Source organism: Novosphingobium sp. 18050 (assembly GCF_902706195.1).
Classification (GTDB): Bacteria; Pseudomonadota; Alphaproteobacteria; order Sphingomonadales; family Sphingomonadaceae; genus Novosphingobium.
In genome coordinates, this window is sequence record NZ_CACSJO010000010.1 from 114,265 (window position 1) to 170,165 (window position 55,901).

A 55,901-nucleotide genomic window follows, 5' to 3' on the forward strand; every position below is an offset into this window, starting at 1 on the left:
GGTCGCCTGCGTCGCTTACGCGCGCGAATAGGCCGGCTTCAACCATCTGGCCGATCCAGCGTAGTGCGGTCGTCGGCGGGACAGCTGCGGCGATGCACAGCGAGGTAACTGACACCTGCTTGTTCTCGATCCGCGAGGCGGTGAGATCCAGGAGCATGTCCCAGGCGGGATCGGCGAAGAGGTCACCGTCGAAAAAGCGGGCGCGCAGCTGGCGCTGACGGATGATCCGGCGTACCAGCTTCGCATCGGGAAGCTGCGCCTTCGCGCGCGGCGCTGCCCCCGGAGGGGACGGCCTCTCGGCGACGGCATTACCCACCGCAGCGGCGCTTCCGCGAGGGTCGAGCCGGTCAATGCGACCGGCAATCTGGCCGACCTGTTCGGTCAGGCGCAGCAACATCAACCGGTCATCCTCGGACAGTTCGCGCAGCCGACCCGAAGGAAAACTCGCCAGCACCTGCCCCAGTGCGATGACCCGTTCAGCGCGATCGGGGTCGACGAGCAGCACAGGGGACGACTGGTCCATGCAGGCAAAGACGTCCTCAAGCGCATCGACGCTGGTTGAGACGATCAGGCGCGGTCCGCCCTGCCCCGCGCGCATGTCCAGCCGCGCCAACGCGGCCAGCGATGCGGCATCAACCTGAGGGCAATCCACCAGAACGATATCCCCAAGCGACCTGCCGGCGTCCTCCGTAAGGTCGGCCAGAGCGCCCGCCGCCGCGACGGTCAGACCTGCGGCGCCGGCATCCTCCCGCATCGTGGCGCGCAGATGGGGGCGGTCGGCATAGATCGACAGGCGGACGGGAACATCGCCCGCCCCGCTGCGCGCTGCGCCCGGGGCCGCGCCATAGGCGAAGTCCGGCTGGATGAAATCCATGTCGCGCATCGCTTCCAACTCCGTTTCCATAGCGGAACATTGTTGGAACATAATAGAGTCAGGTCAACGCCCCGCAGCCGTTAAAATGCTGCAACCATCAAGCCCACCAGCCCGCCAGTTCGCGGCGCACCAGCGCCTCCAGCATGGCCATTCCGGGCGCCCCGTCATTGAGACAGGCAAGGACCGCAAGCTTTTCGCCGCCCGCTTCCTCGAAAACTTCACGGCCGCGGATCGCCAGTTCCTCCAGCGTTTCCACGCAATCGGCCGAGAAGCCCGGCGCAGCGATGGCGATGCGGCGGGTGCCGGCTTTCGCCTCTTTCTCCAGTGTGGTTTCGGTGGCGGGTTCAAGCCATTTGGCGCGGCCGAAGCGGGACTGGAAACTGGTCTCGATGCGCAGGCCCGGCAGGCGTGCGGCCAGCCGCTCGCGAAGCAGGCGGGCGGTGTTCAGGCAATGCGCATGGTAGGGATCGCCCAGTTCGCGCGTACGCTCGGGCATGCCGTGAAACGAGAGCAGCAGCAGTTCCGGCACGAAGTCCAGCGCCTCCACCTGCGCGGCGAGGTCGTTTTCCAGCGCCTCGATGTAGCCCGGATCGCCGTGGTAAGGCGGCAGGGTGCGCAGCGCTGGCTGCCAGCGCATCTTGCCCAGCGCATCGCCCAGGCTGTCCATCACGGAGGCGGTGGTTGCCCCGGAATATTGCGGGTAGAGCGGCGCGACGAGTACCCGTTCGTAGCCTGCATCCTTCATCGCCTGAATGCGCGAGGGGATCGAAGGGTTACCATAGCGCATCGCCCAGTCGACTTTCACGCCGTCACCCAGCATTACCTGAAGGGCGCGTGCCTGCGCGGCCGTGATTGCGGCCAGCGGGGAGCCTTCGTCCGTCCAGACCTGCGCATAGGCATAGGCGGACTTCGCGGGACGGGTGCGCAGGATAACGCCGTGGAGGATCGGCTTCCATACGAGAGCCGGAATCTCGATCACACGCGGGTCGGAAAGAAACTCGGCAAGGTAGCGCCGTACCGCCGCCGGGGTCGGCGCGTCGGGAGTGCCGAGGTTGACCAGCAGGACGCCGACCTTCGAGGTATCGGGAGAAGTAACCGGGGGCATCACAAATCCTCACCAAAGAAGGGCAGGCGGCGCAGGCGCAGGCCCGTCGCCGAATAAAGCGCATTGGCGACCGCCGGGGCGACAGCGGCAACGCCCAGTTCGCCGGGATCGGCGGGCTGCGCCTTGCTATCGATGAACTCGACTTCGATCGCGGGGCAGTCCGCCAGAGTGGGCAGGCCCATCGCGGCAAGACTGTCGCCATCGGGCCGGCCGCCCTCATAACGGACAGCGCACCCCAGCGCGAGCCCGAGGCCGAAGACGAGGCCGCCCTCGATCTGCTGGCGGGCAATGTCGAGATTGACGATGCGGCCGATGTCGGCAACGACGCTAAGGCGGTCCACGCGCACGCCGTTTTCATCGCGCCGGGCGCTGGCGACAACGGCGATGCGCCCCTCTCCCATTACATGGCAGGCGATGCCCTGACCGCTCGCATCGCCCCCGCCGCCCCACTGCGACAGCGCCGCGACACGCTGGAGACACTCCGCAAGGCGGGTGTCCTTGCCCAGCATCGCCATGCGATAGGACAGCGGTTCCCGGTTCGCCTTGTGGGCGAGTTCATCAACGAAGCTCTCGTTGAAGAAGGCAGTCCAGGCGTGGGCATTGCCGCGCATCCGGGCCGTGGGCAGCCCGATCTTCACAGGGACGTGGTCCACCACGATGTTGGGAATGTCGTAAGGGGGCACCGCGCCTTCGAGGGCCATCGGGTCCGCCTTGCCCGCAACCGCATCAAGGGCGTCGAAAGGCGTATCGCCCCCCAGCAGACGTCGGCCGAATTCGCGCGCGGTGGCGGGAACGGCGACGCGGGCACGCCACCCGGCGACAGCCCCTTCGGTGTCCACCCGAGCGCCCATGATCGCGACGACAGGGGCCCGAGGCAGCCCGGCACGGAATTCTTCGCGCCGAGTCCAGGTGAGTTGAACCGGCTTGCCGATGGCCTTTGCTATCACCGCCACTTCCACTGCAGGTTCGTTTTCCAGACGGCGATCGAAACTGCCTCCGATCGCCATGGGATAGAGCACGACGGCACGCGTATCGAGGCCAATGGCGCGGGCGGCAGCCTCGCGGGTCGCCTCAGGCGCCTGGGTTCCGGCCCAGAGTTCGAGACGGCCTTCGCTGAAATGCGCAGCGGCAGCGGCGGTCTCTATCGTCGCGTGAAGGGCCGGGGCGACTTCGTAGCGAAGCTGGAGCGGCAGCCCTCCACGCAGACTTTCCCGGTCGCCCTGTGCATGGATCGTCGCGGCGTCGACGGTGTGCATGGCCTCGTCCATCGCGGCGTCCACCAGGTTGGAATCGGCCCCGGCGGCAACCTTGAAGCGCGGCGCCATGCGGGTCAGGGCGGATTGCGCGGTCCAGCCGTCGGTGGCAACGGCAGCGACCCAGGCACCGCCGTTCGTCATGCCGCGCACGATGCCAAGAAAACCGCGCATTCCCTTGACGGCCGCTTCGTCGAGGCCAGAAATAGACGTGTTCAAGCCGATCGGCGCGTGTGCAATCGCGGCGTGGACCATTCCGGGCAAGCGCACGTCGCCCGCGAAAGTCCACGAGCCGTCGACTTTCGCGGGCAGGTCAAGCCGGGGATAGCGCAGCGGCGCGCCGGGGGGGAATTCGCCCGGTCGCTCTGCAATGGCCAGCGCCCGCAGCGGCGGGGGCAAGGGCGGAGAGAAGGCAGCGGCTTCCTCGGCGAGCGGACCGAATGGAAGGCGCTTGCCTTCGTGGGTCACGAAGCCGTCCGCCGCCTCGCACTCCTCCCAGCCGACGTTCCAGCGGGCCGCCGCCGCCTGCATCAGCATCGCGCGCACCGAAGCTGCGGCGGCGCGGGCCGGGCCTTCGTAAGCCGCCAGTTCCGTGCCATCTGCGGTAACGTTGAAGCGGCGGTCCTGCGCCCAGCGCCTGGTCAAAAGGTCGTCCGGCTCGTCTGCCAGGGACGGAGCCAGCGGCATCCACAGCGGCGCCCACTTCGCCGCCAGCACGAGATTGGCGTAAAGCGCGCTGACCGGGGCCTGTTCCACCGCGACCTGCCGCCAGTCCGCGCCAAGTTCATAAGCGACCACTTGGGGGATGAGAGTGGTGATACCCTGCCCCATCTCGACTTGCGGCACAGCCACGGTAACGACGCCGTCGCTGCCGATCTTGATCCAGGCGTCGAAGGCGAACTCACCCTTGGCCGGCTCAAGCGGCAGGGGGTAGCGGCGCGGGCGCAGCATGTAGCCGAGCGCAAGACCGCCCCCGGCCAGCCCTCCGACAAGAATGCCGCGCCGCGTGACCGCCATCAGGGAGCCTTGTCCAGCCAGTCGCCCACCGCCTGCGCAAGCGCGGCGAAGGCCTCTGCCTGGGGGCCCTCGCCTGCGGCAGTGGGTGTGCCCGCATCGGCCTCGCGCCGAATCGCTATATGAAGCGGAATGCGTCCCAGGAACGGCACGTTCATCTCCCTGGCAGCCAGTTCCGCGCCGCCGGAGCCGAACGGATCGCTCACCTCGCCGCAGTGGGGACATGCGTATCCGGCCATGTTCTCGACCACGCCGATCACCGGCACGCCGCCCTTGGTGAACAGTTCGGCGGCGCGCGCCGCGTCCATCAGCGCAAGGTCCTGCGGGGTCGAGACGATCACCGCACCGGCCGGCTTGAAGCGCTGGAGCATGGTCAGCTGCACGTCGCCGGTGCCGGGCGGCAGGTCGATGACGAGCAGTTCCGCGTTATCCCAATGCGCCTCCACAAGCTGGATCAGCGCCCCCGCGATCTTGGGACCGCGCCAGGCGATTGCCTGCCCCGGCGGCGTAAGATGCGCCATCGACAGCACCGGCACGCCGCAGGGGCTCTGCACCGGCACCAGCTTGCCCTGATGCGCGACCGCACGGGTACCTTCGGTTCCGAGCAGACGCGCCTGTGAAGGCCCGTAGATATCCGCGTCGACAAGGCCGACCTTTCGGCCCTCACGCGCCAGCGCAACGGCGAGATTGGCAGCCAGCGTCGACTTGCCGACACCGCCCTTGCCCGAGCCGACCGCGATGATGCGCGGGCCTTGTCGCGGCGCGGGGACAGGCTCGGCCTTGTCCGCCATCATCGCCACGTGCACTTCGGATACGCCCGGTGCGCCGGACAGCGCGCCCTTGATCTCGGCCTCAAGCCTTTCGCGGGCCAGCGAGCCCAATCCGGCAGCGTCGAGCACGAGGATCGCCCGGCCGCCGACCAGCCGCAACGACTGCAGGCGCGCTCCGGCGTCTCCCGGCAGCAGGGCCTTCAGCCCGTCTCCGCTACCATCGCCTGTTCCTTCGCCGCTGTTCACTCTTGTCTCCGGGATGTTTCCGGTTTGCTTCCGGCTGGGGACCTGTCCCCAAATCACGCCGCTCAGGTGGCGTACCCGAGGAAAAAGGGCAAGAGAGGCACTGTTATTTGCCCGAGGTGTTCTTATAGATAGCCTCATGAAAGCTTTCGGTGGAGCAGGAACGCGCGGCAGCGCGCCCGGAGACGACGCAGCACAAGAGGGTGTCCTGGCCATGGCCGGCCGCAACAGCCCATGGGGTGGTGGCGGCAGCAATGGAGGCGATGACACCGGGTCCGGCAATGCCGGCAACGACGGGCAGCCCGGTGACGAAGGCGAAGCGCCTTCCCCCGGCGCGCCCGCACCCAAGGGCGAGGAAGGCCGGCCCGGCCCGCGCAACCCCTGGCTTCCCAGCGGCGACACTCCGCCGCCCCGGCGCTCTGCCGGGATCGAGGACATCTTCCGCGGCCGCGACCCGCGCCGTTCGAGCGGCGGCGGCGGCGGCGGAATGGGCGGAGGCTTTCCCAACTTCCCGCGCCGGCCCGACGGTTCCTCGTGGCTGCCACTGGGTATCGGCGCGGCAGTCGTCGTCGTGCTCGGCATTTCCAGCCTGCACATCCTCGGCCCCAAGGAGCAGGGCGTGGTGACACGCCTCGGCCAATATTCTCGTACGATCGATTCCGGCACCAGCCTGACCCTGCCCTGGCCGATCGAACAGGTGGCGGTGGCCGACGTACGCTCGTTCTCGGTGGACATGATCCCCGACGACGAAAACGAGAAGCTGATGCTGACGAGCGACAAGAGCCTTGTCGATCTCAGCTATCTGGTTCGCTGGAACATCAAGGATCTCAAGAACTACACCTTCCGCCTGGCCGACCCCAAGGAAACCGTGCGCGAAGTGGCGGAAGCCGCGATGCGTGCCTCGATCGCCCAGATCACGCTATCCGACGCTCTCTCCGGCTCCGGCCGCGCTAAAGTGGAGCAGGACGTGCGCGAACGGATGCAGCGCATCCTCGACGGTTATCGTTCGGGCGTGTCGATCCAGGGCGTCGAGATCAAGAAGGCCGATCCGCCAAGCAAGACCAAGGGCGCCTTCGACCAGGTCAACGTCGCCCAGCAGGAAGCAGAGCGCGACCGCTCGGAGGCCCGCGCCTGGGCCCAGCAGGTCATCGCCCGCGCCGAGGGCGACGCCACCGCCTTCGACAAGGTTTACGAGCAGTACAAGCTGGCACCCGAGGTCACCAAACGCCGCATGTATTACGAGACGATGGAACGCGTGATCCGCGACAACGATACGGTCGTCGCCGAAAAAGGCGTGACCCCTTATCTGCCGCTGTCCGAATTCAAGCGCCGTGCGCCTGCCGATAGCGCCGCCGCCCCGGCAGGCGCCGTGTCGGCCCCCGCCCCGGCGCCTGCCGACACCAAGGGAGGCCTGTGATGAGCAACCTCCTGCAGGACTACAAGGCAGCATGGATCGCCGCCGGCGTCGTAGCCGTTGGCCTGATGCTCAGCGTCATCATCGTCCCCGAGGACCAGCAGGCCGTGGTGGTCCGCACCGGCAAGCCGGTGAACGTCTATAACGCGTATTCCGAGAAGGCCGATTTCGGGCAGACCGATGCCGGCGTCCACTTTCGTATTCCCTTGGTCGAACAGGTCATCCGCATCGACAAGCGGCTGCTTTCCGTCGACATGCAGCAGCAGCAGGTACTCTCCACCGACCAGCAGCGGCTCAACGTCGATGCCTATGCCCGTTACCGCATTGTCGATCCGATCCGCATGGTCGAAAGCGCCGGCACCGCCGAGCGCGTGACGCAGCAGCTCGAGCCGATCCTGTCCTCGGCCGTCCGTCAGGAACTGGGCAAGCGCACCTTCCAGTCGCTGCTCACTGCCGAGCGCGGCGAAGCGATGGAAAATATCCGCAAGAGCCTCGACCACGAAGCACGCGAATACGGTGCCCAGATTGTCGACGTGCGCATCAAGCGCGCCGACCTGCCCGAGGGAGCGCTGGCAGCCGCCTTCACGCGCATGGAGGCCGGACGCCAGGAAGAAGCCAAGACGATCGCCGCACGCGGCCAGCGCGACGCCCAGATCATCCGCGCCGACGCCGATGCCCAGGCATCGAAGATCTACGCCGCAGCCTTCGGCAAGGACCCTTCGTTCTACGACTTCTACCGTGCGATGCAGAGCTACTCGGTGTCCTTCGCCAAGGATCAGGGCGGCAAGACGATCCTGCTCTCACCCGACAACGCCTATCTGAATCATTTCCGGGAGCCGTAAGCGCTCCCGTCAGTTTGAGGCTGGTTCGCTGTCGCCCGAAGCCTGCAGAATAGCGGATAGCGCATCATTCAAATCCGGTTAAGCTCACCGGGCCTCAATCGGTGGTGAGTTTCCCGGTCGGTGCGAAAGCAAACGATCATACGCCCGGTCGGTGCGCCAGCAGCGACCATACGGAGGAATCAAAGGACGTGAAGCCCGTGCGATACGTTTATGGATTGACCAGCGCGCTCCTTCTTGGAGGCGCAGCTGCCACCCTCGTCACAGGCTACCCCGCAGGCGCGCAGGTGGCCCAGAACGAATCCAGCGAGATGTCGAAGATGGTCCCGCGCGCAGGCGCCCCGGCCAGCTTCGCGGACCTGACGGCACAGCTTGCGCCGGCCGTCGTCAACATCTCGACCCGCCAGAAAGTGCAGGTCGCCAGCGGCGCCGGTGCGAATCCCTTCGCCGGCACCCCGTTCGAGGGCCTCTTCGGCGGCGGCGGCGGCGGTGGCGGTGCCCCGCAGACGCGCGAAGCGCAGTCGCTGGGTTCGGGCTTCATCGTCTCCGCCGACGGTTATCTCGTGACCAACAATCACGTTATCACCGCTGAAGGCAAGGGCCAGGTCGAATCGATCACGGTCACCATGCCCGATGGCACCGAATATCCCGCCAAGCTCATCGGCAAGGATGCCGCATCGGACCTCGCCGTGCTGAAGATCGATGCCAAGAAGCCCCTCCCCTTCGTGAAGTTCGGCGATAGCCGCAATGCCCGCGTAGGCGACTGGGTGATCGCCATCGGCAACCCGTTCGGCCTCGGCGGCACGGTAACGGCGGGCATCGTCTCTGCCGTCTACCGCAACACCGGCGCGGGCGGCGCTTACGATCGCTACCTGCAGACCGATGCCTCGATCAACCGCGGCAACTCGGGCGGCCCGATGTTCGACATGAGCGGCCAGGTCATCGGTATCAACAACGCGATCTTCTCGCCCACCGGCGGTAGCGTCGGCATCGGCTTCGCCATTCCGGCAGAGACCGCCGCCCCGCTCGTCCAGAAGCTCATCAAGGGCGAGGCGATCGAGCGCGGATACCTGGGCGTGCGCATCCAGCCGATCAACGAGGACCTCGCGGACTCGCTCGGCCTTGAGCACAACAAGGGCGAATTCATCCAGATGGTCGAGCCTGACGGCGCGGCTGCCAAGTCCGGGATGCAGGCTGGCGACGTCGTCGTGAAGGTCAACAACAAGGAAGTTACGCGCGACCAGAACCTCTCGTTCCTGGTATCCAACGTTGCTCCGGGTGCCCGCATCCCGATCGAGGTGATCCGCAACGGCAAGCGCATGACCCTGAACGCCACGGTCGCCAAGCGCCCGACCGAGGAGGAACTGCAGCAGTCCTTTGACGCCAACTCCGATCAGGGCGACGATGCTTTCGGCAACGCACCGACCCAGCAGGAGCAGGGCGCGGTGGAGAAGTCGCTGGGCATGTCGGTAACCCCGCTGACCTCGCAGATCGCTCGCCAGCTGGGGGCAGCCGATGGGACCAAGGGCGTCGTCGTCCTCGCCGTCGACCCCAACTCGGACGCCGGCCAGAAGGGCTTCGCGCGTGGGTTCATCATCCTGGAAGCCAACGGCAAGCCCGTCACCAACCAGGCCGACCTCAACGCAGCAGTCGCCGCCGTCAAGGCCGATGGGCGTTCTGCAATCCTGCTACGCGTCCAGCCGCGCGGCCAGCCCGCAACCTTCGTGCCTGTCCGCCTGCGCTGACCGCCACGAAGACCTGATGCGAAACGCCCGCCGGAGCAATCCGGCGGGCGTTTTCGTTTGTGCAAGAGCTGCGACGGGTCGAGGTGCTGCCAGGATGCAGGTGAGCCGGACTCCCCCCAGCTACTCGGCGCTTCGCATGCGTCGGCGCAGACCAGACGTCCACGCCCCCTCAAGAACCGCTCCGCCGTCTGCCTGATATTCGCCAGCGAGCGGGAAACCGTCAGCCCTGACCTAACCGACCCTCCCCGCGACGGAGAGGATCGGCGTTAGGCGTTCAGAACTGCGTGCCAGGTGTCGCCGCCGCCGTGGGCCGAGATGTCGGCATGACGCGCAGCGGCGCTTGTGTGGGCCGCGTGCCCGGATAAGCGGCGCCCTGGCCCTGGCCCTGCCTCAGCCCTGGGTCCTCGCGTCCGCGCCCGCGTCCGGTCGCCCGGTCGAGGAAATCTTCGCCAACGGCCGGGGGCGGTGCGCCCTGCCCGCCGCCCTGCGGGCCGTAATCCGGCACCATGGCAGGTCCGGGACCTTCCGAACCGTCCTCGTAACGCGGCTGGTCACCGATGCCCGGACCGACGTCGGGGCGCACCATATTGCCGTTCTCGTCGGTGTAGTAATAGTCCTCGGGGTTGCCCTGCATCTGCTCGTCGTCCGGCTCCAGCTGCCACTCGGGGAGCTTGAGCTGCGTGTCGAACTGTTCGACCGGGCGCTGGGCAACGGCGACCTTCATATAGTCTGCAAAGGCCCGCGCCGGAGCATGGCCGCCCGACAGGCCGGGCACCGGCTTGGCATCGTCGCGCCCCATCCAGACGCCGGTGGTGACCCCGCTGGAGAAGCCGAGGAACCAGCCGTCCTTGTTCGAGCTGGTCGTCCCGGTCTTGCCCGCGACCGGTCGGCCGATCTGTGCCGCGCGCGCCGTGCCGGTGGCAACGGTAGTCTGCAGCAGATCGGTGATGCCCGCGGCGACATAGTGCGGCACCAGTACCGAACCGCGTACCGACTTGTGCTCGTAGAGCAGTTCACCCGACGTCGTCGTCACCTTGACGATGCCATAGGGCTCTACCGAGGTACCGCCGGCCGAAACGGCGGCGAAAGCGCGGGTCATGTCGATCACACGCACTTCGGAAGTGCCCAGCACCATGGCCGGCTTGGTGTTGATCTGGCTGGTTATGCCAAAGCGCTTAGCCATGCTGGCGACGGTACCGAAACCGACCTCGTTGCCCAGCTGCGCGGCGATGGTGTTCTTGGAATAGGCGAAGGCGGTACGGATATCGATCTGCCCGGCGAACGTGCGCCCGGCGTTCTGCGGGCTCCACCCGTCGATCGTCACCGGCTCATCGACCACGTGGTCGTCGGGCGTGTATCCGGCTTCCAGCGCGGCGAGATAGACGAACAGCTTCCACGCCGAGCCGGGCTGGCGCAGCGCGCTGGTAGCACGGTTGTAGTTGGAATTGACGTAGTCGGTGCCGCCCACCATCGCGAGAACCGCACCGTCACGGTCGAGGCTGACGAGCGCACCCTGCGCGCCCTTGGGCACGTTGGCATCGACCGCCTTCGTCGCGGCATTCTGCATGACCGGATCCAGCGTGGTCCAGACCTCGATCGGCTCGTTGTTCTCGGGAAGCAGCATATCGAGCTGGGGGAGCGCCCAGTCGGTGAAGTAGCGGACCGAATTCTGGCCTTTTTCCTTCGCGACGCTGACGTTCGTGAAATCGACGTTATCAGCCTCGCTCTGCGTAATCACGCCCGCGCGTGCCATCAGGCCTAGCACGACCTTGCCGCGCCCGATCGCCGCTTCGACGTCGGCCGTGGGCGAGTAGTTCGACGGCGCCTTGACAAGACCCGCGATGATCGCAGCCTCGGCGGTCGACAGTTCGGTGCCGGGGTGACCGAAGAACTTGCGGCTGGCCGCGTCGACGCCGTAAGCGCCGCCGCCGAAATAGACCTTGTTGAGGTACAGCTCGAGAATCTGTTCCTTGCTGAACTTGCGCTCCAATGCCAGCGCCAGCACCATTTCGCGCGCCTTGCGGGTCCACGAACGGGTGTTGTTGAGGAAGATGTTGCGCGCGAGTTGCTGGGTGATCGTCGACGTCGCCTTGGCGCGGCTGTCCGTGGTCAACGAGACGTAGACCGCGCGAACCAGACCGATCGCATCGACACCGGGATGCTCGCGAAAACGGCGATCCTCGACCGAGACCAATGCGTCGCGCATGATGGGCGGAATGTCGTTGTAGCTCAGCCACCGGCCGTAGCTCGGCCCGAGCGACACCAGTTCGCGCCCGTCACGCGCACGCACGACGATCATCTGGCCGTTCTGGCTGCTCTTGAGAGCGCTGTAATCGGGCAGTTCACGCATCGTGAAGAAGATCGCGGTGCCGAGGAAGATCGCGCCCAGCAGCCCCAGCGCGGCACCCCAGACAAGGACGCCGCGCACTATCCGCCGCCACAGCGGCTTCTTGGCAGGCTGCGTGGATGCGCCGCGCGTTACGCGGTCGCGGCCGGAATTCTTGGCCATGGGTAAGGTACAAACCCCGATATAAAACAGATGTGACGGTCGGTCCTACACCTTGCACGGGAATTTGTAACCCGAGGTGAACACTCACCCTCCGCCGCCCTCTGCGCGGGCGGCGGAGGAGTCAGGCCCATCAATCCTTGGGCTCGAAATCCAGCGAAGCGCTGTTGATGCAGTAGCGCAGGCCAGTGGGTCCGGGGCCGTCGGGGAACACATGACCCAGGTGGCCGTCGCATTTCGCGCAATTGACCTCGGTACGTACCATGCCGTGCGACAGGTCGCGGTGTTCCTCGACCGCAGTGCCTTCGACGGGCGCGGTGTAGCTCGGCCAGCCACAGCCCGAATTGAACTTGTCGTCCGAAGCGAACAGCGGCGCCCCGCAGCCGGCGCAGGTATAGAGGCCTTCCTGTTTGTTCTTGTCGTATTTGCCCGTGAACGCCCGCTCAGTGCCGGCCTGCCGCAGGACGTGGTACTGCTCGGGCGTCAGGCGGTCGCGCCATTCGGCTTCGGTGAGTTCGATCTTGTCGGTCATGCAAGGGCTCCTTTGCCGACAGATATGGGCCGAAATGCGCTGCGATTCCAGAGGCCCTTCTACCGCAGGCGCTCGGCGGCGTAAGGCGTGCCATCCTTGTGGCAGTACCCTGCCTCGCCGAACTGCATGTCGATGTCGGAATAGGCGCCCGACCCGTCCGGGTTGCCCGCGCTCACCGCGATGAACGTGCAGTTCAGGTCGGTCTCGTTGATGAGATGGTGCCCGTTGGTAATTCCCTTCGCCCAGGCGCAGACGTCGCCGGGGCGCAGGACCGTGCGGCCAGTGTCTTCCACCAGCACCGCCTCGCCGGTCAGCATGATCAGCAGTTCGTCCTCGTCGTCGTGCCAGTGCCGCTGGCTGGACCATGCGCCGGGCTTCAGGATGACATGGCTGGCACCCATCTCCGTCAATCCCCCGGCAGGGGCGAGGCGCCGCCACCAGCGGCCCTCCACCGCGGCATCGAAAGGCGCAGGGTAGCCGGTGCGGTTCGACGGCGCGATAGTTTCAATGTCGAGTTTGGGCATATCCCGCGCTGCGCTCCCTATGGTCATGGATAAGGTGTTGTGCGATGGCGCTGGCCTATGTCCCAGACCGCATCCCTCTCCGCAAGCGTCCTCGACCTGGCCGAAGCGCTGATCGCCTGCCCCAGCGTCACCCCTGCCACCGGCATGGTGTTCGACTGCCTCGAGGGCCAGCTGGCACCGCTCGGTTTCGAAGTGACCCGATTCCTTGCGGGTGAAGCGCCGGACGGACCGGTCGAGAACATCTTCGCGGTGCGCCGCGGCCCGGCAGGCTCGCGCCATTTCTCCTTCGCGGGCCACCTCGACGTGGTCCCGCCGGGCGAAGGCTGGACCAGCGGCGCGTTCCTGCCCGAACGGCGCGGAGAGCTGCTCTACGGCCGCGGCGCGGTGGATATGAAGGGTTCCATCGCAGCGATGGTCGCGGCGGTGGCGCAGATCCCTGCGGATGCAGGCACGATCAGCTTCATCATCACCGGCGACGAGGAAGGTCCGGCACGCTTCGGCACCCTCGCGCTGATCGACCTGATGCGCGAAAAGGGGGAAATCCCCGACCTCTGCCTCGTCGGCGAGCCTACTTCGGTAAACCGGCTGGGCGACATGATGAAAGTCGGCCGGCGCGGGTCGGTCAACATCTGGCTCGAGGTCGAGGGCGTGCAGGGTCACGTCGCCTACCCCCACCTTGCGGACAACCCGATCACAAAGCTGGTCGCGATGCTCGCCGACCTGGACGCCATCGTCCTCGACGAAGGCACCGACTGGTTCCAGGCGAGCAACCTTGAGATCACCGACCTGACCGTTGGCAATCCCGCAACCAACGTCATCCCGGCCAAGGCTTCGGCGCGCATCTCGATCCGCTTCAACGACTTGCACACCGGCGAGGGCCTTGCCCGCCGGGTGAGCGAAATCGCGCAGACCCACGGCGGCAGCGCCCGCGCAGTGATCTCGGGCGAAGCATTCCTGACCCAGCCCGGCCCCTTTTCGGCCATGCTGGCAGAAGCGATCCAGGCAGAGACCGGCGTAACGCCTGAGCTTTCGACCAGCGGCGGCACTTCCGACGCCCGCTTCCTCAAGGACCTGTCGCCAGTCATCGAGTTCGGCCTGTGCAACGCGACGATGCACAAGCGGGACGAGGCGGTCGCGGTTGCCGATCTCGAAACGCTCGTGCGTATCTATGACCGCGTGACCCGGGCGGCCCTCGCCCAAATCTGAATACCGCGCCCCTGAAGGACCGGGAAAAACCGGGTGTAGCGTCGTTGACCGGAGAGGTTACGCTGTTACTCTCCGCCGCAATTTCATTGCGAGGGTTCGAATGGGCAAGCGCCTGACGCTTTATATCATTATCGGCATGGTGCTCGGCCTCATCGTGGGCTGGGCGCTCCATGCGGGCCTGCCGGCGGGGGATCCGCGGCTGGCGCAGTGGACCGAATATCTCAAGCTTCTGCCCGATGTCTTCCTCAAGCTGATCAAGATGATCATCGCCCCGCTGGTCTTCGCCACCATCGTTACCGGCATCGCCGGCATGGGCGACAGTGCGGCATTGGGCCGGATCGGCGGAAAGGCGCTGGCCTGGTTCATCTCGGCCAGCCTGATCTCGCTGGCGCTGGGCCTCGTACTGGTCAACCTGTTCAAGCCGGGCGTCGGCGCGGGACTTGAGACAAGTGACGATATCGGCACGCTGGAAATGGGCGAGCTGACGCTTCACCATTTCATCCTCGAGATTTTCCCGAGCAGCGCCATCGATGCCATGGCGAACAACAACATCCTCCAGATCCTCGTCTTTTCGGTCTTCACCGGGGTCGGTCTCACCGCCATCGGTGAAAAGGGCGCGATCATCGTCACCGTCACCGAGGCTCTTGCCGAGCTGATGCTGCAGATCACCGGCTACGTGATGCGTTTTGCGCCCTTCGCGGTGTTTGGCGCGCTGGCCAGCGTGATCGCAGCGAGGGGCCTGGGGATCATCGTCACCTACGGCGTGCTGGTCACCGAGTTCTATTTCGCGATGCTGCTGCTTTGGGTGCTGCTGTTCCTGGTGGGGGCGATCTTCCTGCGCGGACGCGTCATCACCCTGTTCCGCTATATCCGCGAGCCGCTGCTCCTCAGCTTCTCGACCGCCTCTTCCGAAGCGAGCCTTCCCAAGCTGTTCGAGCAGCTCGACCGCTTCGGCGTACCGCGCCGGATTTCGGGCTTCATCCTGCCGCTGGGCTACAGCTTCAACCTCGACGGTTCGATGATCTACATGACCTTCGCGTCGATGTTCATCGCCCAGGCTTACGGCATCCATGTGCCGATCGGCTCGCAGATCCTGATGCTGCTGACACTGATGGTCAGTTCCAAGGGCATCGCGGGAGTGCCGCGCGCCAGCCTAGTGGTGATCGCGGCCACGCTCACGCAGTTCGGCCTGCCCGTAGAAGGCATTGCCCTGCTGCTGGGCGTCGACACATTCCTCGACATGGGCCGCTCGGCGACCAACGTGGTCGGCAACGCCGTCGCAACCGCCGTCATCACCCGCAGCGAGGGGATGCTGCAGCCGCTCGTCGACCCCGACGAGGAAATGCCCCATTCGCCCTCCAATACGTCGTCGGAGGGGCGCAGAGGCCTGAACATCGACCCGGTACAATACGAAAGCTGACCGTATCTGGTCACGCCCGCATACAGGGCCATGAAATGCAGGCGTCATCCCGGCGGTAGGCTGGGATGACGCCCCCTACCTGGCCAGCTTCACAGGCACGAACGGCGCCAGACCGCAACCGGGACCGCGCTGCCAGCTGCTACCCAGTTGCTGTAACGGATAGATAATGTCCTGCCGGCACAGCTGCGAGAGCGATGTCTCGTACGTGAACGTACCGGCCGACCTCAGGCCGCTGCACCGGTTCGGCAGCGTTACCCGCCACACCTTGTTTCCGGCGCCGCCGATGAAGTCGATCGTATGATCGTCGCGGATGCGCGTATTGGAAAACTGGGTCAGCGGCAGGCAGTCGCGCGGCTCGCCGATCGCCTCGGCAGCGGGCGACGGAGCGGGCGTCTCGCGCGTCTCGCCCTGGGTGCAGGCGGCCAGCGCCAGAAGCAGAAGAACTGCGGGGGCCTTGTTCATGGCATTATCCTCTCGTTGCAGGCGGCGGGGCGAAGTGTCTGCCCTTCCGCCCTCACCTGCAAGACGGAGCCGTCACGAAGCTGCCTTTTTCCCGCTCCGCTCCGGCGTCTTGTCCTTGAAGGCGCAGAGATCCACTTCGGGGCAGCGCCAGCACTCGGGCGTACGCGCCTTGCAGATGTAGCGGCCGTGCAGGATCAGCCAGTGATGCGCCCCCACTCGAAAGGGCTGCGGCACCTTTTTCTCAAGCTGCTTCTCCACCGCCAGCGGCGTCTTGCCCTTGGCGAGCCCGGTGCGATTGCCGACGCGAAAGATATGGGTGTCGACCGCGAAAGTCTCCGCCCCGAAGGCACAGTTCATCACCACGTTGGCGGTCTTGCGCCCCACGCCCGGCAGTTCGACCATGGCGTCCCGGTCCGCCGGAACCTCGCCGCCGTGCCGGTCGACGAGAATCTGCGACAGGGCGATGACGTTCTTTGCCTTGGTGTTGAACAGGCCGATGGTCTTGATGTGCTGCCTGAGGCCTTCTTCGCCCAGTTCGACCATCTGCGCAGGCGTCTTCACTTCGCTAAACAGCGCGCGCGTCGCCTTGTTAACGCCCACGTCCGTGGACTGCGCGGACAGCGTCACCGCGACCAGCAACTGGTAGGTATTGCCATATTCCAGCTCCGTCTCTGGCGAGGGATTGGCCTCGGCGAGACGGTGGAAGAATTCGAAGACGTCAGCCTTCTTCAAAGGCCCAGAACCTCCGGCATCGTATAGCGGCCCGCCGGCTTGCCGATCAGCCACTGCGCGGCGCGCACTGCGCCCTTCGCAAAGATGCCCCGGTTCTCGGCAAGGTGAGAGAACGAGAGCCGCTCGTTGTCGGCGAGGAAGTGGACTGTGTGATCGCCCGCCACGGTGCCGCCGCGCAGCGCTGCAAAGCCGATGGTGCCCGGCTCGCGCTTGCCGGTGATACCGTCACGCCCGCGCACCGCCGTATCGGCCAGCGTGACGGCGCGCCCCTGCGCGGCGGCTTCGCCCAGCAGGATCGCGGTGCCAGAGGGCGCGTCCACCTTCATGCGGTGATGCGTCTCGACGATCTCGATGTCCCAATCCTCGCCGAGGCGCGAGGCGGCCTCGCGCACGAGGTGAGCGAGCAGGGTGACGCCGAGCGAAGTATTGCCGGTCTGCAGGACAGGAATGCTCTGGGCGGCGGCGTCGATCAGCCAGTGGTGGCGTTCCTCGAGGCCGGTGGTGCCGATGACTATGGGCAGCCCGGCCGCAATCGCAGCGTCAAGGTTGCCTTCCAGCGCGCCGGGGCTGGAGAAGTCGATCAGGATATCGGCCGCGCCGGTGATGGCGGAAACATCGCCGCCCTTGTCGACGCCCCCCGCCAGATCTTCGCCCGCATCGGCGATAGCTGCCGCGATCGCCTGACCCATGCGCCCGTGGCTGCCGATGATTCCGATTCGTGTCACGCAACTGTCTCCAGGCGGGCGTCATGCTGAACCCCTCGTCCCCGCTCGGGACAAAGCTTGTTTCAGCATCCATCGTGCCCCAAACTCTGCGCAGCGAATGGCGCACAATGGGCCCTGAAACAAGTTCAGGGTGACGAACAAGGAATCCGATGCCCGATATCCGCAAGATAGTCATCCTCACCGGCGCGGGCGTTTCTGCCGAGAGCGGCATCGACACTTTCCGCTCGGAAGGCGGGCTATGGGAGCAGCACCGGGTCGAGGACGTCGCCACGCCCGAAGCATTCGAGCGCGATCCCGAACTGGTACTGCGCTTCTACGACATGCGGCGCGAGGCGATCCAGACCAAGCAGCCCAACGCCGCCCACCTCGCTCTGGCGAAGCTGGACGCGGAATGGGCGGGGCAGGATGGCCGCGACCTTCTGATCGTCACCCAGAACGTCGACGACCTGCACGAGCGCGCCGGGGCTAGCCGCGTCCTGCACATGCACGGCGAACACCTGAGCGTCTGGTGCACCGCATGCGATGCGCGCTCGCGCTGGACAGGCTCGCTGATCGAACGCCCGCCCTGCCCTTCATGCGGCGAGGCGGCGCTGCGCCCTGACATCGTCTGGTTCGGCGAACTGCCCTACCGGATGGACGAGATTTTCGAAGCGCTGGAGGACGCGGACCTGTTCGTCTCGATCGGCACCTCGGGCGCGGTCTACCCCGCCGCCGGCTTCGTTCGCAACGCCCGCGAACTGGGCGCTGCGACGCTGGAACTCAACCTGGAACCGAGCCAGGGCACGGGATGGTTCGACGAAGCGCGCCATGGCCCGGCGACGCAGGTGGTTTCGGACTGGGTGGAAGAGATGCTCAATCTTCCCCGCTAAAGGAGAGGGATCAGCTGCAAGCCGTGCAGGCCGGGTCCTTGGCGATCTTCAGCGGCCTCATCGAAGGCGCCATTCCGTCGATGAGATGAAGCGTTCCGAACTGCGGTTCGCCGAAAGCCGCGTGGCCCGCCAGCAGAATCCGCATCGCCTGCATCGCGGCGAATGTGCCGACCATGCCGACCATCGCGCCCAGTACTCCGTCGGCAGCGCAGGTATCGCAGTCCACCGCGTCGAAGGCATCGCCCACGAAGCAGCGGTAGCAGGCATGATCCGGCAAGTGCCCGGCGAAATTCGCGACCTGCCCCTGAAACCGGCCGATCGCCGCGCTGGTCAGCGGGATGCCCAGTTCCACACAGGTATCTGACACCAGCAGCCGAGTCGCGAAGTTGTCACAGCCATCCAGTACGAGATCGGCGCCGGAAAGCACTTCGTGCGCGTTGCCAGTCGCCATCCGCGCGACCACGGGTTCGACCTTCAGGCCAAGATCAAAACGCCGCACCCATTCGGCTGCCGTTTCCGCCTTGGGCCTGCCGACATCCGATGGCGTATAAATCGTCTGGCGCTGAAGGTTGCTGATGTCGATGACGTCATCGTCCACCAGCGTCAGTCGGCCTATGCCGGCTGCAGCGAGGTATTGCAGGGAAGGACTGCCTATCCCGCCGCAGCCGACAAGCACCACATGCGCGTCCGACAAAGCGACCTGACCGACGCCGCCCACTTCGGGCAACACGATATGACGGGCGAATCGCGCGAGACGGTCCGGAGTAAGGCTCATGATTCGGGGGTGTCCTCGGGCAGGCGCTCCTTGACGAAACCATGCATGCCGAACCACCACTGCAGGGCGATGACGCCCCCCTTGGCTGGTTGCAGCATACCCAGCATCATCACCAGCGCCAGCGGCACCAGGATCGCCATCATCGCCACTGGCCCCAGCTCGAAATCGAGAGAAAGCATGATGATCAGCGGCGCCATCAGGTGGCCGGTGACGATCATGGCGATATAGGCGGGAAAGTCGTCGGCGCGCTGCGGTGTCAGATCCATCGTGCAGACGGGGCAGCGCTCACGCGGTTTGAGCCACTTGCGAAACAGCCCCCCCTGCTCGCAGCGCGGGCAGCGGCCGCGAATGCCGCGCAATAGGGCTTGTCCGAAAGTGGCTGGAATCATCGAGCCAGCGCCTACAGCATGTGCGCCAAGGGGTGAAGCGGCAAAGGGAGGGAGCAGGCCCCCGCCCCATGCCAGGCGCATCACGATCCGGTGACGTGAACCTGATTGCGACCGGCGTTCTTGGCTGCATAAAGCGCTGCATCGGCCTGCTTGGTCGCATCGCCCAGCTGCGCAAAAGTACGTACCGGCGCAAGACCACAAGAGAAGGTCACCGCCCGGTTCTCGACGCCCAGTCCGGTGTCGAGCGCTACCGTGGCGCGCAAACGTTCCATGACCAATCGCGCCTCGTCGAGCGTGGTGTCAGGCAGCAGAACCGCAAATTCCTCGCCGCCCCAGCGCGCGCAGATATCGCTGCGACGCAGGTAGTCCTCGATCCTGCGGGCGAGCGACTTGAGCAGTTGGTCGCCGGTGTCATGGCCGAACTCGTCGTTGATCGACTTGAAGTGATCGATGTCGATGATCGCCAGCACCGCATTGCTCCGACCGCGCAGGATCTGCTCCGCCGAATCGAGGAACCCGCGGCGATTGCGAATGCCGGTCAGCGGATCGCTTTCGGCGGCATCCACCAATTGCTCGATACGCGCGGCAGTCTCATTAGCGGCGCTTGTCACACCAGTGAGCAGCCGGCCGACGAGATCTTCTCCGCCCGTCGGGACAACAACGATACGCTCGCCGTTCTGGATTGCCGCGAGCATGGCCGTCGCCTCGCCGATAGGTGCCAGGAGCGCATTGATCGCAGCCAGGCCAAGGCCGGTGCCGACCAGCGTGGCGACCAGCAGTGTCAGCAGCGTGGTGAGCTGCCAGTGCCCGGTCACCGCCTGGAGGACGATACAGGCGAGCAGCGGAAAATGGACTGCGCCGAAGCAGAAGAACAGGACCCGCCGCTCATAACTGCGAGGGAAGAGAAATGCCGTGGCCTTGTAGAAGCGCATGGGGGAAATGCCTTCTTTCCGTAAATTGAGAATGAAATGTCGAAACTTACATTTCACGCTAGGGAAAGGGGCTTATCGAAGTGTTAACTTATGCGCCGGGGCGCCCGATTGCCGCCATGAGCGGCGAGATCGGCCATCATAACCCGCCCTGACCCGGCCGTGAGAGGTTTGACCATTTCTGCGTCCTCCGGGTCATGCCGAAGCGCAGCCCCGCGGCGATCCGGCAACAAACAGGGGCCGAAGGCGCTATGCCTCCGGCCCCTGTGGGTAACTCTGTGAATGAACCCGGCACAAGTCCGGGAAAACTCAGCTTTCCAGCTGGCGTAGCAGAGAGCGCACGTCGCCGTCCATGTCGGCATCTCGGGTGCGCAGTTCCTCGATGAGGCGAACCGCATGGATCACCGTCGAGTGGTCACGCCCGCCGAACTTGCGGCCGATCTCAGGGTACGAACGCGGGGTAAGCACTTTCGCGAGGTACATTGCCACCTGGCGCGGCCGCACAACCGCGCGGGCGCGGCGCTTCGAGCTCATTTCGGTGCGGTCGATGCGGTAGAACTGGCAAACCGTGCGCTGGATCTCGTCGATCGTGATGCGGCGGCGGTTGGCCGAGAGGATGTCGGTGAGCTGTTCCTCGGCGAGCTGGAGCGACACGGCCTGGCCGGTCAGCTGGGCATAGGCGATCAGCTTGTTGAGGCCGCCGACCAGTTCACGCACGTTGCGGTTGATGGTCCGAGCAAGGAACTCGATGACATCGGCAGGCACTTCGACCGAGGCGAAGCGCGTAAGACGGCTTTCCAGGATCGAGCGGCGCAGTTCGATGTCGGCGGGAAGGATGTCGGCGACGAGGCCCATCGACAGGCGCGAGAGCAGGCGCGGCTCAACACCGTCGAGCGCCTGGGGCGCGCGGTCAGCGGCAAAGACAAGACGCTTGCCTTCCTGAAGCAGCGCATCGATCGTGTAGAGCAGTTCTTCCTGCGCCGAAGCCTTGCCGATGATGAACTGGATGTCGTCGACCAGCAGCAGATCGAAGCCGCGCAGGCGCGACTTGAACTCGATCATCTGGTTCTGACGCAGCGCCTGCACGAACTCGACCATGAAGCGCTCGGCCGAGCAGTAGAAGATGCGGGCATGCGGGTGGCTGGCAAGATAGGCGTGGCCGATCGCGTGCAGCAGGTGCGTCTTGCCCTGCCCGGTCGCGGCCTTGAGGTAGAGCGGCGAGAACTGCGGCGTTTCCGTCGCAGACATGCGCTGCGCAGCGTTGCAGGCCAGCACGTTGGACGTGCCGGTCACGAAGCTGGTGAAGGTCTGCGAGGCGTCGATGCCGGCAGGACCCTGGCCCAGTGAGGCGAAGGCTTCGCCAGCCAGAGCGGCGGCGAGCGGGTCCGAGGAACCGACAGCCGAATCGTTGGCCGGCGCGCTCGACGGGCGTCCGCCGTTGCCCAGACGCAGTTCGGGGAGCTGGCGGCGGCCCGGGTGGACCAAAATGCGCACGTGGCGCACGTCGGGTCGGGCGATCTTCCATGCCAGCGAGAGCCGGTCGGCGAATCGGTCCGTTACCCAGTTGGCCGAGAATTCGGTCGGCAGGTACAGATCGAGCGTACCCGTTTCCCCGCAGTAGCTGCCCGGCTGGATCGGCTTGATCCACTGGCTGTGCGCCTGATGGCCCAGGTCCTTACGCAGGCCCTGGCTGATGTCAGCCCAGTCTGCCGCCAGATTAACGGCCTCCTGATCTTCTTCGACCGCCACTCGCACCACCTTGGACTTCCTGTTCACACTGTTCACACCTTGATCGCCCCCGCTACTCACCGCGGGTCGGTTCACATGGGAAGCGTCCACCGAAGGCTGACCTGTTGACGTATTTGACACCGGTCGAACCCCCTTAGCCCGCTTTAACACCCACGCGATTGCGGCAGCAAGGGAGCCCCCAACGACGACGCCATGCAACGGAGGAAGGGTAAACCTTCCCCCAACCGTGAACGCATGTTCACGGCTGTCGCTCCAGACGCTATCGCTGATTCCCCGGCCAGTTCCGCAACTGCCGAGCGCCCTTTTAGGAAGGCCTTTGCCTCGCAGGCAAGACGGCGCTCCCCAAATAAATAAAATTATGGCTGTTGACTCAGCAGGACCCCGCCGAAATCCGTCGCTGAACTGTAATGTGCTTAAATTTCAAAATGTTCCGCGCCGCAGCGTGCCGAATCGCAGCATTTCCGCGAGTTTATGCCAGGCCGTGCTGCGGTGCAGCAAAAACGAAAACGGAGCCGGGATCAATGATCCCAACTCCGTTCCTGTTTCGTACTCAGGCCCACCGACCAGCGGCTTCCCCGATACTGCGAATCACCTCCTGCGAAAGCAGGAGCGCCGACTCAGAGCGCTGCGACGCGCTTGGTCAGGCGCGACAGCTTGCGCGACGCGGTGTTCTTGTGCAGCACGCCGCGAGCAACGCCGCGTGCCAGCTCAGGCTGTGCAGCCTTGAGTGCGTCGGCCGCTGCGGTCTTGTCGCCACCCTCGAGAGCTGCTTCGACCTTCTTCACGAAGGAACGGATGCGGCTGACGCGGTTGGTATTGATCTCGGCGCGGCGATCGTTGCGACGGATGCGCTTGCGGGCTTGCGGCGTATTGGCCATCGAATTTCCTCTGTCTGGCCGCCCAACTGGTGGGAACGCGGCCCTATGCCTAACGAATCTACTCTTGGCGAGCGGACTCGCCGGAAAGCGCGGCCCTTACCGATGAAGGGGGTTCCCGTCAACCCGGACGAGCCAGCGCAAACCCCCTATTTCTGGCATTTGCGACACCAGAAGGTACTTCGCCCCCCCTGTACGAAGCGCAGAATTGGCGCTCCGCATGAGCAGGGATCGCCTTCGCGGCCATAGACCTGCCAAGCGGCAGCGAAGTAGCCCAACTCGCCATTGGGCTGCGCATAGTCGCGGATGGTGGAGCCGCCGGCCGCGATCGATTCGCTTAATACGTCCTTGATGACCGGAACCAGCCGGGCGAGCGAGGGCAGCGTGACGCGCCCTGCCGCCTTGTCGGGACGGATGCCGGCGCGGAACAGCGCCTCGCACACGTAGATGTTGCCCAGCCCGGCAACGATCGTCTGGTCGAGCAGCATCTGCTTGATCGGGGCGATTCGCCCCGCGAGGGCGCTGCGAAGGTGCCCGGCTGTCAGCCCATCGCCCAAAGGCTCCGGGCCGAGCGTAGCGAAGGGGCCCCATGTTTCGAGGCCCGCCGTAGGCGCGAGATCGACCGAGCCGAACCGCCGGGCATCGTTGAGCGCGAGGACATGGCCACTGCCGGTCTCCAGCACGAGATGGTCATGCCTGTCAGGCGTCTCGGGCTCGATTCGCCAGCGGCCGGACATGCCGAGGTGAAAGACCATGGTCTGGTCGCGGTCGGTATGGATAAGGCCATATTTCGCGCGCCGCCCCATGCCCGTCACTCTGGCGCCGGTGAGTACCTGGACGAGATCCGGCGGAAACGGGCGACGCAGGTCTGCGCGGTTCAGCGAGATACGGGCGATCCGCTCGCCCTCAAGAAAACGCGCAAGGCCGCGTACGGTGGTTTCTACTTCTGGAAGCTCTGGCATCGTCCACGGGAGATAGGACCAGTTCGTCTCCGCGCCAATGGTTAGAGTAGATGTCCCGTCCGGTCGCGCTTGGTGTCGAGGTAGCGGGCGTTGTGCGGGTTGGCCGGCAACTGGTGCGGCACGCGCTCGATCACGTCCACGCCAACCCCCTGAAGCGCATCGACCTTGGCCGGGTTGTTAGTCATGAGGCGAATCGCGCGCACGCCCAGGAGGTCCAGCATGCGTGCCGCCACCGGGAAGTCGCGCGCCTCGGTGGGCAGGCCGAGGCGATTGTTCGCATCAACCGTGTCGTAGCCCATGTCCTGCAGTCGGTAGGCCCTCAGCTTGTTGACGAGGCCAATGCCCCTTCCCTCCTGCCGCAAGTAGAGGAGCACACCCCAGCCGCCCTCTCCAGCCTCGTCCGCCATCGCCCGCAATGCAGCGTCGAGCTGCGGACCGCAGTCGCACTTGAGGCTGCCGAGAATGTCACCCGTGAGGCATTCGGAATGGAGGCGCACCAATGGCGGGCGCCCGCCATCCTGCGTGCCGATGACCAGCGCGACATGTTCACGCAGGTCATCAAGTGCACGGAAGGCGACAATCTCCGCCGCCTCACAGGCCGCGACAGGCAAGTGTGCCCGGCTGGCGATCTGGATGCGGGCCGTGTCCTTCCACTCGGTCAGGTCGGCCGAGGACACTGCCTGCACTTCGCCGTCCAGCGACGGGGCGACGAGGTAGGCAGGCAAGATGCCCGCGAGCCGCGCCAGTTCCATTGCCATGCGCGCTGCGTCGCGGTCGCCAATCTGTTGGGCCGCGAACGGCCCTTTCATGGGGTTCGCGAGGTCGAGCGCCGGGTCGGCGACGGCCCGCGCGGTTTCGAGGTCGAACGGCTCGGCGGCGCGAATCAGCACGGGAGCCTCCGGCACGGCAGCCTCGCGCTGGTTGGCCAGCTTGAGCGTCACCGCCCGCGCAGCCGAAATCAACATGCGCGGGGCCGTTACACCCTCGGCGAACCCGGTCTCGGCGGGGAGCAATACATCCCCGCCGTCAACGCGAATCGGCCAGCCGTGGCGCAGCGCATCGAGCGCCAGCGCGACGCGGCGGGCGCCGCCTGAGGGCAGGCTACCGCTCAGAGTTCGAACTCCGTGATGAGCGGGATGTGATCGCTGGGCTGCTCCCAGCGGCGCGTTTCTTCGACGAAGTGATGACCGCGCGCCTGCGCGGCCAGATCGGGCGAAGCCCACATATGGTCGAGACGGCGCCCCTGGTCCTTCTCCCGCCAATAGCTGCGGTAGGACCACCAGGAATAGTTCCGCTCGGGCGCGGGGATGAAGTGGCGGCCCATGTCGACCCAGCCGTGGGCGTCCTGGAAACGCTTCAGCGTCTCAACCTCGAGAGGTGTATGGCTGACGACCTTGAGCAGCGCCTTGTGGTTGTAGACGTCCGATTCGAGCGGGGCGATGTTGAAATCACCCACGATCAGGGTCGGGCGGTCGACCTTTTCGGCCCAGCGGGTCATGCGTTCGAGGAAATCCAGCTTCTGGCCGAACTTGGGATTCACCTCGCGGTCTGCAACATCTCCGCCGGCGGGAATGTAGACGTTTTCCAGGATCATTCCCTGACCGGGACCGAGCAGTTCAACGCCGATGTGACGCGCCTCGCCATTGTCCTGCCAGTCGTACTTCGAAAAGTCGCGGAAGGGCACTTTCGAGACGGTGGCGACGCCGTGATAGCCCTTCTGGCCGTGGATCGCGCGGTGCGTATAGCCGAGCCGCTCGAACATCTCATGCGGGAACAGGGGTTCCGCAACCTTGATCTCCTGCAGGCACAGCACGTCGGGCGCCTGCTCGGTGAGAAGACGCTCGACCTGATCGATACGCAGGCGGACGGAATTGATGTTCCAGGTGGCGATTTTCATGGGGCTGGCTTTAAGCACGCGATGCGCGAATTGCCAGAGGCCCTTAGCCGGCATCAGGGTACGCGCGGCGCCTCGGATGGTCGGATTTTGTTTCAGGCGGGAAGGCCGGGATGGGGCAAAAGCCGGCCATCCAAACAGAAAACCCTCGAGCCGGGGGCAGAGGCTCGAGGGTTCCTGTAAGCGTTCGTCACGCTAGCATCAGAGCGGCCACTCAGGAGGCGCGGGCAACAGGGGGGAAACCCGCCTCAAAACCGCTCTGACAACTCCTATGTAGGATGGATTGCCTTGCTGCCAAGTGAACGAAAGTCAGAAAACTGTCGCTGTTTGTCGCTAAGTGCGCACAATCTGCGCCAACCCGTTCCGGGACGGCGACGAGCCCGTTAACGGCGATTCCGGGGACGCGGGTCGTTCCATCGGAAATCATTGTCGGTGACGGGCACGTCGTAGCGCTGATTCGACAGGGAGATCGTGGTGCGCTTGTTCTGCGAATCGAGCGCGATCCAGTAAGTCAGTTCCAGCCCACCGGGAGCCGAGGCCTTGCGCGTAAAGATCAGCGTGATGACCCCGTATTCGGGATGGGTGCGATCACGCACCTCGATGCTGACCACATTCGGGTTGCCGGTAGGCAGCACCTTGCCGAATCGCGCGACATCGCGCTTGGGGTCGAGCAACGCGCCGAGCGGGCTGTTGCTGATCGGCCAGCGCTGCACCTGACGTACATCGTAGTCGATGAGGGTCAGCGCCTTGCCGTCCCCGACGATGAGCATGTTGGCGCTCTTCTCGTACTGGAAACGAATCTTGCCGGGGCGCTTGAGCGTCAGCACGCCGTTCACGGACTGGCCGGAGCGGTCGGTCTGGACGAAGTCCGCCTTCATGCTGTCGACCCCGCGCAGCGCCTCGACCGCCTGGTCGAGTTGCTTTGCATCGGCAGTGGCGGGCGGCGCCGCGATTGCCGGGATCGAAACCGTGAGGGCTGGAATGGAAAGCGCGGCCAAAGCGGCCGCGCCAACGCAGGATCGAAAAGTTCTGTTGGTACGGTTCATGGCTTCCCCAATGGGTTCACAGCCTTGAACCGACCGTGAACCTTACTTGATCTTGGCTTCCTTGAACTCGACATGCTTGCGCACGACGGGATCATACTTGCTGAAGCTCATCTTCTCGGTGGTGTTCCGGGGATTCTTCTTCGTGACGTAGAAAAATCCGGTGTCGGCAGTCGAGACCAGACGGATCTTGACGGTTGCGGGCTTCGCCATGGCGGTTCCTGTACTCTCTAAGTTTCAGCCGCCCTGGCAGGCCGGCGTTTAAACAATACCACGAGGGCCGCATCTGCATGCTGCCCTGCAAGGCTGCGGCCCATGCAGAATCGGGCCCGCAAAGTCAAGCACCGGACGCCAATTCAGGACAATGGAAACGACTTGATCGGCTCAAGAACGCCGAATTTCTCGCGCCGGGGCTTTCCATCGAGCGCTGGCAGGTGAAGTTCCGGGGCTTCGATGCCAGTATCGGGCAGGCGATCGAGGAAGTCGCGAATCAGGGTCAGACGGCCCTGCTTCTGGTCGTTGAAGTCCACCAGCGTCCATGGCGCATGCGCCGTGTGGGTAGCCTCCAGCATCGCTTCGCGGGCCAGAGTGTACTCGTCATACTTCTCCCGCGCAGCGATATCGACGGGCGAGAGCTTCCAGCGCTTTAGGGGGTCTGCGGCGCGTTCGGCAAGGCGTTCCTCCTGCTTCTCCTGGTCGCAGGCGAGCCAGTACTTGAACAGGAGAATGCCGTCGTCGACGAGCGCCTTCTCGAACAGCGGAGCGTGATGCAGGAAGGCCTCCACCTGGCCGTGGTCGGCATACCCCATCACCCGCTCGACCCCGGCCCGGTTGTACCATGAGCGGTCGAACAGAACGATCTCTCCACGCGCAGGCAGGTGCGGGACATAACGCTGGAAGTACCACTCCCCCTGTTCGCGCTCGCTCGGCGCGGCGAGCGCCACCGTGCGGCACTGCCGGGGGTTGAGCTGGCCGGACAGCGCCTTGATCGCGCCGCCCTTGCCGGCAGTGTCGCGCCCTTCGAAAAGGACGAGAATGCGAGCGGAGGTCTTCTGCGCCCAGCGCGCCATGGCGACCAGCTCCTCCTCCATCGGTTCGAGGAGCCTGTCGTAATCCTTGCGCCCCAGCTTGCCCTCACCCATGCCTGCTTACACTCTCGATAGAAGGAACAGCGCCAGCGCTCCTGCAACGATGCGATACCACGCGAAAGGCGCGAAACCGGACTTGCTGACGAAGGCCATGAACGCCTTGATGACAACGAGCGCCACCACGAAGGAAACGAAGAAGCCGATTGCGATCTCGTTCCAGCCCACAACGCCAGTGCCTGCCATCAGTTCCTCGCGCGCGCCCAGCAGTTCCAGCGTGGTCGCGCCGACCATCGTGGGAACGGCGAGGAAAAAGCTGAATTCGGCGGCGGTGCGGCGTTCCACGCCCATCGCCAGCGCGCCCATGATCGTCGCGCCCGAACGGCTGACGCCCGGCACCATCGCGAGGCACTGCGCAAGGCCGACGCCGATGCACTGCTTGGCGGGCAGTTCGGCCACGCCTGTCAGCGGGCCCGGTTTGGCGATCTTCTCGACACCGAGAATTGCGAAGCCGCCGATGATCAGCGCCCAGGCAACCACGGCCGGCTCACCCAGCAGCGCGTCGATGTAGTTCTTGAGGAGGAGGCCGAGAATGGCCGAGGGGATGAATGCCAGCAGCACGTTGCGCACGAAGCGGATCGAGGTGGGATTGAGCTTGAGAAGGCCCGTGCCGACGGCCCAGAAAGTGCGCCAGAACTGCACGATCACAGCCAGGATCGCGCCCAGCTGTATGACGATGTTGAATGTCGCCCACTGGCTCGAATCGTAGCCGAAGAGGCGGGTGGCAAGGATGAGATGGCCGGTCGAAGAGACGGGCAGGAACTCGGTGAGGCCCTCGACAATGCCGAGGAGGATCGCGGTGAAGGTAAGGTCCATGAGCACGAGGTCATGCCGTACGGCGGTGCCAAGTCAACCGGTGACGTGCTGCGATGCGGAAATTTTGCCGGGCATTGAAAATGCCGGCGCTCCGATGGCCCACCCGGCCGCGACTGCCCTCGCCTGACGGCTCGGCAATCCCGCTCCCCTCCCGCAAGCGGGAGGGGCCGGGGGTGAGCCTGCGCAGGGGCTTACCAGATACGGACGCGGTCCTTAGGCGCAAGGTACAGCGTCTGACCCGGCTTCACGCCGAACGCCTTGTACCATTCGTCGAAGTTGCGAACGATCCCGTTGATGCGGTACTGCGGCGGCGAGTGGGGATCGGTGATCAGGAACTGGCGTGCCTGTGCCTCGCGCACCTTCGAGCGCCAGACCTGCGCCCAGCCCATGAAGAAGCGCTGGTCACCGGTGAACCCGTCGATCACCGGCGCCGGCTTGCCGTTCAGCGAGAGCTTGTAGGCGCGGTAGGCAAGGCTGAGCCCACCGAGGTCGCCGATGTTCTCGCCCATCGTGAGGTGACCGTTGACGCAGGTCTTGCCGTCATCGAACGGGCAGAGCGCATCATACTGCGCCGCCAGCTTGTCCTGCAGCTTCTCGAACGCGGCCTTGTCGGCCGGGGTCCACCAGTCCCGAAGGTTGCCGGTGCCGTCGGACTTAGCGCCCTGGTCGTCGAAGCCATGGCCCATTTCGTGGCCGATCACTGCGCCGATACCGCCATAGTTGACCGCCGGGTCCGCCGTAAGATTGAAGAACGGCGGCTGCAGGATCGCGGCGGGGAAGACGATCTCGTTGAAGGTCGAATTGTAGTAGGCGTTGACCGTCTCGGGCAGCATCCCCCACTCGGCGCGGTCGACGTTCTGGCCGATGCGGTTCATGTCGAAGGCGCTCTGCCAGGCACCGGCAGCAACCACGTTGCCCAGCGGATCGGTGGGCGAGAAGGCAAGCCCGTCATAGGTCTTGAACGTGGCCGGCGCGCCGATCTTGGGCGTGAAGGCGTCCAGCTTGGCTTTCGCCTCGACGCGGGTGGCGGGGCTCATCCACGCCAGGTCCTTGAGATTGACGCCCATCGCCTTGCGCAGGTTGGCGACAAGGTCGGTCATCGCCGCCTTCTGCTCGGCCGGGAAATACTTCGCGGCGTAGATCTTGCCGACCAGTTCACCGGCCATGCCTTCGACCGCCGCGATGCCGCGCTTCCAGCGGGCGCGCTGCTCGGGCTGCCCGGAGAGCGTCTTGCCGTAGAACGCGAAGCGCGCGTCGTCGATATCGGACGGCAGGACCGTGGCGTTGTCGCTGAGGAAGTGCGCCGCCATGTAGGCTTGCCAGGTCGCGACCGGCACGGTGTCGACCAGCTTGATGACCGCCGGCACACCGCCGCCGAACAGCGTCTGCGCCTTTGCCGCATCGATGCGGGCAGTCTTCAGTTCCTCGGCCGTGGGCGGGATTTCGGCGGCCAGCACATAAGTCGCCTTCTGCGCGCCGAGGCTGGTGAGGAAGCCCTTCACCACGCCGGGCGAACCCATCGCCTCGAATTCGGCCACGGGCAGCTTGTTGTAGGTGAGGTCTGGGTTACGGGCAGCGGCACGGTCCCAGTCGGCCTGGGCGATGCTGGTCTCCAGCGCGAGCACGGCCTTGGCCGCGCCTTGCGCGTCTGCATAGCCGGCCTTGCCGAGCAGGAACGCGAGGTAAGTCTGGTACTGGGCGCGCAAGGCGACCGAACGCTCGTCGTTCTTGAGGTAATAGTCGCGGTCGGGCAGGCCAAGGCCGGAGACGCCGATGTTGAGCGCGTAGATGTCGCTCTGCTTGTCGTCGGCCCCCACATAGGCGCCGAGCGGCGAGGCGTAGCCGGGCTGACCGAACAGATGGGCGAGATCGGCGGGGGTCTTCGCCGCCTTGATCCGGTCGAGGTAGGGCTTGGCCGGAGCGAGGCCTGCCGCATTGATCGCAGCGGTATCCATGAACGCCTTGTAGGCGGCCGCGATGCGCGCAGCGTCGGAACCCGGTGCGGGGTTGGAGGCGACCAGCTCGTCGAGAATCGCGTGGACGCGCTGTTCGGACAGGTCGTTCAGTTCGAGGAACGAGCCCCAACGCGTGCGGTCGGCGGGCAGCTCAACCGTCTTGTTCCAGGTGCCATTGACGTAGGCATCGAAATCGTCACCCGGTTTGACCGACTTGTCGATCCACTGGGTCTGGACGCCGAACTTGCCCCAGTCGGCCGAAGGCGCGAGCGACGGCTTTGCGGAAGGTGCAGCCTCCTGCGCGGTGGCAATGCCGGAAAGGCCAAAGCCAAGAGCGAAAACGGAAACAGCGGCGCTCGAAGCGAGCACCTTGCTGGAGAAGCGGGGCATGTCCTGACCTTTTCGTGAAATTGGGGGTTACGACAGGATATTACGGCAGGGCCACGAAGGCCCTCGATGGCGCGCAACATAATTGTCATGTCGCGCAATGCCAGTCGAAAATGGCGTCAGATCGGCTCTGCCTTGCGGTGAGCGCCCAAATCACGCTCGAACGCGGCAGACGTGTGTCCGCGAGGAGACGCCCACACAGGCTGCGCCCACCATTGATCGCACTCGTGGATGTGTTGTTCGGGCAGGCTTCAGCCCAGCGGAACGATCGGCGGGCTGTCGAACTGCAGTGAGGCAAGGCGCGCGTAGAGGCCGCCGGCCCGCGTCAGACTTTCGTGCGTGCCCTGTTCGACGATGCGGCCGTCATCCATGACGATGATGCGGTCGGCCTGGCGCACAGTGGCGAGACGGTGGGCGATGACCAGAGTGGTGCGGTGGGCCATCAACTTTTCGAGGGCGTCCTGCACCAGTCGCTCGCTCTCGGCATCGAGCGCGCTGGTCGCCTCGTCGAGGAGCAGGATCGGCACGTCACGCAGCAGCGCGCGGGCAATCGCAATGCGCTGGCGCTGGCCGCCCGAAAGCCGTGCGCCGTCTTCGCCCAGGAACGTATCCAGGCCTTGCGGCAGCGCACGCAGGAAGCCTTCCGCGTTGGCCGCTTTGGCCGCTTCCCAGATCGCGGCGTCGTCCGCCTGCCAGTTGCCATAGCGCAGGTTGTCGCGGGCGCTGGCAGCGAACAGCACTCCGTCCTGAGGGACAAGCGCGATCCGCGCGCGAATCTGCCCCGGATCGGCAGAGGCGAGCGGCACTCCATCAATCTTGATGGCGCCGCTCTGCGGATCGTAGAAACGCTCGGCCAGCTGGAACAGTGTCGACTTGCCGGCACCCGAGGGGCCGACGATCGCTACCGTCTCGCCCGGCTCTATGGTCAGGCTGAAATCGTGCAGTGCCGGCAGTTCGGGACGCGAGGGATAACGGAACGTCACCCGCTCGAACGCGAGCTTGCCGCGCGGCGGCTCGGGCAGCAGCAGGGGGCGGGCAGGCGCGGCAATGGCAGGGCGCTCGCCCAGCAGTTCGGCAAGGCGGCTGGCCGCGCCTGCACCGCGCACAAGGTCGCCATAGACCTCGGTCAGCGAGCCGAAAGCACCCGCGACGATGCCCGCCGTGACCACGAAGGCGGCAATCGTGCCGCCCGTGATCGAGCCGGCGGCGACTCCGACGGCTCCGCACCACATGATGACGGTGATCGAACCGAAGATAAGGAACATGATCACAGCGGTCATGACCGAGCGGATAAAAATGCGCTTCTTGCCGGTATCGAACGTGCGCTCGACAGCAGCCGTGAAACGCTCATGCTCCCGGCCTTCCTGATTGAACGCCTGCACTATCTTTATCGCGCCAAGCACTTCGCCGGTCAGCGCACCGATGTCAGCAACGCGGTCCTGGCTCGATCGCGAGACGGCCCGCAGCCGCCGTCCGAAAATGGCGATAGGCACGATCACAACGGGAATGGCGATGATCAGACCCGCGGTCAGCCGTGGCTCCAGCGCAAAGAGGTAGAATACCCCGCCGATCGCCATGATGGCATTGCGCAGCGCGACCGATACCGTTGTGCCCACGATCTGTTCGATGATCGCCGTGTCGGCGGTCAGGCGCGAGGAGATTTCCTTGGGACTGTTTTCCTCGAAAAAACCGGGGGCCAGCGTAAGCATGTGCCGCTGCACCCTGAGGCGGATGTCGGCGATGACCCGCTCCCCCAGCCACGAGACCGAATAGAACCGGATCGCGGTCGCGACGGCGAGCACAACCACCACGCAGAGCAGAGCCGCGAACCACCAGCGGATCGCATGAGGATCGGCCCCCTTCGCGAACCCCTGGTCGATGATCTGCCGGAAGCCGAAGGGGATCGCCAGCGTCGAGGTCGCCGTGGTGATCAGCGCCAGGCCTGCCGTGGCCATCCAGCCGGGATACTTGAGCATCTCTCGCCAGACCATGCGCAAGGGGCCAAGGCTCCTGCTGCGCTGTGCCGGTGCGGCTGTGTCTTCAGATGAAGCGGAAATGCCCTGCGTCGCGTCCATTGCGCGCCCTTACAGCCTAGCGCCGCCAAGGAAAAGGCCCCCTTCGTACAAGGGCTGCCGGCAAGCCAGAGCGTCAGAACATGGCAGCTTCGCGACGAAGCGATGGTGTTGCGCGAAATAAGACTGACTGATTTCGTAATTGCCGCATTGCACCATCAAGCCCTAGTGCCCAGATCGTGGATTAATTGCCCGATTGACGGCCGAATTTCGGCCAGGAGAATCACTTTGCTTTACAACGCCTATGAATTGCAGCGCACGATGCTGAGCGGCGCCGCCGCCTGGGCTTCGGTCGGCGCGGAAATGCTTAGCAATCCCAAGCTTCCAATGGGTTACTTCGGCTTCGGCCCCGTCATGGCCTCGGCACTGGACGTATTCGCACACGCCGCTGCGCCGCGCGGCAAGCCCGCTTTCGACATCGAGACGGTGACCGTGGGCGGAAAGATTTATCCCGTGACCGAATCGATCGTGGTCCACCGTCCCTTCGGCAACCTGCTGCGATTCGAGCATCCGGGCCTGCCCGCAAATGTCCCCAAGCTGCTGATTGTCGCACCGATGAGTGGCCATTACGCCACGCTGCTGCGCGGCACCGTGGCACGCATGGCGGAAAGCTGCGAGGTCTACATCACCGACTGGGCCGACGCCAAGCTGGTTCCCGCCAGCGCCGGCAGGTTCGACCTCGACGACTATATCGACTATGTGATCGGCTTCCTCGAACACATCGGGCCCGGTGCGCATGTGCTGGCGGTGTGCCAGCCTTCAGTCCCCGCCTACGCGGCCACCGCGATCATGGGCGCGAAGGAACACCCCTGCCGCCCCGCCACGCTGACCATGATGGGCGGCCCGATCGACACCCGCGAAGCACCCACCAGCGTCAACGACGTGGCAATGCAGCAGCCGCTGTCATGGTTCGAAAACAACGTCGTCGCCACCGTGCCGCAGATGTATCCGGGTGCGGGCCGCCAGGTCTATCCGGGCTTCCTGCAGTTGGCCGGCTTCATGGCGATGAACCTGGGCAGCCACATGATGAGCCATTATGGCATGTTCAAGCACATGGTTGCCGGCGACGGCGACAGCGCCGATTCCACCAAGGCGTTCTACGATGAATACCGCGCGGTTTGCGACATGACCGCCGACTTCTATCTTCAGACTGTCGAACACGTGTTCCAGAAGCACTCGCTGCCCAAGGGCGAATTCGTCCACCGCGGCGAGGTCATCGATCTGTCGGGTATCCGCGACACGGCACTCCTGGCGGTCGAGGGTGAGCGTGACGATATCTCCGGCATTGGCCAGACCCGCGCCGCTCTGCACCTGGCGAGCCACCTGCCCGAGAAGCGCAAGAAGTACTACCTCGCCGAGGAAGTGGGTCATTACGGCATCTTCAACGGTAGCAAGTGGCGCAATCGAATCGCCCCGGTGGTGGAAGACTGGATCGCCCAGCACAGCCGCAAGTCTTTGAAAGTTGTGGCCTGACGCAGAACCCGCGTGGTCCCGGACACGGACCGGGACCACGCATTCCTATGGATTGCCGCCGCCCCGCGCAGTTGCGCCAGAGCGCTCCGCCGGTGCGCCGACCGCTCGACGAGACGGTAGATCGCTGCGACCTGTTGTGTTATTAGTGCAACTATGGATCGCACCCATTCCCGGCGGAAAGTACTTCAGGGCAGTCTGGTCGCAGGCCTCGGCCTCGCCCTGCCATCCCGCGCCTTCGCGGCGGAAGAACTCAATTCCGGCGTGGCAGCACCCGGCGAAGGCGCTCCCGCCACTCTGGCAAGCACCTTCCCGACCGGCCTTTCCTCCGCTCCGGCGCTGGCCAGCGGACTGACCTCATATCAGAACCGCGTCCTTCAGGTCGCCTCGCTTCAGGCGCAGCGCGTGCGCGGGCACCTGTGGCGCGCGGACATCGTCGGCATCGTCGATTTCGCGCAGCCCTCGTGGAAACCGCGCCTGCACTTCGCCAATCTGGAGAACGGGACCGTTCGCTCGTTCCTGGTCGCCCACGGACGCGGCTCCGACCCGGCGCACAGTGGCTGGCTGCAAAGCTTTTCCAACACCCCCGGCTCCGAGGCCACCTCGCGCGGGGCCTACCTCACCGCAGAGTGGTACAAGGGCAAATACGGCACCTCAATCCGCCTCGTCGGGCTGGACAATGACAACTCAATGGCGCTGCCACGCGCGATCGTCATGCACCCGGCCTGGTACGTGGACCCCACCATGATCGAAAAGTGGGGCAAGCTCGGTCGCAGCGAAGGCTGCTTCGCTATGAGCAATACCGACTTCAACGAAGCGCTCTGGCACATCTCGGGTGGACGCCTGCTGTTCGCGGACCGCATCGGCGAAGGCTGATCCTCCGCCCACGCAACAGACAAACGTCAAGGCCGGTTAGACACGGGACCCTCCCAATGATACGGGGTGGATCATGGAAACCAGCCTCAATGGCCTCAAACGCAGTGCCCCCACCGATGCCCGGCAGGTACGTTCGCGCAATGCGCTAAACGCCGCCCTGCTTGCGCTGCTCGAGGAAAAATCCTTCGACCAGCTCACCATCCGCGAGATCACTGCGCGCGCGGGCACCGGCTATGCCACCTTCTTCCGCCACTATCCCACCAAGGAAGCGCTGCTAGCCGATGTCGCCTCGGCCGAAATCGCCGATTTGCTCGAACGGACGATCCCGATCCTCTACGAAGCTAACAGCTATCAATCGACGATGGCCCTGTGCCGCCATGTCGCCGATCATGCGCTGCTGTGGTCGGCGCTATTGACGGGCGGCGCGGCGGGACTGGTGCGTGAGGAATTCATCCGGCAGGCGCGCGGCCTCGTCGACGATACTACCCCGACCAAGGACTGGCTGCCCCAGGACCTGGGCGTAGTCCATGGCACAAGTTCGACCTTCGACATCCTGGCATGGTGGCTGGCACAGGCCGACTCCAGCGCAAGCCCCTCGCCCTCACCGCAGGAGGTCGCAAACATCCTGCACCGCCTTGTGATCGCTCCCCTGGTCGGCGACACGCTTGAGCGCGGCGCCGGGGAGCGCGAGCCCGCGGGGGCCTGATGGCAATCCTCGTCGACCAGCCCCTCACCGGCGAGATCGAAAGCGCCGACTGGCCCGAGTTCGGCTGGGTCGACGATATCCGTCCCGCGCTTGCCGGGCACGTTGCGGCCGGCCGGCCGGCTGCACTGGCGACGCTATATCAGGTCGCCGGCAGCGCTCCGCGAGGGCCGGGCGCGCAGATGCTGTTTGCGGCCGGGGTCGATGGCGGCGTCTCCGCAAGCGGCTACTTCTCGGGCGACTGCATCGAAGGCGATGTCGCCAGCCATGCCGCCGGAGTTCTCGCCGATGGCAAGCCCCGGAGGCTGCACTACGGCATGGGCAGTCCATGGATAGACTTGCGACTGCGCTGCGGCGGCGCCCTCCACGTCCTTCTCGAACGCGTCACGAGCGATTCGCCCGCCTTGCGCAGCCTGCTGCGGCACGCAGCTGAGCGCCGCTCCTGCACTTGGGTCAGCGACGGCGAGACGCAGTCCGTCACCGAGGATGCCGGCCCGCTGCTGTCCTTCACGAACGAACCGTTCCGCATCGCCCGCCGCTATGACCCGCCGCGCCGGCTGATCGTGTCGGGCGGCGATCCCGGCGCGCTTGCGGCTGCCCGGTTGGGAGCGATGGCGCAATTCGAGACGATCGTACTGCGCCCCGGCGGCCCCCACGCGCCGCCCCCCTTCCCGGTAGCGCAGTATTTGCGCGAGGAACCCTCCGAAGCGCTCACCCGGCTCAAGGTCGATCGCTGGACGGCCTATCTTGGCGCCACGCACGAGGATCACCACGATCTGGCCGGCTGCCTTGCCGCGCTACGGGGGCACGCCGGATATGTCGGCATGATCGGCGCAAAGTCGCGCGCGGGCGAACGCCTTGCCGCGCTGGAAGCGGCAGGCGCCAGCGCCGAGGAACTGGCCCGGCTGCACCTCTCACCGGGCGTTCCAGGCCTGGGCAAATCGCCATGGGAAGTGGCTACGGGCATCATTGCCGAAATCATGCAGGCTCTCAATCCGGCGCGTGAGCGCGCATGAGCGCCGATCATCGCCCGCCCGCCATCCCGCCTGACACCTCTTTCGTGGCGGTGGTCCTTGCCGCCGGCCACGCCGCCCGTTTCGGCAGCGACAAGCTCTCTGCTCTGCTGGACGGCGTCCCCCTGCTGACCCACGCGATCCGCGCCGCCCGCGCCGCGCCCGTCGCAAAAGTCGTGGTCGTCGCGCGGCCCGGCCTCCCCCTCGACCTGTGGCCCGACGAGCCCGAGGTGGAGGTCGTGCGTCTTGCCAGCGCGGCACTTTCCGACACACTCAAGGCCGGCATCGCCTCGGCCGACGGTGCCCAAGGCGCCTTTGTGTTCCTTGGTGACATGCCGCGAATCCCGCACGGGCTGGCCGCGCGCCTCGCCGCAGCGATCGGCCCGGCCTATGCGGCCATGCCGCGCCAGGGCGGCCGCCCCGGCCATCCGGTTCTGCTGTCCTCACGCGCTTTTGCCGACATCTGTGTCCTCACCGGGGACGAAGGCGCCGGACGCCTGCTGCGCCGCCGGGACGATGTGATATTCGTCGATTGCGCCGACGCCGCAATCCATTTCGACGTGGACCGCCCGGAAGATCTGGCGCGGGCCTAGAGTCCAGCCGACCGTTCAGGCGCACGAATTCGATCCCGCCTGTTCGGTCCCGCCTTACCGCCGAAAATCAGTCGCGCAACAGTCGTCCCGCCTGCTCAACCCGCTGCCGCGCCAGGGTCAGGCCATCTTCCGCCTCGCGCAGCAAACGCACCAGTTCGTCGCCCTCCCCCGGTACGGGCAGCAGACTGCCGCGCTCAAGCACTCCGTGCAGGAACAGCCGCACCGAATAGCGAGTATGCCGCCCGATCGCGGAAGTATCCATGCGCATGCCCCATGCCGCATTGCTCGCCGGCCCCCCGACCACGATGCTGAGAAACGCCTGTGCGGCATCGTCCGCTTCGGCAAAGTCGCCCTCGGGGCCGCCGAGATGCCGGCGGAAAAGATCGGCCAGATAGTGCAGGGTCGGGTCGGTGCCGAGGCGCACGTTCTCCATCGCGATCTCGGGCATCGTCACGCTTTCCGCATTGGTGAGCCGCAAGAGCCGCAGCCCCGCCGCACCCAGCACGTTCTCGACCAGAATAGCGCCGATCCGCATCAAGCTGGCCTCGAAGTCCTCGCTTTCCTGCGCACGCAAGTGGTCGATCGGGACCAGCCAGTCCTCGATGGCACGGCTGAGCGCGGCTTTGAACAGGGTCTCCTTGTCGCCGTAGCGGGCATAGACAGTGCGTTTTGCCATACCGGCAGCGGCGCAGATGGCGTCGATACTGGTGCCCGCGAACCCTTTTTCGAGGAACAGGTCGAGCGCCTTGTCGAGCAGTTCCTCGTTGCTGAGCGAAGGACGCCCCGGCCGGCGTCGGGCCTGCCCTTCCGTTAAATCGCTGTCAGGCACCAAACACCCTTTCCGCCCCAAATCCCAGCCACGGTAGCGCCGCCGACAAAGACCCGCAACGCCCATTTGAAACGATGGCAGAGCCTTATTATGGATCCCCCTGCTAATTTAGCCGTGACTAGGCGTCGAATCAGTGCTATTGAAACGATCAAGGTAACATACGGTAACAGGACGTCACGCAAAGCGGCGCCGGACCGCACTGTTTGAGAGAGGATGGACGATGGCTTTCACGTCGACCCCATTGACGCCGAGGATCGGGTCCGAAGTCAGGCTGGACAAGGCCGCGCTTCTGGGCGGCGCACTGGCTTCGGATATTCGCGAACTGCTGGTCTCGCGCGGCGTGCTGGTGTTTCGCGGATTGCACCTCGACGACGAGGAGCTGCGCACCGCCGCGCGTTCGCTGGGGGATCTGCGGATCGGATCGGCGAAACGCGCTGCGGACGGCAAAGTGCTGAAAGAAGGCGAAGAAGGCGTTCTCAAGGTAAGCCTCGACCCCGAGGTGAACCCGGAATACGCCAGATACCTGTTCGGCAACCTGCTGTGGCACATGGACGGCACATATGAACAGGTGCCGCCCTTCGCCACGCTCTTCACCCCGTACTGCCTCTCGCAGGAAGGCGGCGACACGATGTTCGCCAGCACTTACGCGGCCTACGAGGATTTGCCGGCTGAAGAACGCGAACGGCTGGGCACCCTGCGCGTCGTTCACACGATGCAGGCCGCGCTGTTTCCCGCCAAACGCGATTGTACCCCGGAAGAGTTCGCGATGTGGTCCAGCTACCCGCAGCGCTCGCACCCGCTGGTGTGGCAGCACAAGTCGGGGCGCAAGTCGCTGGTGCTCAGCACCTCGGCAGCCTGGGTCGAGGGAATGCACCCGGCCGAGAGCCACGACCTGCTCCAGCGGCTCATGGCCCATGCCACCCAGGAAAAATACACCTACCGGCACCAGTGGCAGCTGGGCGATCTCGCCATCTGGGACAATACCGGGATGATGCACCGCGCCATGCCTTTCGAGGCGGCAAGCAAGCGCGAGTTCCATCGGTGCACGCTCAATGGCGAGGAAGCCGTCACCGCGCCCGAGCGGGCGGTCGAAACCGCCGCGTAAAAAACAAGCGATCAGGAGAAGAAGCGATGCAGGTCGGCGTACACCTGGGCTACCAGAATCTTCATGGGCTGCCCGATTACGAATTCTTTCGCAAGGAAACCCAGCTTGCGGTCGAGGCCGAGGCGATGGGCTTCGACTTCGCGGCGATGGTAGAACACCACTTCACCGACTACGCCGCCTGCCCCGACCCGCTGCAGGCTCTAAGCTGGGTCGCGGCGAAGACGAAGACCATCAAACTGATGCCCGCCGCCGTCATCCTGCCCTGGAACGACCCGCTGCGGGTGGTCGAGAAAGTCGCGATGCTTGACGCCCTGTGCGAAGGCCGGCTGTATCTGGGCATGGGCCGGGGCGCGGCGCGCCGCGAGTTCGACAAGTTCGGCGTCACTCTCGCCGACTCGCGCGAAATGTTCGACGAAGCCGCTCTCATCATCATGGAGGGGCTGGAAACCGGCATCGTCGAGGCGAACGGCAAGTGGTACCAGCAGCCCCGCGCCGAAATCCGGCCCCGGCCGCAGGACTGGACGCGCGACCGCTGCGTGATGGTGTCGATGTCGCCATCCTCGTGCGAAATCGCCGCCGAATACGGCCTCAAGGCGCTGCGTTTCAGCCAGGGCGACTGGTCCAAGGCCATGCCCGAGATCGACAAGTACCGAAACACCTTCAAGGCCCTGCACGGCAAGACCGCGCCGCCCTTCATCATCTCGGATTTCATGGTCTGCTTCGCCGACCGCGCCAAGGTAGTCGACTATACCGACAAGTATTTTGCCGCGCAGTTCCAGCAGGTCGCGAGCCACTACGAGTTCATGAGCCCGCATTTCAAGGAGCTGCCCAGCTACGCGACCTATGCCTACATGGGCGACATGGCGGCCGCGCGCGGCGGGCCGGACAAGGCATACAAGGACTATGTGAACGGCAACCTGATCGGTACGCCGGAGGAGCTTTACGAGAAGCACCTCGAACGCAAGGCGATGGTCGGGGACTATGAGATCATCGCAAACTTCAGCTTCGGCGGCATGCCCTACGAAGACGTGTACGAACAGATGAAACTCTTTGCCGACAAGGTCATGCCGCTGCTGAAGGCAGAAGAGCCGGTGATGGCGTAGCATCGCCCGTCATTGCGAGCCGATGCAGGCGTGCCGCAATCCGGGGCAGCCCCAAACGGCCCCGGACTGCGCCGCCGGCTTCGCCTTCTCGCAATGACAACCGGCGCGCAATTGAAACGGGAGAGAAACGATGACCCAGATTTCGGCACGTACCGCCGTCGTCACCGGCGGCGGCAACGGCATCGGCATGGGGCTGGCGAAAGAACTTGCGCGGCAGGGCGCCCGGGTAGCCGTGGCGGACATCATGGCGGACAATGCCGAAAAGGTCGCCGCCATGATCCGCGCCGAGGGCGGCGAGGCCATCGCGCTCGCCTGTGACGTCTGCGACCGCGCCTCAATTCGTGAAATGAAGAACGCTGTCGATGCGGCCTTCGGCCCGGTCCAGCTGCTTTTCGCGAATGCCGGAGCCACCTCGTTCGACCCCTTGGCCGAGATGAGCGACGATGACGTCGACTGGATTCTGCAGGTCAACCTCCACGGGGTCATGAACACCACGCGCGCCTTCCTGCCCGATATGATCGCTGCGGGCGAAGGACATATATGCGCAACAGCTTCGATGGCAGGCCTGCTGCCGGGCTGGATTCCGCTCCACGCGCCCTACTCCGCTGCAAAGGCCGGGATCATCGGACTGATGATGAACCTCGGCCTCGAACTGGCCGAGCACGGCATTCATACCACCAGCTATTGTCCGGGCGGCGTCGCCACCGGGATGAAGGAGAACAACCCCCGCTACCGCCCGGCCCGCTTCGGCGGCCCCGGAGAGGGTGAACTGGAAGTCACCTCGGCCTCCAGCGTTGCCCACTCTCACGATTTCTACACGCCGGAAGCGATCGCGCCGATGGTGCTGGAGGCCGTGATGGCCAATCGCGCCTTCGTTTTCGATCACCCCGACCAGCGCACCCACTTCAGGCGTACCTATTCGGGAATTGTCGAGGCCTGCTACGATGCGGCAGACGAATGGCACGCGAAGCACGGCACGCCCGAGGCCAATCCCCAGGGCGCCAGACTGGTGCATTCGTAACGGGAGAAAAACCATGGCCCAACCAAGCATCCGCCCACTGATTGAGGGCCGCGACTTCGGCGTACGCGTCAGCGGCATCACCCTCGCCGAGACCCAGGACCAGGCAGTGCGTGACGAGATAAACGCGCTGTTCACCCGCCACGGCATGATCGTGTTCGAGAACGTGGAGCCGAGCGGGGCGATGCACGTCGCACTGTCGGATATATTCGGACCGATGAAGGACCACCCCAGCAAGGCCGTGCCGCGCGTCGACGCGAACGCCATGCCGGGCGTCATCGACATGGTGTGCCGGCCCTTTCCCGAGGGACGGATCTTTGTGGGTGGCCGCGAGGTGACACAGTGGCTGCCCTGGCACTTCGACCATGCGTACAACAACGAACTCAACCGCGCGGGGGTGCTGCGCGCGATAGACATTCCGCCCGAGGGGGGACTGACCGGCTTCGTCGACGGCATCGAACTCTACAAGCGGCTTTCTCCGGAATTGCGCGAAGCGATCGAGGGACGCAACGTGCTCTACCGCATGAACGTGGTGATGAAGGACTTCCACTTCGGCGCGCCGAAGGACTATCGCTGTCTTGCGGAAAACCCCGGCTCCGCAGCGGTGATGGAAGCCGCTCGCGGTACACCGCGCGCTGTCCATCCCGCCGTGTGGACGCGGGAGACCGGCGAAAAGGTGCTCCACGTCTCTCCCTGGATGGCAGAAGGGATCGAGGGCAACGAGACGTCCGAAGGCGCCGCGCTGCTGGATGCCGTCAGCGAAGCCATCTTCGCGCAGGCGCAGGAAGTGTCCTACTGGCACCAATGGAAGCCCACCGACATGCTGATCTGGGACAACTGGCGCGTGCTTCACGCGGTCAGCGGCCACGATCCGCAGTATGCGCGGCGCATGCAGCGAACCACGATCAAGGGGGACTACGGGCTGGGATACTTCGAGGGCGGTGCCTCCAGCGACAACAAGATCCTCGAACGGACGTACTGAGGCTGAGGCCATCGTCGTCCCGGACGTGATCCGGGACGACGATTCAGCGGCTATGCCCGCAGCAATTCCGGAAGCTTGCCCGACATGCCTCGGGCCTCGTCCATGAAGAAGCGCTTGAGCGCGGGCAGGCGCTGCACTGCGCCCATGCCCAGACGCCGCGCCGCGCTGGGCAGACGGCCCGGAATACCGAACAGGCGGGTCAGCCCGTCCGTCACCGACATCACCATGAAGGCATCGAGGCTGCGCCACTTCTCATACCGTGCGAGCATCTGCGCATCGCCGGGTTCCAGCCCCAGGCGCATGCCTTCGGTAAGGACTTCCACCAGCGCGCCGACATCGCGCAGGCCGAGGTTGAGCCCCTGCCCCGCGATCGGGTGCATCCCGTGCGCAGCATCACCGATCACCGCAAGGCGCTCGTCCACCACGCGGCCCGCATGGTGGAAGCGCAAGGGATAACTCATGCGCGGTGCCGCGAGCGAAATCGCGCCCAGCACACCCTGCATCCGCGAGGCCACCTCATTGACGAACATCGCCTCGGGCATGGCCATGACCCCGGCCGCATCCTTTTCGGCCACGGTCCAGACGAGCGCGCTGCGATGGCGCCCCTGTTCATCGTCGAGCAGCGGCAACAGCGCGAAGGGACCAGCGGGGTAGAAGATTTCCCAGGCCGTGTTTTCATGCGACTTTTCGTGGAACAGCGCCGCCACGGTGGCGCGGTGGTTGTAGTCCCACTTGGCGAGCGCAAAGCGCGCCTCGTCGCGGGTGGGCGACTGGCGGCCCTCGGCAGCCACCAGCAGCGAGCCGGTAAGTACGCGCCCGTCAGCAAGCTCAACCTCGACGCCGTGGGGACCGCGATCCCGGCGCACCGCCTCGGTCTTCACATGCCAGGCGATGGCGGGCTCCTCGCGCGCGGCGTCGAACAAGGCGATCCGCAAGTCACGATTGGCGAACATGCGGCCCAGCGAGCCTTCTTCCGGCTTGGGCGTGAAGTCGATCCGGCCGGGCTTCATCCCGTCGGTGACGGCGATGGAATCGATCGGGCAGCCGAGCGGTTTAAGCCGCCCTGCGAGGCCGATATTCGTGAACAGGTTCCAGCTCGCCGTCGAGATCGCCGAGGCGCGCGCGTCGGCGCCTTCGGCCACGAGATCGGCCGGGTCGGCCCGGTCGATAACGTGGGAAGTGATCCCGGCCCGGGCGGCGGCCAGCGCCAGCGTCATGCCAACGAGGCCGCCCCCCAGGATGATCAGGTCACGGCGTTCACCCGTGGAGGGCGTAGTGGCCGTATTCGGTGCAGTCGTATTCGAGTCGCTCATCACGAGCAGCTATCGGACTCCCCGGCGTAGATGTCGAGACATCTGCCGTCCCAAGTTCCCGCAGGTTCGCTCAGGCCCACCAGCGCGGCGAGCGTCGGCGCGATGTCCACCGTCTCCACCGGCTGCGCCTGCTCCATGCGGACCTGGCCCTTGCGCCAGAACAGCATCGGCACGCGGCGATCGTAGTCCCAGCGGCTGCCGTGGGTGGCGGTATAGCCGGGCACGGCCTTGGTGCCTGGCACGATGGCACGCTTCGTCATCATCAGCACTTCACCCGAACGCTCGGGATCGAAGGAGGCAGCAACGATCTCGATTTCGCTCCAGTCCTGCGGATTGCCCCGGGGAACCTTGACGTTTTTCAGTTCCTCCGCGGTGTAGACCCCGGAGATCTGCGGATTGGCCTTGAGCTGCCTGACCAGCTCGGCGATCACCTTCTTGCGCTGCGCCGAGGTGAGCCCTGCGTTCAGCCAGATATCACCGGAACCGCCCGCACCGTAGAGCAACGGCCCGGAGCTGGGGGTAATCTTCGTGGCTTTGGAAACAGAGGCCGAAAGCCCCTCATCGGTCAGCGACACGTCAAGGCGCGCAGCTTCGGGTACGCCCTGCAGTTTCATCCGCTCGGGCGCGTCGGCGCCGCCGTGGTCGGCGCTGAGCACGACCACATAGTCCAGCCCGCGCGCATCGAGGGCGCCAAGCAGCGTGCCGATCGTCTGGTCGAGAACGTTCATCTGGATGCACATCTCGACGCCCTCGTTGCCGTAGGCATGGCCGACCTTGTCGGTGGCAGAGTAGCTGACCGAAAGCACGTCGGGCACATCGTCCTTGCCCAGCGGCATCTCGTCGAGCAGGCGGATCGCGAGGTCGGTGGTCGCCTCATCCATACGCGGGCTGTTCGCGAAGCCCTTCATATCGCCTGCCTTGAGCGGGAAGCGGTAGGTGCCGATGGTAAAACCGCCCACATTGGTCGGCCGATCGACGTCACCGCACCAGCCCGGCACCGGCAGCTCACCGGCACCTGCGGCGACCGTGGCGGCGAGCGCCTTGTTCTCGGCCAGCGCGGCGGGGGACAGCTTGCGCCCCTCGAAGCTGGTGAAGCCCTTGCCCTTGAGCCAGTAGCCCGCATCGGCAGTGTGGCCGCTCATCATCACCACCGCGCGGTCCTTGGCCGAAACCGCTACGTTGAGGCTGGCGGGGTTCTTCTTCTTGAGCAGATCGCCCAGAGTCGGCGCCTTGAGGTGATCGGGGCTGATGACCGAATCCTCCGAGGTACTCTTCGGATTCGTCTCGTCTTCGGAACAGTAGACCTGCTTGTCCTCGCGGCCGATGCCGGGAACGAACCAGTTGTTGGCGATGATGCCCGTCCGATTGGGGTGTACGCCGGTCAGCAGGGTGGAGTGCCCGGGGCAAGTCTCGGTCGCGGCATGAGACTGGAAGCCTGAGGGGAACACCGTGCCCTGCAGCAAACGCGCGAGGCCCTTTGTGTAGCGCTCGCGGTACTGCTGGAAAAGGTCGGCGGAATACTGGTCCACCGAGATCGCCACGATCAGCTTCGGGGGCGTCTTCGGAGCGGGGGCGGCGGGAGGCGCGGCAGCGGGCGCAGTAGCGTCTGCTTCCTGCGCGAAGGCCGGAGCGGCAACGCCAAGCGCCAGGGCAACAGCGAGCGATGAAAAGGCCATCGGAAGTTTGGGGAGCCGCATTTGGGGGAGGTTCCTTGAAAAGTCTGCGCGTTGAGAGCAAATGCATCGGTGATCGGACCGCCGCCCGCGTGCATGGGTAGTGCAAGCCCATTGGCCAACACACGGGAAGCATCATGACCTCGCGCCGCTACGCCGCCCTTATGACGGTTCTATGTCAACTCACGGCGCTTTTGGGAGTCTTTCTCGCAAGTGCCCTGCCGGCCCGGGCGGCACCCACCCATATCGCGGCAGAGCTGGTCGCCGGTCCGACCGTGGACGGCAAGGCGACGCTGGCAATCCGCATGTCGCCCGAAAAAGGCTGGCACGGCTACTGGATCAATCCCGGCGACGCCGGCCTGGGCATGCAGCTGGCATGGGAGCTTCCCGAAGGCGCCAGCGTTGGCGAGCCGGCCTACCCGGTGCCCCGCACGCTGGTGGTGCAGGGGCTGATGAACCACGTCTACGAAAAGGAATATGCGGTCCTGCTGCCGGTGGCGCTGCCCGCCAAGGCGGCTGCGGGCACCCGCCTGCCGATCCGCGTCAAGGCACAGTGGCTGGCCTGTACCGAGCAGCTGTGCGTCCCCGAACGCGCCGAACTCGCCACCGAGATCGTTGTCGGCGCGGCGCCGGACAAGCAGACCGCCAAGCGCTTCGACGAGTGGACACGCGCCCTGCCCGCCCCGCTCGATGCACCTGCCGCCTTCGCGCTGACCGATAAGACCCTGCGCCTCGCCATACCCCTGCCCGCCTCGGTCAAGCTGGAGATGCCGCACCTGTTCGTGCGCGAGGACAAGCTGGTCAACTACGCTGCGGCGCAGATGTTCAGCCGCAAGGGTGACCTCCTGCTCGTAACCATCCCGCGCGCCGATTTCGCCGCCCGCGAGGCCGGGACGGTAGACGCCGTGCTGCGCCTCGACGGCTTCGGCAACGGCATCGCCCTTACCGCCATTCCCGGACCGGTAGCCACTGGCGGCGAGCCGGTGGCGAGCGATACCGAAGCGCCCGAGCTTCCCCCCCTGCCGTGGCTGCTGCTGGCGGCAGTGGCAGGCGGCCTGCTGCTCAACGTGATGCCCTGCGTCTTCCCGATCCTGTCGCTCAAGGCGCTGAGCCTGGCCCGGGCCGGCGAAAGCGAAGCCCATGCACGGATCGAAGGACTGGCCTATTCCGCCGGTGTCATCACCGCCTGCCTGATCCTCGGCGCGGGCCTGCTGGCCTTGCGCGCGGGCGGCGAGCAGGTCGGCTGGGCGTTCCAGTTGCAGGAACCGGCAGTCGTCGTCACGCTCTTCGCGCTGGCTGTGGCGATCACGGCCAACCTGCTTGGCCTGTTCGAATTCGCGGTGCCAGGATTCGCCAGCGGTGGCAGCGCGCAAGGTTCTTTCGCCACGGGCCTGCTCGCCGCTTTCGTCGCCACGCCCTGCACCGGCCCGTTCATGGCAAGCGCGATGGGTGCCGCCCTGCTCCTGCCGGTGATCCCTGCGCTGACGCTGTTCGCGGCGCTGGGCCTGGGCATCGCGCTGCCCTTCCTCGCAATCGCCTTCGTACCGGCCCTGCGTCGGCGCCTGCCCCGTCCCGGCAAGTGGATGGTCACCTTCCGCCGGATCATGGCCGTGCCCATGGCGCTGACCGCGCTGGCGCTGGCATGGCTGGTGTGGCGTCTCGGCGGCTCGGCCACGCTGTCATACGTGCTGGCGCTGGCGGCCATGCTGGTCGCACTGCTCGCGCTTGCCGGGCGAAACCAGCGTCGCGGCCGCCGGGCTCTGGTGCCTGCCTGTCTGGCTCTCGCCATCCTTGCCGTCGGTGTCCTGACGATGCCCGAACCGCAGCATCAGCCCGGCGAAACCTCGTCTATCATCAACGCAAAACCCTTCTCGGCCAACGCCCTGGCTAGGGCGCAGCGTGAGGGCAGGCCGGTCTTCGTCTGGATGACCGCCGACTGGTGCCTGACCTGCAAGGTCAACGAGGAAGTCGCCATCGAACGCGAGGACACGAAGGCGGCCTTCGAGAAGGCCGGGGTCGTCGTCCTGCGCGGCGACTGGACCCGCCGCGATCCCGAGATCACCCGCTACCTCACCGCGCAAGGTGCGGCGGGGGTGCCGCTTTACGTGTGGTACGCGAAGGGCGGAAAACCCGAGACTCTGCCGCAGGTACTGACCCCGGCGCTGCTCGCGGAAAAGGCGGGAAGTTAAGCCCCGCCTCTCCCGCGAAGGCAGGGGTGAAACATCAAGGCAGGCCGGCTTACTTCCCAGGCAGCATCGCCGTACGCTTTCCCGGCGGCTGACGCGCGCTCTGCAGCGGCGGCAAGAATCGCCGCACGGTTAAATCTGCGATGCAAGTGCATATCGGCGCGCACCGACCGACTCGAATGAGCGTCCCTTGCCAGCGCGCGGATACCGCTAGCACTGGAATTCAGGCGGCGAGCGACATTGTCCTATCGATGAGTGGCTTGCTCTCAGGACGGCACCGGACACCAATGCGGCGCCGGTGCTTTGGGGTAGATACTTTTACCCGGTTAGCACTGCCCATTATTTTACGTCCGGAAATCCGGGAACCTAGTAGCGGGAACGAGGCAATCAGGTGGGGCTACATGCAACGTTTGGACGCCGTACAAGGGTTACGCGCTGTCGCGGCCTGGTTCGTCGTGATCGCTCACGGGGCAGCCTGGGCCGGTAGCTACGGTTCGCTCGGGCTTCCGGCTCAATCGTACGATCTGCTGGGCTCACTTGGCGTTCTGATGTTCTTCACCGTCAGCGGCTTCATCATGGTCTACATCAGCCGCGGCACGTTCGGGATGCCCGGAGCCTCCGTCTCGTTTCTCCAGAAACGGTTGATCCGCATCGTCCCGCTATACTGGCTGATGACCATGCTCGCCCTGGCGGTCATCCTGCGAAATGCCGAACCCGTGGGAACGGTCCAGGTGATGCAATCGCTGCTGTTCATTCCCTACATCGTCCACGGCCATCTAATACGCCCGCTGCTCGGCGTCGGCTGGACGCTTAACTTCGAGATGTTCTTCTACGTGCTGTTCGCGGTGTCGCTTCTCGTCCGGCGCGGCCTGATGCTGCTATGTTGCACGCTGGGAGTGCTCCTCCTCACCGACCAGATTCTAAATCCCATCTGGCGCTACCATGATCCCGAAACGCTCGCGCAGGAGTGGACAGACCCTCTGCTGCTGCCATTCCTGTTGGGTATCGGTCTGGCCGTACTTCACAAATCATACCCCTCGCTGCAAAATCGGCGTCCGTTTCTGGTGCTCGCTGCCGGGTGCGTCGTCATGCTCATATTGCAGCAGGCGCTTGTCCCGGATCATAGCGCTTCTGTCTGGTGGCGGATCGCCGTGCTGGCATTGGGAGCGGTGCTCGCGTCATCGGCGATCCTTGCATCCAGCCACGTCAAAGTACCGCGCTGGCTCATCCTGGCGGGCGACTCGTCCTACAGCTTGTACCTCGTCCACCCCTTGCTGTTCGGGGTCGTCAAACGCATCGGGGGTGAAGCATTGGCACGCGAACTTCCGATCGCCGCCGTATTATTTTACGTCCTCCTGAGTACCGCGGCAGGCCTCGCCCTGCACGTCTGCCTCGAGCGACCGTTGACGCGCTGGCTGGGGCTGCGGCTGCCCCGTTCCAGGCAGGCCAAAGCCAGGCTGGAGACCGCCACCGCCTGACACGGCGCATCGGGCGCCTTCACAGAACCTCGGCCACGCCCTCAAGGCTGGCGCGCAGCTTCTCGATCGCCTGCGCTTTCAGTTGATGCACGCGCGGCACCGAAACCTGCAGTACTTCGGCGATCTCGGCCAGGTTGAGTTCCTCCACGAAGTAGAGCTGGACGATCAGCTTCAGCCGGTCCGGCAGGTCGGTGATCGCCGCGATCACCGCGCCGCGCGTTTCCTCGCCCGCCAGCATCGCGAAGCTGTCGGGCGTCTCGGCGGCGAAGGCCATGTTCTGGTCGGAATAGGCATCATCCAGCGAATCGAAGCGCAGCGGCTGGCTGGACGCGCGCAGCGAGGCCAGTTCCTGCTCGCCGATGCCCATCGCCTGCGCCAGTTCGCGCGGCTGTGGTTCACGGCCAAGGCTGCCGCGCAGGGCAGTTTCCTTCTCGGCCAGCAGGCGCCGCCGCTCTCCCGCCCCGCGCGACATCGGCAGGCTGCGGCGGATCATGTCCACCATCGCCCCGCGCACGCGCATCTTGGCGTAAGCGGCAAAGCCGTCCTCGGTCGGCCCGGCGTGCTTCTGCGCGCACTCGGTCAGCGCGACGAGGCCCGCCTGGACGAGATCCTCAAGCTCGATCCCCGGCCGTCCGCTGCCGTGGACGTGCCAGGCCTGCCGCCGCACCATCGGCAGGAAGCGTCGCACCCGGTCGGCCACGTCGCCCCGATAGGCGCGCATCGCGGCCGGAGAAGCGGACGGGGAAGCGGACGGGGAAGCGGTCGAAAAGGACATCTGGTTCATGCAGCCATGCTTTCGGCGTTTTCAGGTGCGGGAAGGCCGCGCGGTTCCTGCGGCGGAGCGGCGGCGCCGATCACGTCGATGACTTCGATCGGCTGGGTCGCGGGCAGTTCGGAAATCGAGAGGACGAGGCACCCCGGCGCGCGCAGTCGCAGCAGCGCCGCCAGCGCCCGGCGCGCGCGGGGCTGCACCACCAGCGTCAGCGGGATCGCGTGGGGGCCGCGCGCCTCGCCAAGGGCGGTGATACGCTCGCCGATCATGCGGGCGAGGTCGGGTTCGATCACCGGCTGGCCGGTGGCGGGATCGACCATGCCCTGCACGATCGCGGCCTCCAGCCCGGCATCCAGCGTCACCACCGGCAGGCGCTGGCTGGGCGGACAGACCCGCCCGACGATCAGCGCGCCAAGATCGGCCCGCACCAGTTCGACCAGGCGATCATGGTCCACAGTCTGCTGGACGGCGCGTGAGAGGCTGGCAAAGATCGGCACCAGATGCGCGATCGGAATGTAGTCCTCCAGCAGCGCGCGCAGCAGGCGGGTGACGCCCGCAAGGCCCAGCGGCGCGGGGTACACCGTCTCGACCAGACCGGCGGAATGCTCCTTGAGCGATTCGATCAGCGCCCGCACCTGATCGGGGCCAAGCAGATCCTGCGGGCGGGCCGAGAGCAACTGGTTAAGGTGCGTGGCGATGACGGTGCCGGGATCGACGGTCAGGAACCCCTCGGCGGTGGCGTGGTCGCGCGCGGCGGGGTCGATCCACAGGGCGGGGCAGCCGAAGCTGGGATCCCAGGTCGCCTCGCCGCGCAGGGCGTGACGGGGACTGGCCTCACCCGCATCGATGGCGAGCACCTTGTCGGCCCGGATCGCGGCGCCGCCCAGGTTCACGCCGCCCAGCACGATCCGGTACTCGTGCGGCGGCATGTCCAGCGCATCGCGCACCCGGAACTGCGGCATGATGAAACCGAACGATTGGCTGAGTTGCTTGCGCACCCCTGTAACCCGCGTGACCAGCGGCGATCCGCGCCGCTCGTCCACCAGTTGCACAAGGCCGTAACCCAGTTCGATGGTGACAAGGGTGTGGTCGGAAACGTCCTCCAGCTCGATCCGCGAGGGGTCTGCGGGGGCGGCAGGTTCCGCCACTTCGACCGAGGCGATAAGGGCGCGTTCGGCGCGCTTTCGCAGGGCATACCACATCCATCCCGCCAGCGCGGCGGCGGGCAGGAAGATGCTCTGCGGCATGGCCGGGATCATGCCCATCGCGCCCAGCACCACGGCCACCGGCAACCACGTGCCGGGAGCGGCAAACTGGTTGCCGATCTGCCCGGCAAGATCGCGGCTGTCGGAGACGCGGGTGACGATGACCGCAGCGGCGATCGACAGCAGCAGCGAGGGCACCTGCGCCACCAGCGCATCGCCGATGGCCAGCGTGATATACGTCTGCGCGGCCTGCGTCGCGGTCAGTCCGTGGCTTATCATGCCCAGGCAGAAGCCGGCGATGATGTTGACGCCCAGGATCAGCAGCGCGGCGATCGCGTCGCCCTTCACGAACTTCGAGGAACCGTCCATCGAGCCGTAGAAGTCGGCCTCGGTCGCCACTTCGCGGCGGCGTGCCTTGGCTTCGTCGGCGGTCATCAGCCCGGCGGCGAGGTCGGCGTCGATAGCCATCTGCTTGCCCGGCAGCGCATCGAGCGTAAAGCGCGCGGACACTTCCGAAACGCGCCCCGCGCCCTTGGTCACCACCACCATGTTGATGATGACAAGGATCAGGAACACGAAGATGCCGACCGCGAAATTGCCGCCGATGAGGAAGGCGCCAAAGGCCTCGATCACCTTGCCGGCGGCCGCCTCGCCCTCGTGCCCGTGAACCAGCACCACGCGGGTGGAAGCGACGTTGAGCGACAGGCGCAGCAGCGTGGCGAACAGCAGGACCGAGGGGAAGGCCGAGAAATCGAGCGGCTTTTCCGCATTCATCGCCGCCATCAGCACCGCCACCGACAAAGCGATGTTGAGCACGAAGGCCACGTCCAGCACGAAAGCCGGCACCGGCACGATCATCAGCACGATGAGCACGAGAATGCCCGCCGGCAGCGCGATGGCTCCGGCGTTTCGAATACGTCCCAGCAGGTTCACAGACCAAGCCTCGCCAGCTTGGAGTAAGCATCGCGGACATGTCCACTGGCGGCTGAGCCGGACGTACCGAAGGCGACTTGCAGGGTGTCTGCCATCGAGCGCTGGCCTGCGGCGGCAGCGGCGGGAAGCCCTGCATTGAACTCGCGCGCGATGGGGCCGGAGGGCTGGTAGCTGGCGGCTTCCATGGCGACGTTCTCATACCCGAGGCTGGGCGAGCCGGGTGTCCATTCCCCGCCAATGCCGGGCGGGAAGTCGTCCTCCATCGCGCCCGCGACTTTGCCCCGCATCAGCGCCATGACCGACCCGACCGAGCGCGGCGCGCCGCCCGAGAAGAAGATGCCGCGATTGGCGGCAGCGGCCTTGGGCAGGATACCCGCCGCGCTCTGGTTCGGGTTCTGGGCCAGGGCTTCGAGGAACTGCCCCGCCCCCGCCGAGCCAAGGAAATGTGCGAGGTAGAGTTCGGCGGCGTCAGGTTCCCGGCCAAGGCGCGCGGTAAGGTCGTCGCGGTTGTCGGCGGCGAGTTCGCCCGCCATCAGCGCCGAAACCTGCGGATCGTAGCGCATCCCCATGACCTGCGCCCGCGTGGCAGCATCGAGCGTGCCGCCCTGGATAGCGTCGCTGGCCCAGCCCATGCCGTGTTCGGCGCCGTGGCGGCCCATCGTGGCAAGCCAGGTCCCGGCGGTGAACTGGTACAGCCCCGCCGCGCTGGACGTGGCGGCGCGGGCGCTGGGATCGAAGCTCGATTCCAGCTTGGCCTGCGCCATGAGGTACTGGAAATCGACGCCGGTGGCCTCGGCCGCATGGGCGATCGCGGCGCGTACCTGCGAGCCGCCGGATACGGCGCGGGTGGCAATGCCTGCGAAGACTTGTCCGTCGCTCAAACCAAAACTCCCGGCACACCATGTACCGGGAGCGTTTCAGCAAGAGCCGTGCCAGATTTCCAAGCGCGTCCGGGCGGTCAGCCCCTGGCCGCCATCGCGTAGCCCGGCGGGATGCGGTAGAGCTGCGGGCTGCCGGTCAGCGCGTTCAACCGCCGCGTCACATTCGCCGCGATGATGTTGCGGACCTGCCGGTTCACCTCGTTCAGCCGCCGCGCGGCGTCCAGCATGGAGCGGCATTCCTCATCCAGATGGATCGCGCCCAGACTATCCAGCGCCCCGCACAGGCGGTCCTTGTCGAATGTGGTCCCGACGATCGCGTCGAGGTCCAGACCGGCAAGGGCCTGCCGCTCGTCTTCCAGAACGGCAAGCATTTGCCGCAGGGCACCGCTAAGCTCGCTTGGGCGAAGTTGGGAAGTCGGCATTTAGTGGGCACTCCTGAGCAACATGCCGGCCGCGATCATGGCGTCGGCGATCTTGGCCGGAACCACGGGGTAATTGCCCGATTCCACCGCCTTGCGGATCAGTGCGACCCGGTCGGTGTCGATGGGGGCAGCCCCCGCGTTCAAGGCCTGCGATGTCTCCACGGCCGGAGCCGCCGAGACGGAAGTGGTTGTCCGGGCCTTCGCCACCGCATCGGCGGCGTTGACCGTGGTCGTGTCACCGCCCGTCACATGGGCCAGCCGGGTATCGACTGCGCCGATGCGCTGCGCGGATCCCAGTTCGATAGGTGGCATGTGCCGCTCCTTGAGATGTCCTGTCTTCCAGAACGACATCGGCGCGGCAGTTTAAAGGGGACGGGCGGCAGGTTTTTGCCAGTTGCCGGTTGCCGGCAGGATTTGCGGTCAGGGCAAGGGCACGGAAACCAGCCCCGGCCGCTCGACCCGCGCGCGCATCATCTGGTTGCGGGCGGCAAGGCTGGCGCCGGGAGCCGCAAGTGGCCGGACCCGGATCCAGCCGCCTACGGGGCCGGATTCCATCGCCTCGCCGGGTTGGGACACGGTGAAGCCATCGCCCGAAACGGCTATCGCGATGGCATCGCCGCGCGAAATGACGGCGGGGCCGCCCGCGCCGGCTCCGTTGCTGCGGACCGGCACGAACAGCCGCCAGCCGGAGGGGTCGCCGCACTGGACGACGACGCTGTCCTGCGCCTGCGTGCGCCACGACATGGCGATGCCGGCATGGCAGGGTTGAAGGCGCAGGCGGCGATCCACCGGGGTTGACGCGCCGCCCATCTCGCCTGCCGGGGCGCCGGTGAAGCTCGCGATCTGGCGGTCTATGGCGTCGAGATCAGCGAACTGCGCCGAAACGGCAGTAGCAAGGAGGAACAGACTGGCGGGCATTCGGATACCTTTGCGCGTAAGGAAGCTACCGCCCCCTCACAGCAAGTCCCGTGCCAGCTTCTCAGCGCCCCGGCACGTCATAGGCCAGTGCGACACGCGCGGGACCAGCGCCCGGCTCCACCACGATGCGCGCGGCGCGGCCTTGCGCCCCGGCTTCGGCAAGCAGCCGCGCAGCCTGGGTCAGAGCCGCCTCGCGCGCGCCGGGAGCGGCGCCGTAGCGGGCAGTTATGGTGAGTTGCTGGCGTGGGTCGGCCGCCTGCTGCTCCAGCCACACGCCCAGCGGCGGGGCATCGGCAGCGGCGTGGTAGACCGCGAGAGGTTCGGATTGCGCGGAGGGATGGGCGTCAGCCTTTGCCTGCTCAGCCGGGCGATTTTGCAGCGAGGCGGCGCTCAGCATGAACAGGATCAGGGACAGGTCGGCCAGCGACGTCTGCCAACCGAACGAACTGGTGCCTTTCACCGCTTGCCCCCACCCGGCAAAGCGCCCGCGACCTGGCTTTCAAGCCAGTCGAGCACGCGCTGACGCTCATGCTCCTCCTGCGCCGCGCGGCGGGCGATCATGCGCGCGAGCGGCGCGAACAGGAGGTTGCCCAGTAGCAGCCCGTAAAGCGTGGTCAGCACAGCCATGGAAATGGCACTGGTGAAGTCGGACGCCGCGCCGGGATCGGCTGGCAGGCGGGTCAGCGCGACCAGCGTACCGGCGAGGCCGAACACCGGCGAAAGTTCAGCCGCCTGCTCCAGCGTGCGCACCGCGCGGCGGCTCTGGTCGACACGGCGGCGCTTGTGCGAGGCGTGGGCGCCCTGCAGCCCCCCCATGGAACGCGAGCCGATCAGCGCATCGGTGACGGCATCGAATTCCTCGTCGCCGAAGTGGTGGGGTTCGGCGCGGATGACACCGTCCTGCTGAATTTCCTGGACCTGCGGAGCCAGCTCAGCCCGCGCCTGGGCGCTGCGAAAGCGCGGGCGCAACAACCGGGCCACTCCGGCGAAGGCCATGCGGGTATCCCACACACCACAGCGAAGCACGGTGGCAAGGCAGGTGCCCCCGACGACGATCGCGGCGCCGGCAGGGTCGAACAGGGTGTGGGAGATCATCGGCCGTACTCCATTTGAAGCAGAGAACGGGGCGGCAAGCGGCAAATTCAGCCTCGGGCGGGCATTTGCCGGTGGGCGGCAAAGGCTTGCCGGTCGGTGGGTTGGGGGG

The 55,901-nt window shown here is 65.7% G+C and carries 52 protein-coding genes (1 of these 52 running past the window's edge); 17 read left to right on the top strand and 35 right to left on the bottom strand.

Annotated elements, in window-relative coordinates; translation table 11 throughout:
* The 4 genes from GVL61_RS12075 to GVL61_RS12090 all read right to left on the bottom strand — a co-directional run.
* A protein-coding gene (locus tag GVL61_RS12075) for a MarR family transcriptional regulator (protein ID WP_159980321.1) crosses the window boundary here: on the bottom strand, nt 1-883 show its 5' portion. The gene continues 95 nt to the left of window position 1, outside the view; only the first 883 of its 978 coding nucleotides appear in the window; the start codon lies at nt 881-883; its stop codon lies beyond the left edge, outside the window.
* 88 nt (nt 884-971) lie between these two features.
* Nucleotides 972-1,979 (bottom strand): ferrochelatase, encoded by a 1,008-nt coding sequence (gene hemH, locus GVL61_RS12080; RefSeq protein ID WP_159980323.1) that lies wholly within the window; start codon nt 1,977-1,979, stop codon nt 972-974.
* A complete protein-coding gene (locus GVL61_RS12085; RefSeq protein ID WP_159980325.1) occupies nt 1,979-4,249 on the bottom strand; it encodes a molybdopterin cofactor-binding domain-containing protein in 2,271 nt (756 codons plus the stop codon). Before GVL61_RS12085 ends, hemH begins: the two co-directional genes overlap by 1 nt.
* A complete protein-coding gene (locus GVL61_RS12090) occupies nt 4,249-5,040 on the bottom strand; it encodes a P-loop NTPase (protein WP_200844808.1) in 792 nt (263 codons plus the stop codon). Before GVL61_RS12090 ends, GVL61_RS12085 begins: the two co-directional genes overlap by 1 nt.
* Nucleotides 5,041-5,473: 433 nt before the next feature.
* On the opposite strand from GVL61_RS12090, the gene GVL61_RS12095 reads away from it, so the two are divergent.
* The 3 genes from GVL61_RS12095 to GVL61_RS12105 all read left to right on the top strand — a co-directional run bounded on the left by GVL61_RS12095 (nt 5,474) and on the right by GVL61_RS12105 (nt 9,257).
* Nucleotides 5,474-6,676: an SPFH domain-containing protein gene (locus GVL61_RS12095; protein ID WP_159980435.1), complete on the top strand. Its 1,203-nt coding sequence runs from the start codon at nt 5,474-5,476 to the stop codon at nt 6,674-6,676.
* Nucleotides 6,676-7,515, top strand: coding sequence for a protease modulator HflC (hflC, locus tag GVL61_RS12100; RefSeq protein WP_159980329.1), 840 nt, complete (start codon nt 6,676-6,678; stop codon nt 7,513-7,515). The genes GVL61_RS12095 and hflC overlap by 1 nt, the downstream gene beginning before the upstream one ends.
* A gap of 197 nt (nt 7,516-7,712) precedes the next feature.
* Complete coding sequence (locus tag GVL61_RS12105) at nt 7,713-9,257, top strand: Do family serine endopeptidase (RefSeq protein ID WP_200844809.1); 1,545 nt, start codon at nt 7,713-7,715, stop codon at nt 9,255-9,257.
* A 274-nt stretch (nt 9,258-9,531) separates the two neighbouring features.
* Here GVL61_RS12105 and GVL61_RS12110 read toward each other — a convergent pair whose 3' ends face one another.
* From GVL61_RS12110 to GVL61_RS12120, 3 genes are all read right to left on the bottom strand, one after another.
* Complete coding sequence (locus tag GVL61_RS12110) at nt 9,532-11,766, bottom strand: transglycosylase domain-containing protein (protein WP_159980331.1); 2,235 nt, start codon at nt 11,764-11,766, stop codon at nt 9,532-9,534.
* 130 nt (nt 11,767-11,896) lie between these two features.
* A complete protein-coding gene (msrB, locus tag GVL61_RS12115) occupies nt 11,897-12,295 on the bottom strand; it encodes a peptide-methionine (R)-S-oxide reductase MsrB (RefSeq protein ID WP_159980333.1) in 399 nt (132 codons plus the stop codon).
* Nucleotides 12,296-12,354: 59 nt separating this feature from the next.
* Nucleotides 12,355-12,819 (bottom strand): cupin domain-containing protein, encoded by a 465-nt coding sequence (locus GVL61_RS12120; RefSeq protein WP_159980335.1) that lies wholly within the window; start codon nt 12,817-12,819, stop codon nt 12,355-12,357.
* Nucleotides 12,820-12,876: 57 nt separating this feature from the next.
* Here GVL61_RS12120 and dapE point away from each other — a divergent pair, with 57 nt between their 5' ends.
* On the top strand, nt 12,877-14,025 hold the full coding sequence (dapE, locus tag GVL61_RS12125) for a succinyl-diaminopimelate desuccinylase (RefSeq protein WP_159980337.1): 1,149 nt from the start codon (nt 12,877-12,879) through the stop codon (nt 14,023-14,025).
* Nucleotides 14,026-14,125: 100 nt separating this feature from the next.
* On the top strand, nt 14,126-15,445 hold the full coding sequence (locus GVL61_RS12130) for a dicarboxylate/amino acid:cation symporter (RefSeq protein ID WP_159980339.1): 1,320 nt from the start codon (nt 14,126-14,128) through the stop codon (nt 15,443-15,445).
* Between the two features lie 75 nt (nt 15,446-15,520).
* On the opposite strand, the gene GVL61_RS12135 is transcribed toward GVL61_RS12130, so the two are convergent.
* The 3 genes from GVL61_RS12135 to dapB all read right to left on the bottom strand — a co-directional run bounded on the left by GVL61_RS12135 (nt 15,521) and on the right by dapB (nt 17,364).
* Nucleotides 15,521-15,907, bottom strand: coding sequence for a hypothetical protein (locus tag GVL61_RS12135; RefSeq protein WP_159980341.1), 387 nt, complete (start codon nt 15,905-15,907; stop codon nt 15,521-15,523).
* A 72-nt stretch (nt 15,908-15,979) separates the two neighbouring features.
* Nucleotides 15,980-16,639 (bottom strand): endonuclease III, encoded by a 660-nt coding sequence (gene nth, locus GVL61_RS12140; RefSeq protein WP_159980343.1) that lies wholly within the window; start codon nt 16,637-16,639, stop codon nt 15,980-15,982.
* Nucleotides 16,636-17,364: a 4-hydroxy-tetrahydrodipicolinate reductase gene (gene dapB / locus GVL61_RS12145; RefSeq protein ID WP_159980345.1), complete on the bottom strand. Its 729-nt coding sequence runs from the start codon at nt 17,362-17,364 to the stop codon at nt 16,636-16,638. Before dapB ends, nth begins: the two co-directional genes overlap by 4 nt.
* A gap of 149 nt (nt 17,365-17,513) precedes the next feature.
* Between dapB and GVL61_RS12150 the strand changes: the two genes are divergently transcribed.
* Nucleotides 17,514-18,233, top strand: coding sequence for an NAD-dependent deacylase (locus GVL61_RS12150; RefSeq protein WP_159980347.1), 720 nt, complete (start codon nt 17,514-17,516; stop codon nt 18,231-18,233).
* Nucleotides 18,234-18,243: 10 nt separating this feature from the next.
* Here the strand turns inward: GVL61_RS12150 and GVL61_RS12155 are convergent, their stop codons facing one another.
* The 14 genes from GVL61_RS12155 to GVL61_RS12220 all read right to left on the bottom strand — a co-directional run bounded on the left by GVL61_RS12155 (nt 18,244) and on the right by GVL61_RS12220 (nt 33,227).
* Nucleotides 18,244-19,008 (bottom strand): HesA/MoeB/ThiF family protein, encoded by a 765-nt coding sequence (locus GVL61_RS12155; protein ID WP_159980349.1) that lies wholly within the window; start codon nt 19,006-19,008, stop codon nt 18,244-18,246.
* Entirely contained in the window at nt 19,005-19,397 is a 393-nt protein-coding gene (locus GVL61_RS12160; RefSeq protein WP_159980351.1) for a DUF983 domain-containing protein, read from the bottom strand. Before GVL61_RS12160 ends, GVL61_RS12155 begins: the two co-directional genes overlap by 4 nt.
* An 80-nt stretch (nt 19,398-19,477) precedes the next feature.
* Complete coding sequence (locus GVL61_RS12165) at nt 19,478-20,329, bottom strand: GGDEF domain-containing protein (RefSeq protein WP_159980363.1); 852 nt, start codon at nt 20,327-20,329, stop codon at nt 19,478-19,480.
* Between the two features lie 306 nt (nt 20,330-20,635).
* Nucleotides 20,636-22,102: a chromosomal replication initiator protein DnaA gene (gene dnaA / locus GVL61_RS12170; RefSeq protein WP_159980365.1), complete on the bottom strand. Its 1,467-nt coding sequence runs from the start codon at nt 22,100-22,102 to the stop codon at nt 20,636-20,638.
* Nucleotides 22,103-22,692: 590 nt separating this feature from the next.
* On the bottom strand, nt 22,693-22,953 hold the full coding sequence (gene rpsT, locus GVL61_RS12175; protein ID WP_043972368.1) for a 30S ribosomal protein S20: 261 nt from the start codon (nt 22,951-22,953) through the stop codon (nt 22,693-22,695).
* Nucleotides 22,954-23,099: 146 nt separating this feature from the next.
* Nucleotides 23,100-23,912, bottom strand: a complete 813-nt coding sequence (gene mutM, locus GVL61_RS12180; RefSeq protein WP_159980367.1) for a bifunctional DNA-formamidopyrimidine glycosylase/DNA-(apurinic or apyrimidinic site) lyase — start codon at nt 23,910-23,912, stop codon at nt 23,100-23,102.
* Nucleotides 23,913-23,953: 41 nt separating this feature from the next.
* Nucleotides 23,954-25,072: a GTP cyclohydrolase II gene (gene ribA, locus GVL61_RS12185; protein WP_159980439.1), complete on the bottom strand. Its 1,119-nt coding sequence runs from the start codon at nt 25,070-25,072 to the stop codon at nt 23,954-23,956.
* Nucleotides 25,021-25,809 (bottom strand): exodeoxyribonuclease III, encoded by a 789-nt coding sequence (xth, locus tag GVL61_RS12190; RefSeq protein ID WP_159980369.1) that lies wholly within the window; start codon nt 25,807-25,809, stop codon nt 25,021-25,023. Before xth ends, ribA begins: the two co-directional genes overlap by 52 nt.
* Nucleotides 25,810-26,189: 380 nt before the next feature.
* Nucleotides 26,190-26,852 carry an outer membrane lipoprotein carrier protein LolA gene (locus tag GVL61_RS12195; RefSeq protein ID WP_159980371.1) on the bottom strand — a complete coding sequence of 221 codons (663 nt, stop codon included), beginning with the start codon at nt 26,850-26,852 and terminating at the stop codon, nt 26,190-26,192.
* A 42-nt stretch (nt 26,853-26,894) separates the two neighbouring features.
* A complete protein-coding gene (rpmG, locus tag GVL61_RS12200; protein ID WP_007688317.1) occupies nt 26,895-27,062 on the bottom strand; it encodes a 50S ribosomal protein L33 in 168 nt (55 codons plus the stop codon).
* A 143-nt stretch (nt 27,063-27,205) separates the two neighbouring features.
* Nucleotides 27,206-27,991, bottom strand: a complete 786-nt coding sequence (ppk2, locus tag GVL61_RS12205) for a polyphosphate kinase 2 (RefSeq protein ID WP_159980373.1) — start codon at nt 27,989-27,991, stop codon at nt 27,206-27,208.
* 6 nt (nt 27,992-27,997) lie between these two features.
* On the bottom strand, nt 27,998-28,810 hold the full coding sequence (locus GVL61_RS12210) for an undecaprenyl-diphosphate phosphatase (protein ID WP_159980375.1): 813 nt from the start codon (nt 28,808-28,810) through the stop codon (nt 27,998-28,000).
* Nucleotides 28,811-29,001: 191 nt separating this feature from the next.
* Nucleotides 29,002-31,155: a M13 family metallopeptidase gene (locus GVL61_RS12215; protein ID WP_159980377.1), complete on the bottom strand. Its 2,154-nt coding sequence runs from the start codon at nt 31,153-31,155 to the stop codon at nt 29,002-29,004.
* Nucleotides 31,156-31,403: 248 nt separating this feature from the next.
* Nucleotides 31,404-33,227, bottom strand: a complete 1,824-nt coding sequence (locus GVL61_RS12220) for an ABC transporter transmembrane domain-containing protein (protein WP_159980379.1) — start codon at nt 33,225-33,227, stop codon at nt 31,404-31,406.
* Nucleotides 33,228-33,452: 225 nt separating this feature from the next.
* On the opposite strand from GVL61_RS12220, the gene GVL61_RS12225 reads away from it, so the two are divergent.
* From GVL61_RS12225 to GVL61_RS12245, 5 genes are all read left to right on the top strand, one after another.
* On the top strand, nt 33,453-34,697 hold the full coding sequence (locus tag GVL61_RS12225; RefSeq protein ID WP_200844805.1) for a polyhydroxyalkanoate depolymerase: 1,245 nt from the start codon (nt 33,453-33,455) through the stop codon (nt 34,695-34,697).
* Between the two features lie 153 nt (nt 34,698-34,850).
* Nucleotides 34,851-35,570, top strand: a complete 720-nt coding sequence (locus GVL61_RS12230) for a murein L,D-transpeptidase catalytic domain family protein (protein WP_235037657.1) — start codon at nt 34,851-34,853, stop codon at nt 35,568-35,570.
* Between the two features lie 73 nt (nt 35,571-35,643).
* Nucleotides 35,644-36,276, top strand: coding sequence for a TetR/AcrR family transcriptional regulator (locus tag GVL61_RS12235; protein WP_159980381.1), 633 nt, complete (start codon nt 35,644-35,646; stop codon nt 36,274-36,276).
* Complete coding sequence (locus GVL61_RS12240; RefSeq protein WP_159980383.1) at nt 36,276-37,289, top strand: XdhC family protein; 1,014 nt, start codon at nt 36,276-36,278, stop codon at nt 37,287-37,289. The genes GVL61_RS12235 and GVL61_RS12240 overlap by 1 nt, the downstream gene beginning before the upstream one ends.
* Nucleotides 37,286-37,879, top strand: coding sequence for an NTP transferase domain-containing protein (locus tag GVL61_RS12245; protein WP_159980385.1), 594 nt, complete (start codon nt 37,286-37,288; stop codon nt 37,877-37,879). The genes GVL61_RS12240 and GVL61_RS12245 overlap by 4 nt, the downstream gene beginning before the upstream one ends.
* 67 nt (nt 37,880-37,946) lie before the next feature.
* On the opposite strand, the gene GVL61_RS12250 is transcribed toward GVL61_RS12245, so the two are convergent.
* Nucleotides 37,947-38,708, bottom strand: coding sequence for a TetR/AcrR family transcriptional regulator (locus GVL61_RS12250; protein WP_159980387.1), 762 nt, complete (start codon nt 38,706-38,708; stop codon nt 37,947-37,949).
* Nucleotides 38,709-38,928: 220 nt separating this feature from the next.
* Here GVL61_RS12250 and GVL61_RS12255 point away from each other — a divergent pair, with 220 nt between their 5' ends.
* The 4 genes from GVL61_RS12255 (at nt 38,929) to GVL61_RS12270 (ending at nt 42,916) form a co-directional block, all read left to right on the top strand.
* Nucleotides 38,929-39,813, top strand: a complete 885-nt coding sequence (locus GVL61_RS12255; RefSeq protein WP_159980389.1) for a TauD/TfdA family dioxygenase — start codon at nt 38,929-38,931, stop codon at nt 39,811-39,813.
* A gap of 26 nt (nt 39,814-39,839) precedes the next feature.
* Nucleotides 39,840-40,916: an LLM class flavin-dependent oxidoreductase gene (locus GVL61_RS12260; RefSeq protein ID WP_159980391.1), complete on the top strand. Its 1,077-nt coding sequence runs from the start codon at nt 39,840-39,842 to the stop codon at nt 40,914-40,916.
* Nucleotides 40,917-41,046: 130 nt separating this feature from the next.
* Entirely contained in the window at nt 41,047-41,937 is an 891-nt protein-coding gene (locus GVL61_RS12265; protein WP_159980393.1) for an SDR family NAD(P)-dependent oxidoreductase, read from the top strand.
* 13 nt (nt 41,938-41,950) lie between these two features.
* Nucleotides 41,951-42,916 carry a TauD/TfdA family dioxygenase gene (locus GVL61_RS12270; RefSeq protein ID WP_159980395.1) on the top strand — a complete coding sequence of 322 codons (966 nt, stop codon included), beginning with the start codon at nt 41,951-41,953 and terminating at the stop codon, nt 42,914-42,916.
* A 50-nt stretch (nt 42,917-42,966) separates the two neighbouring features.
* Here GVL61_RS12270 and GVL61_RS12275 read toward each other — a convergent pair whose 3' ends face one another.
* Nucleotides 42,967-44,229 (bottom strand): FAD-dependent monooxygenase, encoded by a 1,263-nt coding sequence (locus GVL61_RS12275; RefSeq protein ID WP_159980397.1) that lies wholly within the window; start codon nt 44,227-44,229, stop codon nt 42,967-42,969.
* Nucleotides 44,229-45,926 (bottom strand): alkaline phosphatase family protein, encoded by a 1,698-nt coding sequence (locus tag GVL61_RS12280; RefSeq protein WP_159980399.1) that lies wholly within the window; start codon nt 45,924-45,926, stop codon nt 44,229-44,231. Before GVL61_RS12280 ends, GVL61_RS12275 begins: the two co-directional genes overlap by 1 nt.
* Before the next feature lie 113 nt (nt 45,927-46,039).
* Here GVL61_RS12280 and GVL61_RS12285 point away from each other — a divergent pair, with 113 nt between their 5' ends.
* Together GVL61_RS12285 and GVL61_RS12290 are read left to right on the top strand one after the other, a co-directional pair.
* A complete protein-coding gene (locus GVL61_RS12285) occupies nt 46,040-48,091 on the top strand; it encodes a protein-disulfide reductase DsbD (RefSeq protein WP_159980401.1) in 2,052 nt (683 codons plus the stop codon).
* 398 nt (nt 48,092-48,489) lie between these two features.
* The gene (locus GVL61_RS12290) at nt 48,490-49,566 is read left to right on the top strand and encodes an acyltransferase (protein WP_159980403.1); all 1,077 of its coding nucleotides are present in this window, start codon (nt 48,490-48,492) and stop codon (nt 49,564-49,566) included.
* A 19-nt stretch (nt 49,567-49,585) separates the two neighbouring features.
* Here GVL61_RS12290 and GVL61_RS12295 read toward each other — a convergent pair whose 3' ends face one another.
* From GVL61_RS12295 to GVL61_RS12330, 8 genes are all read right to left on the bottom strand, one after another.
* Nucleotides 49,586-50,341 (bottom strand): sigma-70 family RNA polymerase sigma factor, encoded by a 756-nt coding sequence (locus GVL61_RS12295; protein WP_368667122.1) that lies wholly within the window; start codon nt 50,339-50,341, stop codon nt 49,586-49,588.
* A gap of 5 nt (nt 50,342-50,346) precedes the next feature.
* A complete protein-coding gene (locus GVL61_RS12300) occupies nt 50,347-52,476 on the bottom strand; it encodes a flagellar biosynthesis protein FlhA (protein ID WP_159980407.1) in 2,130 nt (709 codons plus the stop codon).
* Nucleotides 52,473-53,357 carry a transglycosylase SLT domain-containing protein gene (locus GVL61_RS12305; protein WP_235037658.1) on the bottom strand — a complete coding sequence of 295 codons (885 nt, stop codon included), beginning with the start codon at nt 53,355-53,357 and terminating at the stop codon, nt 52,473-52,475. Before GVL61_RS12305 ends, GVL61_RS12300 begins: the two co-directional genes overlap by 4 nt.
* A 77-nt stretch (nt 53,358-53,434) precedes the next feature.
* Complete coding sequence (locus GVL61_RS12310) at nt 53,435-53,779, bottom strand: flagellar protein FlgN (RefSeq protein ID WP_159980409.1); 345 nt, start codon at nt 53,777-53,779, stop codon at nt 53,435-53,437.
* Complete coding sequence (gene flgM / locus GVL61_RS12315) at nt 53,780-54,091, bottom strand: flagellar biosynthesis anti-sigma factor FlgM (RefSeq protein WP_159980411.1); 312 nt, start codon at nt 54,089-54,091, stop codon at nt 53,780-53,782.
* 108 nt (nt 54,092-54,199) lie between these two features.
* Nucleotides 54,200-54,697: a flagella basal body P-ring formation protein FlgA gene (locus GVL61_RS12320; protein ID WP_159980413.1), complete on the bottom strand. Its 498-nt coding sequence runs from the start codon at nt 54,695-54,697 to the stop codon at nt 54,200-54,202.
* A 61-nt stretch (nt 54,698-54,758) separates the two neighbouring features.
* The gene (locus GVL61_RS12325; protein WP_159980415.1) at nt 54,759-55,157 is read right to left on the bottom strand and encodes a hypothetical protein; all 399 of its coding nucleotides are present in this window, start codon (nt 55,155-55,157) and stop codon (nt 54,759-54,761) included.
* Nucleotides 55,154-55,792: a MotA/TolQ/ExbB proton channel family protein gene (locus GVL61_RS12330; RefSeq protein ID WP_159980417.1), complete on the bottom strand. Its 639-nt coding sequence runs from the start codon at nt 55,790-55,792 to the stop codon at nt 55,154-55,156. Before GVL61_RS12330 ends, GVL61_RS12325 begins: the two co-directional genes overlap by 4 nt.
* Between the last annotated feature and the right edge of the window lie 109 nt (nt 55,793-55,901).

Excerpts from the sequence above, each read along its gene's own strand:
- GVL61_RS12255 (WP_159980389.1), top strand. The coding sequence starts at position 38,929 with ATGGCTTTCACGTCGACCCCATTGACGCCGAGGATCGGGTCCGAAGTC.
- GVL61_RS12090 (WP_200844808.1), bottom strand. The coding sequence starts at position 5,040 with ATGATGGCGGACAAGGCCGAGCCTGTCCCCGCGCCGCGACAAGGCCCG.
- mutM (WP_159980367.1), bottom strand. The coding sequence starts at position 23,912 with ATGCCAGAGCTTCCAGAAGTAGAAACCACCGTACGCGGCCTTGCGCGT.
- GVL61_RS12260 (WP_159980391.1), top strand. The coding sequence starts at position 39,840 with ATGCAGGTCGGCGTACACCTGGGCTACCAGAATCTTCATGGGCTGCCC.
- GVL61_RS12095 (WP_159980435.1), top strand. The coding sequence starts at position 5,474 with ATGGCCGGCCGCAACAGCCCATGGGGTGGTGGCGGCAGCAATGGAGGC.
- GVL61_RS12230 (WP_235037657.1), top strand. The coding sequence starts at position 34,851 with ATGGATCGCACCCATTCCCGGCGGAAAGTACTTCAGGGCAGTCTGGTC.
- GVL61_RS12210 (WP_159980375.1), bottom strand. The coding sequence starts at position 28,810 with ATGGACCTTACCTTCACCGCGATCCTCCTCGGCATTGTCGAGGGCCTC.
- GVL61_RS12110 (WP_159980331.1), bottom strand. The coding sequence starts at position 11,766 with ATGGCCAAGAATTCCGGCCGCGACCGCGTAACGCGCGGCGCATCCACG.
- GVL61_RS12135 (WP_159980341.1), bottom strand. The coding sequence starts at position 15,907 with ATGAACAAGGCCCCCGCAGTTCTTCTGCTTCTGGCGCTGGCCGCCTGC.
- dapE (WP_159980337.1), top strand. The coding sequence starts at position 12,877 with ATGTCCCAGACCGCATCCCTCTCCGCAAGCGTCCTCGACCTGGCCGAA.
- GVL61_RS12270 (WP_159980395.1), top strand. The coding sequence starts at position 41,951 with ATGGCCCAACCAAGCATCCGCCCACTGATTGAGGGCCGCGACTTCGGC.
- GVL61_RS12280 (WP_159980399.1), bottom strand. The coding sequence starts at position 45,926 with ATGCGGCTCCCCAAACTTCCGATGGCCTTTTCATCGCTCGCTGTTGCC.
- GVL61_RS12150 (WP_159980347.1), top strand. The coding sequence starts at position 17,514 with ATGCCCGATATCCGCAAGATAGTCATCCTCACCGGCGCGGGCGTTTCT.
- GVL61_RS12215 (WP_159980377.1), bottom strand. The coding sequence starts at position 31,155 with ATGCCCCGCTTCTCCAGCAAGGTGCTCGCTTCGAGCGCCGCTGTTTCC.
- hemH (WP_159980323.1), bottom strand. The coding sequence starts at position 1,979 with ATGCCCCCGGTTACTTCTCCCGATACCTCGAAGGTCGGCGTCCTGCTG.
- GVL61_RS12245 (WP_159980385.1), top strand. The coding sequence starts at position 37,286 with ATGAGCGCCGATCATCGCCCGCCCGCCATCCCGCCTGACACCTCTTTC.
- GVL61_RS12310 (WP_159980409.1), bottom strand. The coding sequence starts at position 53,779 with ATGCCGACTTCCCAACTTCGCCCAAGCGAGCTTAGCGGTGCCCTGCGG.
- GVL61_RS12120 (WP_159980335.1), bottom strand. The coding sequence starts at position 12,819 with ATGCCCAAACTCGACATTGAAACTATCGCGCCGTCGAACCGCACCGGC.
- hflC (WP_159980329.1), top strand. The coding sequence starts at position 6,676 with ATGAGCAACCTCCTGCAGGACTACAAGGCAGCATGGATCGCCGCCGGC.
- GVL61_RS12290 (WP_159980403.1), top strand. The coding sequence starts at position 48,490 with ATGCAACGTTTGGACGCCGTACAAGGGTTACGCGCTGTCGCGGCCTGG.
- GVL61_RS12240 (WP_159980383.1), top strand. The coding sequence starts at position 36,276 with ATGGCAATCCTCGTCGACCAGCCCCTCACCGGCGAGATCGAAAGCGCC.
- rpmG (WP_007688317.1), bottom strand. The coding sequence starts at position 27,062 with ATGGCGAAGCCCGCAACCGTCAAGATCCGTCTGGTCTCGACTGCCGAC.
- GVL61_RS12330 (WP_159980417.1), bottom strand. The coding sequence starts at position 55,792 with ATGATCTCCCACACCCTGTTCGACCCTGCCGGCGCCGCGATCGTCGTC.
- GVL61_RS12220 (WP_159980379.1), bottom strand. The coding sequence starts at position 33,227 with ATGGACGCGACGCAGGGCATTTCCGCTTCATCTGAAGACACAGCCGCA.
- GVL61_RS12285 (WP_159980401.1), top strand. The coding sequence starts at position 46,040 with ATGACCTCGCGCCGCTACGCCGCCCTTATGACGGTTCTATGTCAACTC.
- ppk2 (WP_159980373.1), bottom strand. The coding sequence starts at position 27,991 with ATGGGTGAGGGCAAGCTGGGGCGCAAGGATTACGACAGGCTCCTCGAA.
- GVL61_RS12275 (WP_159980397.1), bottom strand. The coding sequence starts at position 44,229 with ATGAGCGACTCGAATACGACTGCACCGAATACGGCCACTACGCCCTCC.
- GVL61_RS12295 (WP_368667122.1), bottom strand. The coding sequence starts at position 50,341 with ATGTCCTTTTCGACCGCTTCCCCGTCCGCTTCCCCGTCCGCTTCTCCG.
- rpsT (WP_043972368.1), bottom strand. The coding sequence starts at position 22,953 with ATGGCCAATACGCCGCAAGCCCGCAAGCGCATCCGTCGCAACGATCGC.
- flgM (WP_159980411.1), bottom strand. The coding sequence starts at position 54,091 with ATGCCACCTATCGAACTGGGATCCGCGCAGCGCATCGGCGCAGTCGAT.
- GVL61_RS12085 (WP_159980325.1), bottom strand. The coding sequence starts at position 4,249 with ATGGCGGTCACGCGGCGCGGCATTCTTGTCGGAGGGCTGGCCGGGGGC.
- GVL61_RS12155 (WP_159980349.1), bottom strand. The coding sequence starts at position 19,008 with ATGAGCCTTACTCCGGACCGTCTCGCGCGATTCGCCCGTCATATCGTG.
- GVL61_RS12160 (WP_159980351.1), bottom strand. The coding sequence starts at position 19,397 with ATGATTCCAGCCACTTTCGGACAAGCCCTATTGCGCGGCATTCGCGGC.
- msrB (WP_159980333.1), bottom strand. The coding sequence starts at position 12,295 with ATGACCGACAAGATCGAACTCACCGAAGCCGAATGGCGCGACCGCCTG.
- GVL61_RS12265 (WP_159980393.1), top strand. The coding sequence starts at position 41,047 with ATGACCCAGATTTCGGCACGTACCGCCGTCGTCACCGGCGGCGGCAAC.
- GVL61_RS12235 (WP_159980381.1), top strand. The coding sequence starts at position 35,644 with ATGGAAACCAGCCTCAATGGCCTCAAACGCAGTGCCCCCACCGATGCC.
- GVL61_RS12165 (WP_159980363.1), bottom strand. The coding sequence starts at position 20,329 with ATGCGCTTCTACAAGGCCACGGCATTTCTCTTCCCTCGCAGTTATGAG.
- GVL61_RS12195 (WP_159980371.1), bottom strand. The coding sequence starts at position 26,852 with ATGAACCGTACCAACAGAACTTTTCGATCCTGCGTTGGCGCGGCCGCT.
- xth (WP_159980369.1), bottom strand. The coding sequence starts at position 25,809 with ATGAAAATCGCCACCTGGAACATCAATTCCGTCCGCCTGCGTATCGAT.
- GVL61_RS12320 (WP_159980413.1), bottom strand. The coding sequence starts at position 54,697 with ATGCCCGCCAGTCTGTTCCTCCTTGCTACTGCCGTTTCGGCGCAGTTC.
- GVL61_RS12130 (WP_159980339.1), top strand. The coding sequence starts at position 14,126 with ATGGGCAAGCGCCTGACGCTTTATATCATTATCGGCATGGTGCTCGGC.